Origin of the sequence: uncultured Olsenella sp., from assembly GCF_959602185.1 — a bacterium.
Classification (GTDB): Bacteria; Actinomycetota; Coriobacteriia; order Coriobacteriales; family Atopobiaceae; genus Olsenella_I; species Olsenella_I phocaeensis.
Genome location: NZ_CAUGRZ010000006.1, coordinates 57,672 through 115,342 on the forward strand (window position 1 = coordinate 57,672; position 57,671 = coordinate 115,342).

Genomic DNA, 57,671 nt, shown 5'->3' on the forward strand with positions numbered 1-57,671 from the left:
GCGCAGCTCCTGGGGGTCGCCGTCGTCGAGGCGGAGGCTGCAGGGGTAGCCCTTGTGCCCGGACGAGAAGACCTTCACGCCCGAGGTGGCGAAGAGCATCGACCCCTCCTGGCTCGTGTTGGCGGCGCGGCGGTCGGTCGTGTCCAGGGCGATGGCGGCGTCCAGGCCAAAGGAGAGGGTCTCGACGAAGTGGGTGTCCTGGCCGAGCTCGTTGGTTACGTGGCCCAAGTCGATGCTGACCCTGCGGCCGCCGAGAAGCTCGGCCAGGGAGAGCTCGGGGTCGTTGTAGGTGGCCGAGATGGTGCGGGCGAAGTCGTTGCCCGAGCCCATGGGGATGACGGCGAGGGCGGGGCGGGCGTCGGCGGGCAGGGCCATGAGGCCGTTCGCTGCCTCGTGGATGACGCCGTCCCCGCCCAGGACGATGAGGGTGTCCATCTGGGCGGCGCCGGCTGCGAGGCGCTTGGCGTCTTCGGGGCCCTCGGTCATGACCAGCTCGAACGACTCGGTGGCAGAGGTGTACGACTCGAAGAAGCGCCGGGCGCGCTCCGCCGCCTCGGCCCCCTTTCCGCTGTGCGAGGCGGGATTTGCCACGACGAGCGTCCGACCGAGCCTGAGTATTGCCATGTTGGGGGCCTTTCGGGGACGGGTGCGGTCCGTGCCCCATCATTCTACGCACTTGGGTGGGGGAGCGCCCAGTCGAAGCGGGGGAGAGGCGCGTCGGCGCCCGGTCGCACGGCGCGTGCGCGGGGCGTGAGGCGCGTGGCGCGGCGTGGTGGCGCGTGGTGCAACGGTGCAGCGACGTGCCTGGGGTGCGGGTTGCGGCATGGCGGCGCGGAATGCGGCACGGCGGCCTGCCTTGGTGCACATTCTACGCGTGAAATGCGCACCTCTCCCACAAAACCCCAGCTCAGCGACGAGGGGTGTACATTTGAAATCTGAAATGCACGCTCACGCCGCAGATGGCGGGGGACCGGCCAGCGGTCACGACGAGCTGGTCGACGGACTCGGGATGCTGGTGCGATTTTGCGGAATGCGTTGCCCCGCGCGAGGCACTCTCGTATAATCCTAGAGCGGCTCCGGGGTGTAGCGCAGCTTGGTAGCGCATCTGCTTTGGGAGCAGAGGGTCGCTGGTTCGAATCCAGTCACCCCGACCACGCGCGGCGGTAGTTCAATTGGTAGAGCAGTAGCCTTCCAAGCTACTTGTTGCGGGTTCGAGTCCCGTCCGCCGCTCCATGCGCTCGCTTGCCAGGGTCCTTTGGGGCCCTGGCTTTTTTATCGCGCGGGGTTATGCGCCAATTGCCAGCATCGTGTGGCCACCTTTCCATGTTCTGCAATAGCACGAAAAGTTAACTAATAAGAGTGGAATAAAGTAAGAATAACTTTAGTTTGGAGGGACAATGCCAAAGATCATCTCCAGCACAACGCTGAGGAACAACTACGCGGAGCTCTCCGACTGGTGCCATAAGACCGGCGAACCCCTCTTCGTCACGAAGAACGGTGCTGGTGACCTTGCAGTCCTTGATATGGATGCATACGAGGACCTAACCTCGCGGCTTGCGCTGTACGAGAGCCTTGCCGCAGGGCGCGTCGCCGCGGACGAGGGCCATGCCAGACCCGCGGGTACGGCTGCCCAGGCACTTCGCCAGCGCATCGGGCCGCAGAACGCCAAGGGCTGACGCGAGGCCGCTCGATTGCGCACTATGCCGTTCCATCGCACGCTCGGTCGTCCAGCCGCGCGTTCGACATCAGTTGCGGACTCTAAAAGGGGAGAAGTCCGCAACTGACTGTGCCCATGGTGTCTCTCGCCTGTAAACGACCTGTTAGTCTGGAGTCAGCTGCAGGCTCTAAAAGTCCCAAACTCCGCAACCGACTTAACGTGTTGCAGGATTCCGCCGCACGTGTCGCAGAACTTCTCCACCGGCGTCGCCCCGCGCGCCCAGAAGGCACGTCCCGCCCGCGAACTCGACGGCCCCGCCTGCGTGCAGATGCCCTGCAAGTACGGTTTCTTATGCATGTCGATTGAGTTACGCACCGTGAATGTCCTAGCCCGCCCCCAACCCGATGCCTATTCTTTAGCCGTCCGCATTGCGTCACAACCCTTGAGGGGAGAGACCATGTCCTATTCCGAGAAGGTCATCGCCGAGCTGAAGGAGCGCTACTCCGACCAGCCGGAGTTCATCCAGGCGGCCGAGGAGGTCCTCACGACCCTGCAGCCCGCCCTCGACGCGCATCCCGAGTTTGAGAAGGCTGCCCTGCTCGAGCGCCTCGTCGAGCCCGAGCGCATCGTCATCTTCCGCGTGCCCTGGGTGGACGATGCCGGCAAGGTCCAGGTCAACCGTGGCTACCGCGTGCAGTTCAACAGTGCCATCGGTCCCTACAAGGGCGGCCTGCGCCTGCATCCCTCCGTCAACCTGGGCATCCTCAAGTTCCTGGGCTTCGAGCAGATCTTCAAGAACTCCCTCACCACGCTTCCCATGGGCGGCGGCAAGGGCGGCTCCGACTTCGACCCCAAGGGCAAGTCCGATGCCGAGGTCATGCGCTTCTGCCAGTCCTTCATGACCGAGCTCGTGAAGCACATCGGCCCCGACACCGACGTCCCCGCGGGCGACATCGGCACCGGCGCGCGCGAGATCGGCTACCTCTTCGGCCAGTACAAGCGCCTCACCAACAGCTGGTCCTCCGTGCTCACCGGCAAGGGCCTCTCGTACGGCGGCTCGCTCGCCCGCACCGAGGCCACCGGCTACGGCGCGGTGTACTTCCTGCTCAACATGCTCAAGCAGCGCGGTGAGTCCATCGAGGGCAAGGTCGTCGCGGTCTCGGGCTCCGGCAACGTCGCGCAGTACGCCATCCAGAAGGCCGAGCAGCTGGGTGCCAAGGTCGTGACCGCCTCCGACTCCAACGGCTACGTCTATGACCCCGAGGGCATCGACTTCGACACCCTCGTCGACATCAAGCAGGGCCGCCGCGGTCGCATCAGCGAGTACGTCGCCGCCCGTCCCGGCGCGACCTACCACGAGGGCGAGCGTCCCTGGGGCGAGAACTGCGACATCGCCATGCCCTGCGCGACCCAGAACGAGCTCGAGCTCGCCGACGCCCAGAGGCTCGTTGCCAACGGCTGCGGCTACGTGGTGGAGGGCGCCAACATGCCCACCACCCTCGAGGCGACGCAGTACCTCAAGGAGAACGGCGTATTCTTTGCCCCCGGCAAGGCTGCCAACGCTGGTGGCGTCGCGACCTCCGGCCTGGAGATGAGCCAGAACCACGAGCACCTCTCCTGGACCTTCGACGAGGTCGACGAGAAGCTCCACGGCATCATGGACTCCATCTACGCCGCCGCCTACGACGCCGCCAAGGAGTACGGCCACGAGGGTGACCTCGTCTTCGGCGCCAACATCGCCGGCTTCCTCAAGGTAGCCGACGCCATGATGGCCCAGGGCGTCTGCTAGCACGTCCGACGTGGGGGCGCTGCCGCCGTCGTCTTGCAAGGCAAGGGGGGAGTCGGACTTGGTCCGGCTCCCCCCTGCTTGTGCGGGAGACATGCGATCGCGGTCGCGGTCGGGAGCGGCAAGGCGACGCCCGCGATAAGGCGACGCCCGCGGCGCCTAGTCTCTGCCCGTGCGGGAGACATGCGAAGCATCCGTCTGGCAGCCTGCCCCGGCCCCGCGGGCAGCGCTAGGGAGAGCCAAGACGGCGGCGGTGCCAGCGCACAGCCTGCCCCGGCCCCGCGGGTGTGTCCCTCTCGCCTGCGGGCGTCCCTAGCCCTTGTTGTCGTCCAGCTCGCGGAAGCGCTCGGCCAGCATGGGGCTGTTCTTGGTGAGGCGCTTGATGGTGAGCTTGTTCGCCTTCTCGTCCGCCAGGCGCAGGTTGTTCTGGGAGCCCAGCAGGTTCTCCTTCACCTTCTGCAGGTGGGTGATGGTCTTGTCAATCTCTTCCACCGCCGTGTTGAACTTCTTGTTGGCAAGTTCCACGTTGCGGCCGAACTTGTCCTGGAAGTCGCCTAGGGCGTCCTCGAAGTTCGTGATGTCGATCTGCTCGCTCCGCATCTGGGCAATCTGCAGGCGCAAGTCCTGGGACTTCTGGGCGGCGTTGCGCAGGAGGGCGATGATCAGCAGGAAGAACTGAGGCCTCACCACGTACATCTTGGGATAGCGATATGACATGTCCACGATGCCCTGGTTGTAGTAGTCGCTGTCGAGCTCGAGCATCGACACCAGCACCGCGTACTCGCAGCCCTTCTTCTGGCGGTCGCGGTCAAGCTTGGCCAGGTGGGACTCGTTTGTCTTCTTGTTGGTGGAGCCCAGCTCCTCGTTCTTCATCTCGAACATGATGGAGAGAAGCTCGTTGCCTTCGTCGTCCGTCTCGCGATACACGAAGTCGCCCTTGGTGCCCTCGACGGCCTCGTTGTCCTTCTCGAAGTAGATGTTCTTGAACGAGGAGGGGTCCTGGGAGCGCCAGCGGTTGAACTCCTGCTGGCAGTGCTGCTCGAGGCTCTCTCCCGTCATCTTCACCGTGAGCCGCAGGCGGTAGTCCTTGAGGCGCTCTATCTCGTCGTCCTTGATGCGCACGATCTCTTCCTGGGACTTCTGCGCCTCGTTGAGCTTCTCGCGGTAGCGTGCCTCGAGCTCGTTGCGCTGGCTGTCGCGCTGGGCGAGCTGCCCCTCGAGCGCCACGCACTGGGTGCGGAGCTCGGAGGTGGCGCGCTGCACGGCGAGCTCCTCCGCCTGGCGCGCCGACTGGGCCTGGGACTCCAGGCTGTCCTTGGCGCGGGAGAGCTCGAGCTCGAGGCGGGAGCGCTCGGCCTGGAGCTCGGACTTCGCCTGGGCGTCGGCCAGCTGACGCTCGCGCGCCGCTTGGGCCTGCTGCGCCTGGAGCTCGGCCTTGAGTCGCGCGACCTCGGCCTGGAGCTCGGCCTGCTGGGCCTGGAGCTCGGAGCGGGTCCTCTCCTGCGCGAGCTTCGTGGCGTCCTCGCTCTTGGAGAGCCGGGCCGCAAGCTCGTCGCGCTCACGCTCCACCTTGACGCGTTCCTGCTCGACCGAGAGCCGCGCCTCGCGCACCGCCGAGGCGCGCGCATCGTCAGAGGCGGCGAGGCGCTCCCTGAGCTGGGCGAGCTCCTGGTTGAGCTCCGACTGCAGGCGCTGCAGCTCGAGCTGGGACTTGGCGCGTTCCTCCGCCAGCTCGGAGGCCTTCTGCCCCTCCATGAGCCGGTGGCGCTCGTGCAGCTCGCGCTCGAACTCGCTGGTGCGCACCTGGCTCACGATGTCCTGGTAGTCCGAGCTCTCCAGCTCGAAGCTCTGGTGGCAGTGTGGGCAGACGATGGTTGCCATGGATGCTCCTTGGTACGAGGAAAGACGGGTCGTGTGATGGACACAGCTTAGCTCAGGGGTGGGACACGATTGGGAGCCGCTCCGGTGGCGGTCGGGTACGCCGTGGCCGCCTGCGTGCCGGGCGCTTCGTCGTGCATCCCATTCGCGCCGTCGTGCGCGCCTTTCTCACCCAGCACGCAATTGCGCACAGAATATGAGTGCGAGCACGCTCTTGCGCACTGCCGCTGGCATCGAGCACGCTTGAACGCACGGCTTTTTCAGCGCGCACGCTCTTGCGCACATTGGCCGCAACGTTTGCCCAGGTAACGTGGGGCGGTAATGTGCGTTTGAGCGTGCTCGATGGTTTGATTGTGCGTTGGCGCGTGGAAGATGAGAAAAGCGTGCGCAAATGCGCGGAAGATGAGAGGCGCGTGCATTCGCGCGTGCGCGGTGCCGCCACGGCTGCGCAACATGTGCGTTCGCGCGTGCGCGACGCCCCCGCTGACGTCCGTGATGCCCCTCTCGCCTGGAACTGTGACAAGCAGATAAACGCTCTCGCAATTTGCGCAGATTTGAATATCTGGCACCTAGAATGCGTTCAAGCCTTTAACGGTGGCGCGAGACGCCACCAAGGACGCAAGCGACACCTCGCCAGGAGGGGCATCCGCAGGCCGCGGGTGCCCCTTTTGCGAGCGGTCGCAGGGGAGAGGAGCTCCGATGAACCTTCTTGCGGGTGCGGACCAGCTGCCCAGGGCACTCCTGGCGCTCGAGGACGGCAGCTGCTACGCCGGCCGCTGCTGCGGCGCCGAGGGCGAGGCCTTCGGCGAGCTGGTGTTCAACACCTCGATGACCGGCTACCAAGAGATCGTGACCGACCCCAGCTATGCGGGCCAGATCGTGACGCTGACCTATCCGCAGGTGGGGAACTACGGCGTTACCGCCAGCGACGGCCAGGCAGCGGCGCCGGCGCTCAGGGCCCTGGTGGTGCGTGACATGTGCTTCGAGCCGAGCAACTGGCAGAGCGTCCAGAGCCTGCCCGACTACCTGCGGCAGGAGGGCGTCGTGGCCATCCAGGGCGTGGACACGCGCGCGCTCACGCTGAGGGTCCGCGAGGCGGGCGCCATGAGGGCGGCGGTCTCGACCACGGACCTCGACCCGAGGAGCCTGGTCGCGCGCGTGCGGGCGAGCGCGGGCATAGGCAGCCACAACCACGTCGCCGACGTCAGCGTGGGGGAGAGGACCGTGCTTTCCCCGCTGGGCACGGCTGCCGTCCGTCCCCGTCGCGTCGTCGCCTACGACTGCGGTATGAAGCGCGGCATCGCCGACGTCCTGCGCGCGCGTGGCCTCGAGCTCGTCGTCGTGCCCTGGGACACCCCTGCCGAAAAGGCGCTGGCGCAGGACCCCGACGCCGCCTTCTTCTCCAACGGGCCCGGAGACCCCCAGAGCGTCGGCGCGACCCTCGAGGCCATGCGCGCCCTCCTGGGGCGGCTTCCCGTCTTCGGCATCTGCCTGGGCACGCAGGTCATGGCCCTGGCGGCGGGCGGAAGCGTCAAGAAGCTCCCCTATGGCCACCACGGCGGCAACGAGCCGGTGATGAACCTCCTCACGGGCAGGGTCGAGGTCACGGCCCAGAACCACAACTACGTGCCGGACTTCCCGAGCCTAGGCCCGCTCGTCCCCGAGCTCAGCGGGGGAGAGGCGCGCCACCACGACGACCTCAGGCACTGGAGCCGCCGTCGCGTGGCGCCGGTGGTCGCCAACGGGCGCTACGGCCGTATCCGCCTCACGCACGTGAACCTCAACGACGGAAGCCTCGAAGGCCTCCAGTTCCTGGACGCGCGCGCCTTCTGCCTGCAGTACCACCCCGAGGCGGCACCCGGGCCCAGCGACTCCTCCTACGCCTTCGACGCGTTCAGGCGCCTCGTGGACGGCGAGGCGGACTACCTCGCGCCCGCGCCCGAACTAGCCGCAACGTCGCCCGTCCCCGCCGCTGCGTCGCACGCGCCCGAACCAGCAGCTGCGTCGCACGCGCCCGAACCAGCAGCTGCGTCGCACGCCCCCGCCGCCTCCACGCCCGCCGTCCCCGCCCCCGAAGGGAGGTCCCTCTGATGCCCCGTCGCGACGACATCCACAAGATCCTGGTCATCGGCTCCGGTCCCATCGTCATCGGCCAGGCCTGCGAGTTCGACTACTCCGGCACCCAGGCCTGCCGGGCCCTGCGCGAGGAGGGCTTCGAGGTCGTGCTGGTCAACTCCAACCCCGCCACGATCATGACCGACCCCCAGACCGCCGACCGCACCTACATCGAGCCCATCACCGTGGCCAGTGTCGAGAAGGTCATCGAGCGCGAGAGGCCCGACGCGCTTCTCCCCAACATGGGCGGCCAGACCGCCCTCAACTGCGCGGTCGCCCTGGAGGAGGCCGGCGTCCTCGCACGCTGGGGCGTGGAGGTGATCGGCTGCGACGTCGCCTCCATCCAGGTCGGCGAGGACCGCGAGCTCTTCGCCCGGGCCATGGAAGACATCGGTCTGCGCGTGGCGGACTCGGGCGTCGCCCACTCGCTCGGGGAGTGCGAGGCCGTGGCCGCGCGCCTGGGCTACCCCGTCGTGGTGCGCCCCGCCTTCACGCTGGGTGGCGCCGGTGGCGGCATGGCCCACGACGAGGCCGAGCTCGCCGCCATCGCGCGCGAGGGGCTCACGCTCTCGCCTGCCCACGAGGTGCTGATCGAGCAGGACCTCGAGGGCTGGAAGGAGATAGAGATGGAGGTCATGCGCGACTCCGCGGGCAACGGGATCGTGGTCTGCTCCATCGAGAACCTCGACCCCATGGGCGTCCACACCGGCGACTCCATCACCGTGGCGCCCGCCCAGACCCTCACCGACGCCGAGCTCCAGCGCCTGCGGGATTACTCCCTGGCCATCCTCGAGCGGGTGGGCGTCGCCTGCGGCGGCTCCAACGTGCAGTTCGCCGTCAGCCCTACGACGGGCGAGGTAGTCGTCATCGAGATGAACCCCCGCGTGAGCCGCTCGTCGGCACTGGCCTCCAAGGCTACGGGCTTCCCCATCGCAAAGATGGCGGCGCTGCTCTCCGTCGGCTACACCCTGGACGAGATCCAGAATGACATCACCCGCGCCACGCCAGCCTGCTTCGAGCCCTCCATCGACTACTGCGTGGTCAAGGTCCCGCGCTTCGCCTTCGAGAAGTTCGAGGGAGCGAGCGAGGAGCTCACCACCCGCATGAAGTCGGTGGGGGAGGCCATGGCCATGGGTGGCTGCTTCGAGGAGGCTCTGCAGAAGGCCCTGCGCTCGCTGGAGCGCGGCTGGCCGGGCCTGGTGAGTCCGGCGGAGGCCGACGAGGCGGATGACGCGCGCCTGCTCGAGCTGGTGGCGCGCCCCACGCCGGAGCGCGTCCTCTGGCTGGGCGAGGCGCTGCGCCGCGGCTGGGACGTGGCACGCCTGCACGAGGCGACGGGCGTGGACGCCTGGTTCCTCTGCCGCATGAGGGACGTCGTCCGGGCGGAGAGCGAGCTCGCGCGGCGGGGTCTGGCGGGGCTCGGCGCGGAGGGCCTCCTCGCTGCCAAGCAGCTCGGCTTCTCCGACCTGCAGATCGCGCGCCTCGTCGGCTCGGGCGAGGACGTGGTGCGCGGCGTCCGCGAGGCGCTGGGCGTCGTGCCCCGGCGCCGCAGCGTGGACAGCTGCGCCGGGGAGTTCGCCTCGCACACGGGCTACCACTACTTCGGCTACGCGGCGGGGGAGACGCCCGCGGATTCCACGCCTGCCATGGCTGCCCTGCCAGGCGAGAGTTGCGCTGGCGCCTCGCTCGAGGCTGGGCCCCGTGCCGCGGCCGTGCCTGCCCCCGCGTCCCCGGATGCGCCTGCGAGCCGCAGCGCGGTGATCCTCTCCGCCGGTCCAAACCGCATCGGCCAGGGCATCGAGTTCGACTACTGCTGCGTGCACGCCTCGGCGGCGCTGCGCGAGCGCGGCTACCAGACGGTCATGGTCAACTGCAACCCCGAGACGGTCTCCACCGACTACGACAGCTCCGACCGGCTCTACTTCGAGCCCCTGACCTTCGAGGACGTGATGAACGTCGTGGAGTGGGAGCGCCCCCTCGGCGTGATCGTGACCCTGGGAGGGCAGACGCCCATCAACCTGGCACGTCGCCTGCGCGACGCGGGCGTGCCCATCCTGGGGACCCAACCCGAGGCCATCGACCTGGCCGAGGACCGCGACCGCTTCGCCGCGCTGCTCGACCGCCTGGAGGTCGCCTACCCGCCCTCGTCCACGGCGAGCACGCCGGACGAGGCCCGCGAGGTGGCGCGCCGCGTGGGCTACCCGCTCCTCGTGCGGCCCAGCTACGTGCTGGGCGGGCGCGGCATGGCCATCGTCTACGGCGAGGACGAGCTGGGCGGCTACATGGAGCGCGCCACGCGCGTCTCGCCCGACCATCCCGTCTACCTGGACGCCTTCCTCGAGGACGCCATCGAGCTGGACGTGGACGCGCTCTGCGACGGCAGCGAGTGCCACGTGGGCGCGGTACTCGAGCACATCGAGGAGTGCGGCATCCACTCCGGCGACTCCGCCTGCTGCTGCCCGCCGTTCTCGCTCTCGGTCCAGATGGTCCGACGCGTGCGCGAGACGACGCGCCGGCTGGCCCTGGAGGTGGGCGTGGTGGGCCTGCTCAACGTGCAGTACGCGGTGAAGGACGAGCAGCTGCTGGTCATCGAGCTCAACCCGCGCGCGAGTCGCACCGTGCCCTTCTCGTCCAAGGCGACGGGGGCGCCCCTGGCCCGCCTCGCCGCGCGCGTCATGGCGGGCGAGACGATCGCGGGGCTCCGCGCTGCGGGGGAGCTCCCGGACGAGGGGTGCGAGCTGGGCTACTTCGCCGTGAAGGAGGCGGTCATGCCCTGGGCGCGCTTCCCGGGGGCGGACTCCGTGCTGGGTCCCGAGATGCGCTCGACCGGCGAGGTCATGGGCATCGCCGCGAGCTTCCCGGAGGCGTACGCCAAGACCCGGCAGGCCATCGACTATGAGATGCCCCGCGAGGGGGCGGCGTTCGTCTCCGTCTGCGACCGCGACAAACGTGCGATCGCGCCGGTGGCGCTGGCGCTGGCCAACATGGGCTACAAGATCGTGGCCACCGAGGGGACCGCTCGTACGCTGCGCGCGGCGGGAATCGCCTGCGAGGTGGTGAGGCGCGTCGCGGAGGGGCACCCCAACGCGCTCGACCTGGTGGAGTCGGGCAGCCTGGCGTTCATCGTCAACACGCCGCACGGGCACGCCTCACGCGGCGACGGGGCGCGGCTGCGTGCGGCGGCGGTGAACCATGGCATCTGCTGCGTGACGGCCATGTCGGCGACGATCGCGCTGGTGCAGGCGCTGGCGGCGGTGAGGGCGCGAGGTGGCGGCGCGCTGGACGTGGTCGCGCTGCAGGACCTGTAGCGCCGTGGCTCGGGCGAGAGGGGCGCGCCGTTGCGCTCGTCACTCTCGCCCACGCTCCTCGTCACATCGGATCGGACGCCAAGTCAGTATAATTTGAAATTCTGTTGACCACGCTCACGTTTGCCCAGCTCACGAGAAGCGCAGTCCACAGAATTTCAAATTATGCTGACTTGCCGAGGCGATACGGCCACCGCGGCCCCCACGACAACGTCCGTCGCGTCTCCGCAAGCCGCGAATACGTCGAACGCGTCTGGGAGCCTTGCGTTTGAGCAGTTGGGCGATGGCGAGAAAACGCGTCGGACGTTGTCGCGATGGATTCGCACGCGTTGGGCGTCGTCGCGGCTGCAGCGCGCGCGTTGGGCGTCGTCGTAGCCGCAGCGCGCGCGTTGGGCGTCGTCGCAGGCGAGACGCACGCGTTAGACGTCGTCGCAGTCGCGCCGCACGTGCTGGACGCAGTCGCGGTCGTCGCGGGCGAGAGATACGCGCGTTCGGCGCTTTCGCGGCCGCGCCGCACGCGTTGGACGCAGTCGCGGCCGCCGCGCGCGTCAGACTCCCCGCCCGCCGCCCGCCCGCACCCCCGCTACCTGGGCAGCCTCCCGAAGGCGATGTCCAGCGCGTCCCGGTAGCCTGGCTCCGCGTCCACGATCGCCGGAATCAGGTTCACGTTGGGCGCGGCGCTGGTCAGGAACGGGTCCTCGTGGTCGATGATGCCGTCGATGTCCACCCTCACGTGGGGCTCCCCGAAGATCTCGATCGCCTTTTCCACGCTGTAGTCGGCCAGAATCTGGTTCGACCCCTTGTGGTTGAAGTGGAAGCCTACCACCTCGCGGCCATGGTCGTAGGTCGCCATCACGAAGTGGTGCGTGCCGATGGTGCCCGGCATGATGTGCGCGTTGGGGGTCGTCACCTCGGCGTCGGCCATCACCTGCTCGACGTCGCAGCGGTACTCGTCGTAGTCCAGCCCCAGCCGCTCGGTGACCTCGATGACGGTCGGCCCGTAGTACGTGAAGAACAGGCTCTTGAGGAAGGCGAACTGCGGGGCGGGAATCTGGTCGACCGTCTTGCCGTAGCAGAGGAAGTTTACCCACGGCGTGGTGTTGGCGGAGTCGTCCTGCCCGCCGTAGACGACGAGCTGGTCGATCCTGCGGGACAGCGAGCCGAAGATCGTGGGCAGGTACGGGGTGAAGAGGCCCGGGAAGATGCCCTGCTGGGTGTAGGTGACGCCGTGCTCCCTGCCGGCCTCGTCGATCTGCCTGAAGTACTCCGGCGCGTTCTTCTCAGAGAAGTAGACAGGCAGGGTCGAGCTGCAGTTCTTGCCATGCGAGAGGATCTTGACGATGTCCTCGACGTTGCCCCCGACGGAGGTGGGGGAGGGCAGCTTGCCCTCGTCCCACTTGGTGGAGGGGTAGTAGAGGACGATGTCGGCGTCCAGGCCCAGCACCTCGTCCTCGTCGTCCGTCACGGTCACGCCGCACTTCTCGAAGCCGAAGACCTCGCCCGCGTTCCTGCCGACCTTTGCGGGGTCCAGGTCGTAGGCGCCCACCAGGGTCAAGGACTGGCGTGAGTCGATGAGCTGCAGGGCCGACCTGCCCACCTGGCCCAGGCCCCAGATGATGATGCGATACTGTTCCTTCATGTTGGGCGTCCTTCCCTGCTGGATTTGCTGGATTCCGCCGGAACCGGCGTGGCCTCGAATCTAGCGTGGGCTGGTGCGCCCGCAAAGCTTGGACGGCCCTAACCGTCCCAAAAGGGAACGAACTGCCCTAACCGTCCCGTCTTCGGATGTACTCCCGCAGGTTGGCGCGCATCGCCTCGTCGATGGCCACCTTGTACTCGGAGTTCATCATGCTTGCGATCTCGGCCGCCGCCTGCCTGCTGCCCATGCTGCGATAGCTCTGCCCGCGGCTGAACTCCTCCACGGCGTGGCTGCCTCCGGCGCAGAAGAAGGCGACGTGGAAGGCCTCGACCTCGCTCAGCTTCCGGCCCCAGGAGGTCTCGATGATCTTGGTGCCCATGGTGAGGGCGTAGCGATAGATGAACTGGCGGTACGAGTTGTAGCCGGTGGTCTCGAACATGCGGTACTGCTCGGGGTTCCTGCGGGCCTTCTCCAGGATGGCCGCGAAGAGGTCCTCGAGGTCGCGACAGCCCTCGTCCAGGAGGGCGGAGTCATAGATGCGCTGGAAGTAGGCGTCCATCACGTCCGCCTTGTTCCTGAAGTAGCGGTAGAAGGTCGTCTTGCTGACGTCGGTCTCGTTCAGGACCATCTCCACGGTGATGGAGGGGTAGCTGTGCCTGTGAAGGAGACTCACGAAGCCATCGATGATGTGCGCCTTTGTCCACTTCGGCATTATTTCCGCTCCTCCCCCTGGCGTCTGGCATGCGCCTGCGCCGCTGCCTGTAGCTTACGCGACCGACGCGGGCGAGAGGGACGCGCGTGCGCGGGTGTCGCGTGTGCGTCGCGGCTGTCGTGTGCACGCCCCTCTCGACCGGCACGCCGTTGCGCACGCCATTCTCAGCCAGCACGCGATAGCGCACAGTGGCTTCGGTGTTTGCCCAGATAGCGAGAGGGGCCGATGTGCGCTTTCGCGTGCACGTCGCCTGTAGTGTGCGCAATGACGTGCACGTTGCCTGCGACCGTGCGCTTGTGCGTGCTCGATGCCAGCAGCGTGCGCAGCACCGCATCGGCGCGCGCACAATCACGTCGATATGGCGGTCAGCTGTCACGTGAGGCTACAGTCACATACCTGTACTTCACAATGCGTGTTTAGCTCCTATCGAGCGCGTGCGCTGCATCCGTGCAATGGATACAATCCTTCCACTAACAGAGTTGGGAGGAGAATGTCGGAGCAAAACAAGCCGTGGCTCTCGGTCGAGCAGCAGATAGATCGCCTGGCCACCAGGGGCATCAAGTTCGAGCTGTATAGCCGTGAAGAGGCGGCTCGCTACCTGGCGGAAAACAACAACTACTTCAGGCTCAAGGCATATCGCAAGTGCTTTGACAGGGTGCAGGGCGGAGAAAACGACGGATGCTTCGTCAACCTTGACTTTGGCATGCTGGTCGACCTTTCCGTCATTGACATGTACCTGCGCAGTGAGCTCCTGCTTCTTGCAATCGACATCGAACACTTCTCAAAGATGCGACTGCTTAATGAGCTGGAGCGTGTTGGGGAGGACGGCTATTCCGTGGTCGCCGATTTCATTGATGACCCCCGCAACCTCAGTGTCGACGGAAGACACAACTACGTTCGCGCAGAGATTGACCGCGGAAAGTCGAGTCCTTACGTTCGCAATCTGCTGGGAACATACCCCTCCTTTGACTTTCCGGCCTGGGCATTTCTCGAGTTGATTCCCTTCGGACGTCTCGTTCACTTCTACAGGTTTGTCGCCGAGAGGTCTGGCAATAAGGCCATGCAGAACGACTCGTATCTGCTGCAGAGTGTGCGCGTGCTTCGCAATGCATGCGCCCATAACAATTGCATCATCGATGACATGAGGAGGGGAGTGCCTGCGCATGCGCCGCAACACTCCGTCTCCAATGCACTGTCTAGGATTGGCGTCTCAAAGGGGACGAGACGCATCAAGCTGAGCAACGAGAGGTTCCAGGGAATCTCTACCACCCTATTTGTCCATAGTTCTCTGGTGCCCAGCACCATGCTTGTCCGCCGCGGAGAGGAACTGCGGCACATCATTGCGCGGACGAAGAAGCACGAATCGTATTACCGAGAAAACGATGTCGTGCGGACTGGTTTCGCTTTTATCGAGGCGATGGTGAGGGGTTGGTATTAGTTCGGGCAGGGAAGTCCACTGGCCAAGCGGTAGCACGGTTCGAAATTTGCGGCAATCCGTGGGCGGACTTGACTAATTCGCTCCTGCCCACCAGACTAATTGCAGTATGAAAAACGGTTCGACCGTTTTGCGGGGGGGCTTCCAGCAATGGGGGTGCCCCTATTTTTTTGTCGTGCGGGCGTGGTCGCCACCCGCTCGGCTGAGCACGTGTGTTGCCGCCGCTTGCGCTGCGTTGCGTTGCGCGTCGCTTTCGTCCGGCACGCTGTTGCGCACATGTTGGGCCGCCGTGCACGCCGTTGCGCACGCCATTCTCAGCCAGCACGCGATAGCGCACAGCGACATCGGTGTTTGCCCAGATAGCGAGAGGGGCCGACGTGCGCAAGAGCGTGCACGATGCCAACCGTGTGCGCAATGACGTGTGTGATGCTCTTGCTTGTGCGCTTTCGCGTGCATGGTGCCGGCAGCTGTCCGCATGGGTGTGCGTGATGCCCGGCCACGTGCGCAGCCGCGTGCGCGTGGCCGCCAGCAGCGCCTCGCTTTGCTTCTGCACCCCGCGAGCGCTAGCATTTTCATGGCGAGAGAGGCGCCGCAACGTAGCCGCACGTCGTACGCACCCGCGTCTGCCGCGACACGCCCGCGCCCAGCACCGCCGCTGCCCGTACCCAGGGCGCCGCCGCACGCACCCACGCGTGCGACCCCGCCCCGTACCCAACCACCCACCCCCACACTCCGGAGGTTCACATGGAAAACGGCATGATGCTCCAGGGGTTCTCCTGGTACCTACCCGCGGACGGCGCGCACTGGAAGCGCCTGGCCGAGCTCGCGCCCACCCTCGCGCACATGGGCGTGAGCTCCGTCTGGATGCCGCCCGCCTACAAGAGCTCCGAGGGGGCCGAGGGCGTGGGCTACGCCGTCTACGACCCCTGGGACCTGGGCGAGTTCGACCAGTGCGGCAGCGTCCGCACCAAGTACGGCACGCGCAGGGAGTACCTCTCAGCCATCCGCGCCCTCCAGAAGGCGGGCATTCAGGTCCTCGCTGACGTCGTGCTCAACCAGCGCTTCGGCGGGGAGGAATGCGAGGACGTCCTGGCCACCCCCATCAACCCCGCCAACCGCAACGAGCAGGCGGGCGAGCCGCGCCAGATCAGCGCCTGGACCCGCTACCGCTTTCCCGGTTGCGGCGACGAGTACTCCGACTTCCACTGGGACTGGCACTGCTTCCACGGCACCGACTGGGACGAGTCGACCCACGAGCCCGGCGTCTACCTCTTTAACGGCAAGCACTGGGACGAGGATGTGGACAAGTCCGAGAACGGCAACTACGACTACCTCATGGGCTCCGACGTCGACGTGAGCGAGCCTGCAGTAGAGGAGGAGCTCGGCCGCTGGGGCGAGTGGTACCTCAAGACCACCGGCGTCGACGGCTTCCGCCTGGACGCGCTGAAGCACATCTCGCGCGCGTTCTTCCACCGCTGGCTCACGCGCCTGCGCGAGGCCACGGGCAAGGAGCTCTTCACGGTGGGGGAGTACTGGTCGCCCGAGGTGGAAGACCTCGAGTCCTACCTGGGTGAGGTTCCCATGAGCCTCTTCGACGTGCCGCTGCACTACCGGCTCTTTGACGCCTCCAACAGCATGGGCGAGAGGGATCTGGCTCACGTCTTCGACGACACGCTGGTGCAGCGCGAGCCCATCCGTGCTGTCACCTTCGTGGACAACCACGACACCCAGCCCAACCAGGCGCTGCAGAGCACGGTCCAGGACTGGTTCAAGCCCAGTGCCTACATGCTGATCCTCCTGCGCGAGGCGGGGTATCCCTGCGTCTTCTTCGGGGACCTCTTCGGCATACCCAACGACGGCAACATCCCCGTCGTGGCGGAGCTCCCACTGCTCATGGAGCTGCGCCAGCGCTTCGCCTTCGGCCCCCAGAACGACTACCTGGACGACGCCAACCTCATAGGCTGGACCCGAGAGGGAGACGACGCCCACCCCATGAGCGGCGTGGCCGTGGTGCTCACCGACGCCGAGGGCGGGTCCAAGCGCATGCGCGTGGGCGCGCGGCACGCCGGCTCGACCTTCTGCTGCGTGGTGGGCTCCGAAGAGAAGGACGTCGCCATCGACGACGAGGGCTACGGCGAGTTCAGCTGCGGCGGGGGCTGTGGCTGCGCATACGTGCGCAGCGAGGTCGTGAGGTCGCTCGAGCACGACCGCGTGCTGCGCTCGATCCAGAGGATCGTCCAGAAGGTGCAGGAGCCGCGCTACGAGTACTGCCCCGTGAGCGTCAACGCCGCGCCGCATCGCACGCGCGCGAGGAAGGGCAAGTAGGGGAGAGGGACTCGGGCGTTCGGCAGCGACCGGCGGCCATCCAGCACGCGACAACGCGCGCTCGTCGTCGCTCCGCACGCGCTTACGCATACGAGCCGCTATCCCGCACGCGCTTGCGCGCGCGAGCCGCTATCCCGCACGCGCTTACGCACGTCGCTTTCGCCCAGCACGCGAAAGCGCACATTGGCCTTGGCGTTTCCGCATTTGGCGGGAGGAGTCCGTGTGCGCGACCGCGTGCGCGTTCAAAATGGCGTGCGCAACGGCGTGCGCGATGCGGCTGCGCGTGCGCATTGTCTGGTCGCGTGCGGGATGGCGTGGACGATGTTGTCGGAGTGCGTTCCCGCGTGCCTGCGGCGACGGGCGGCTCCGGCATCCAGCCCCGGCCCGCATGACGCGCTCGGGTCGAGGCCGTCTTCTCGCGACAAACATTAAACTTCGAAGCAAACGTGCGTCAGTAACAAAATCGCCAAGATTCCTTCTGTTTTAGACACACAAACCCTCGAAATCGTTCTGTGTTAGAGACATAATTGAGCAAATACCTTCTGCGCTAGAGATGAGGTGGCAGTGCTCAAGAGGAAGATGCTCCATGAGCTTGAAGGCTGGAAGGCCGCTGGTGCTCGCAAGGCGCTCGTGCTGCTCGGGGCGCGTCAAGTCGGTAAGACCTACATCGTGCGGGAGTTCGCGCGGCAGAGCTACGACTCCTATATCGAGGTCAACTTCATTGATGACGAGGAGAGCGGCAAACTCCTTGCTACGGCATCGAGCTCGGCCGAGCTACTCTCGCGCCTCTCGCTCGTGGCGGGCCGCTCCATTCCCGAAGGCTCGTTGATCTTCTTTGACGAGGTGCGGCAGCTGGGGCACGACGTCGTCACGCTATCCAAGTTCATCGTGGAGGACGGCCGCTTCGACCTCATCCTCTCCGGATCGCTTCTTGGCACGACGCTCGGCGGCGTGACGTCGTTTCCCGTCGGATACGCGCAGGTCCGTCGGATGTTCCCCTTGGACTTCGAGGAGTTCTGCTGGGCCAGCGGGGTGCCATCCTCCATCATCGACGAACTTCGCACGGCATTTGACGCAAGGGTTCCTGTCGAGGACTCGCTGCACGACCGCATGGTGAGGCTCTTCAGGCAGTACATCGCAGTGGGCGGCATGCCCGAGGCAGTCTCGACGTTCCTCGAGGGTGGGCTGGACCTCGGCGGCGCCCGACAGGTCTGCCTTGATATCGTCGAACAGTATGGTTTCGACATCTCCAAGTACGCAGGCGAGAGGAGACTCTACGTCCGTTCCATCTACTCCAACGTGCCCTCGCAGCTCGCGAAGGAAAACAAGCGCTTCCAGATGGCGTCCGTGAGGGCAGGCGCCAAGCACGAGCGGATGAGGGACGACTTCACCTGGCTTGAGGACGCTGGCGTGGTGCTTCCCGCCCATGCGGTCACGGAGCCCAAGTATCCCCTGCAGCGGACCAAGGTAGTGGAGAAGTTCAAGCTCTATTCGTCTGACTGCGGGCTCCTGCTGGCGCGGTATCCTCGGGGCGCTGCCATGAGGGTCGTGTCGGGCGAGGGGGATGCCAACTTCGGGGCGGTGTACGAAAATGTCGTCGCCCAGGAGCTCACCTCGTCGGGCAGGGAGCTCTGGTACTTCCACAACAGCAGGAAGGGCGAGGTGGACTTCCTGCTCCAGACCGAGGATGCCAGGGTCATTCCGCTCGAGGTCAAGTCGGGGAAGGACTACAAGCTGCACCTTGCCCTCAACAACCTGCTGAGGACGGGCGACTGGGGGATCGACGAGGCCCTGGTGCTCTCGGAGCGCAACGTGTCCGTCGAGCAGAGGTTTGGCAAGCCCATCCGCTACCTGCCCCTCTACATGCTGCTCTTCCTAGACCGGCTGGTTGGGGTTGGGCAAATGGGAGACGTGCACCTGGACCCCATCGAGTTTTAGGGCGCAGGTGCCGAGCGCGTTCCACGGCAGTCCCGTCAGCTAGATCTGCTATACAGGGGTCACGACGACGCTCCGTTCCGCCACGCCGGCGGCCCGCGCATTCTTTATCCAGTTTCTTATGGTCTCAGGAGTCACATTTAAGTGAGTAGCGATATCCTCCATACAGACCCATGGTTCTTGCATGAATCGCTCCCACCATTCAACACGAAATAGGCAAATTTAGCACGAAACAACGCGATACTATCCCAGTCTGTCCTTGCTGACTACTATCAATGCCAAATGGTTTGACGAGTGGGAAAGAGCTTAGTGAGCTGTTCGAACAACCTGGCATATATGATGATGAAAATACTTTGCTTGGAGAGAAGAATGGTGCGCTCGTAGCTCGTCCGCAAAGGAGAGAAAAAACCTGTAAGTCATTACGAGCTGAAGCGTCAACGCACCAGCGAGTTCTCGAATTTATTTGTCTGCGGGCGCTGTGGCGCCCGCAGACAGACCCCGTCGCAAGTAATACTAGGCAAGTTTGTGAGACGGCTTCAAAGTACCAGCGGAGCCAGCCAGCAACCTGCTTTGACAGCGGTTCTCAAATGGGAATCCAGTGGACGATGGAGGTACCAATGAGCGAGGAAGGGCAGGCGCAAGGGCCCGAAGAGCAAGCGGATGGCAAGGATCGGAAAGCTGCGCAAGGCAAGAAGCGCATCCTTGTGATTGCGGCAATTGCGCTGCTTGCCGTTGCTGCCGTGGCATTTTGGTACGTGAACTTCAAAGTGCCGCATGATGCGGCAGTAAAGGCTTTTGACGAGGCGGCTGCCGGACTCTCGCTGCGCAACCAGGAGCTTGACAATGCGGTTGCGAGCTTGCAGGGAGTGGTCGACTCCGGCGATCAGCCGCTCGACGAGTCGACGCAGGATGCGGCAAGGTCGGCAATTCAATCTGCTTCTGCTGCAAAGGTCGAAGCGCCGCAGATGCCATCGGATACCGAGCAGATAAAGGCCGTCGCGGAAGAGGTCTCCTCTCTTGGGGATTACGCGTCGACGCTGGAGTCCTTGCGGACTGCCCAGAAGAGCCTCGAGAACAGCATCGCCCAGATGAAGCTCGTCACCAATCCGTCGGGCGATTCTGTGGTGCAGCGTTTGACGGGCCTGGCCAATGTAACTGGAGCTGAGGCTGTTTCTGAGGACAACGATCCGAACGGGATGCTTGGCAAGGCTGGGTCGTACACGGCAACCGTCTACTTCAGCTCTGACTTGGTCGACCAGTCCAAGGTCTATCCAAGCACAGGATATACGCCCATTGTCGCCGCTGGCACCGATGGTGGCGGCGCGGTGGAGGTGTACGCGACGGCGGAGGACGCCCAAAAGCGCAATGACTACCTCGCTGCCTTCGACGGAAGCATCCTGGCGTCTGGCTCGCACAAGGTGGTCGGGACGTGCGTCGTCAGGACTTCCAACCTTCTTACCGCTTCGAATCAGCAAGCGCTTGAGGCTGCGGTGATCGACGGGCTTACCAAGCTCGACTAGCTGCCATCGCATTTGATTACCTTGTCCTGTCGACAGCCATGTCGGCGGGGCATTCATATTTCAAATGGTTAGGGGGCGACGCTGCCAGGAGAGCGCTGGGGCTGTAGGGGAGGCTTGTCCAGCAAAACGGACACTTCTGCTGCGGAATCGTCCGTGCGACCGGTCGCGCTGCTGTCCCGCCCCCCCTCACACCACCTCGCCCTTGTCGACGAGGATGAGGTCGTCCCTCTCGCCTGCAAGATCCTTGAGCTCGTCGGAGAAGCCTGTGTGCGAGAAGAGGCCCAGCAGGACGCCATCGTCGTAGCTTGCCGCGAACGTTTCTGCCTTCGCGGCAAGACGGCGATACTCGTCCATCCCGACGGGCTTGCTTGCGTAGTACTTGCACTCTCCCAGGAACGCCTTGGTGCCCGTGCCGTCCTGTGCGCAGACGTCGAGCTCCAGCGAGCCCGTGCGGTTCCAGTAGCCGCCTATCCTGCTCGGCGTGATGCCCACCTTCCCCTCGAGACACAGGCGCGCGAGGTCCTCCGCGCAGATTCTCTCGAACTCGAAGGGGACGAACTTGTTCTGGAAGCTCCGACCCATCGCCTTGAGGCTGGGCCGCATGTTGCCCATCTCGAGCGCTCCCCGGAAGGGCTGCACGTAAGTGAGCCAGAAGCGCAGGAAGCTGTCCGACACCTCATAGAGCCCGTTCTTGCTGCGCTCGGGGTAGCGCTCGTTGAAGGGGACCCTTCGCTCGAGGAAGCCGAGCGACATGAGGGGCTTCAGGTAGGGGGTGATCTCTTGTGTCTTTCTCCCCAGAAGCCTGCCCAACTCGGACGTCTTCCTGCTGCCTGCCGCCACCCCGGAAAGGATGGAGAGGTAGCTGGCAGTGCCTCTCGTCTCCTCTCCCAGGAGGAACTCGGGCTCCTCGTAAAGAAAGCCATAGGTGGAGAGGACGTTGCGACGTATGGACTCCTCGAAGTCCTGGTCGGGACTAAAGAGCTCGAGGTACTTGGGCACCCCATTCGTGATGGCATATGACCGCACCACCGATTCGTAGCTTGCCCTTGGGAAGGCCCCTCGCAGCTCCTGAAACGCAAGCGGCCTTAGCCTCATCTGCGACGTGCGTCTGCCATAGAGGGGGCTCGTCCGCGAGAGGACCTGGCCCCTCATCATGCTTACGGACGAACCGCAGAGTATGAGGGTGCATCCCGTGTTCGAGAGCAGCTCGTCCCATACGTACTGCATGATGGAGGGCATGGCCCTGTTCGCCCCGATGAGGTAGGGGAACTCGTCGATGGCCAACACGTACGGCCTTCCGGACATGGCTTCGGCGATCGCGCCAAACAGGGGGCGCCAATCGTCGAAGCTCGCGTCTGCCAGCAGGCGGTTTTCCGTGAACCTGGCTGCCGTTTGCGCGAAATGCCTGCGGTTGAGTACCTCGTCTTCCTTGGATGCCAGAAAGTAGAGGGAGGGCTTGTCCTGGATGAACTGCTTGATCAGCGCCGTCTTTCCCACGCGCCTGTGTCCGTAGATGACCACGAACGAGCTGCCGCTCTGGTATTCGACATCGAGTGCGGTGAGCTCCTTCTTGCGGCCGAAGAACGGGATGCTACGGGGCATGGTCGGTCCTCCTTCAGATAAGAGAAACACGATTATGATAATCACGTTTCTCTTTTCTACAACAGAGAGATGAAGCCCAGCGCGCGTGCCACGCAGCCCTCGCAGCTCCGCCTCTCTCCCCGTTTGCGTGAAGACGGGCAACGTCAGCTCACACGCCCAGCAGCCTTTGCTAGAATCCATAAATTGCATGTGACTAATGCGGGCGTGGCGGAACTGGTAGACGCGCTGGATTTAGGTTCCAGTGGGAGAAATCTCGTGAAGGTTCGAGTCCTTTCGCCCGCACCACGTCGCAGACGCAGAGGAACCATGCGCGGCGGGTCCTCCCGCCAAGCAGGAGAAACAACACTGGAGGAACGTTGAACATCACCGTCACCGCCGAGAGGCCCCAGAACGACCAGGTAGTCGCCACGCTCACCGTGCCCGCCGCCGACGTCGACAAGGCAATCGCCCAGACCTACAGGGACATCGCCCAGAAGTACGCCTTCCAGGGCTTCCGTCGCGGTCGCGCGCCCCGTCCCGTCATCGACAGCATGGTGGGCCGCAGCTCCGTCCTGGCCCAGGCCACCGAGGACGTCATGAACGAGGCGCAGCCCCTGATGTTCGAGGAGCTCGACATCGTCCCCGTTGACCGTCCCAACTACGGCGACGACCCCGTCACCGTGGTCGAGCACGAGGACCTCACCGTGACCTGCACCGTCAGCGTTCCCCCCACCTGCGAGCTTGACTCCTACGATGCCCCCGCCATCAACATGCCTCCCCAGGAGGCCACGGAGGCCGAGATCGACATGCAGGTCGAGCAGCTCCTTAGCTACCACGTGAGCTACGAGGACGAGACCGAGGACCGCGCCGTCGTCGCCGGCGACGTGATCGTGGCCGACGTCCAGAACAAGGAGGGCGCGCCCGAGCTCGCCGGCACCGACCGCCAGCTGGGCCTCTCCAACGCCTACCTGCCCACCGAGTTCGTCGACGGCATCGTTGGCATGACCAAGGGCCAGACCAAGGACATCGAGTGGAGCCGCGCCCACGACGACCACGAGCACCACGTCGCCGTGACCGTGACCCTCAAGGGCATCAAGAAGTCCGTCACCCCCGAGCTCGACGACGAGTTCGCCAAGAAGAGCTTCGGCTTCGACACCGTGGCCGAGCTGCGCGACGCCGTGAAGGAAGAGATCGAGGGCGACAAGAAGAACAGCCTCCCCGGCCTCAAGGAGGACCGCGTCGTCGAGGAGATCGGCAAGCACCTCACCCTGGAGGAGGTCCCCGAGGCCTACCAGAACCAGGTCTTCTCCGAGCTGGCCAACGAGGTCCTGGGCCAGCTGCAGCGCCAGGGCATGTCGCTTGACATGTACCTCGCCGCGCGCCAGATCAAGAGCGAGGACTTCCTCGCCGACCTGCACGAGCAGGCCGCCGAGCGCGCCCGCCAGTCGCTGGCCCTCGACGCCCTGGCCGCCAAGCTCGAGCTCAAGGCCACCGAGGAGGACGTGCGCGCCGAGTTCGAGCGTGCCGGCGTGGACGACGTCGACGCCTCCATCGACGAGTTCACCAAGAGCGGCCAGATGCCCGCCATCCGCGAGTCCATCCGCCGCACCAAGGCCGTGAAGTGGCTGAGCGAGAACGCCACCGTCACCGAGGTCGACGAGATCGCCGAGGCCCGCGCCAAGAAGGACGAGGAGTCCGGCGAGTAGCAGCCGCCGCGGCGGGGGAGGGCAGGCTCGGAGTTGCCCCACGCCCCCTCCGCATTCGCGCGACCCACGACTAGTAGATGCGCTCCGGGGGTACCAACTCTCGGAGCGCATTCCTCTAGGTTAGGAGAGACATGATCAACCCTACCAACATCCCCCTCATCCCGTACGTGGTCGAGCAGACCCCGCGCGGCGAGCGCAGCTACGATATCTACTCGCGCCTGCTCAACGACCGCATCGTCTTCCTGGGCGAGGAGGTCACGCGCGACAGCGCCAACCTCGTGATCGCCCAGCTCCTCCACCTCGAGAGCCAGGACCCCGACAAGGACATCTCGCTCTACATCGACTCGCCCGGCGGCGACGTGTACGCGGGCCTGGGCATCCTCGACACCATGAACTTCATCAAGCCCGACGTGGCCACCATCTGCGTGGGCATGGCCGCCTCCATGGGCGCCGTGCTCCTCTCGGCTGGCGCCAAGGGCAAGCGCATGGCGCTGCCCAACTCCATGGTGCTCATCCACCAGCCCAGCTCGGGCGCCCAGGGTCAGCAGACGGACATCCAGATCGCGGCGGACGAGACCCGCTGGATCCGCAACCGCCTGAACGAGATCCTGTCCCAGAACACGGGCCAGCCCATCGAGAAGATCAACGCCGACACCGAGCGCGACAACTACATGCGCGCCGAGGAGGCACGCGAGTACGGCCTGGTGGACAAGGTCATCGCCTCGCGCACGGAGCAGGCGGAGTAGCGAGCGGGCGTGACGCGCCCTTCGAGGAGAGGCCAGATGGCGATAGACAACAACCCACCCGAGATGCGCTGCTCGTTCTGCGGCAAGACCCGCAGCCAGGTGCGCAAGCTCGTCCAGGGGCCCAACGGGGTCTTCATCTGCGACGAGTGCGTCAGCGAGTGCGCCGACATCATGGCAGAGAACGACGAGGACTTCGTGCCCGAGGGCGACTTCGACCAGTTCGACCTCGCCCAGGGCCCCATACAGAACCTCCCGACCCCGCACGACATCTACGACGAGCTGTCGCAGTACGTGATGGGCCAGGAGGAGGCCAAGCGCGCGATGAGCGTGGCCGTCTACAACCACTACCGCCGCATCGTGTCCGGCGACGACGTGACGAGCGAGGACGAGGAGCGGGTGGAGCTCGCCAAGAGCAACATCCTGCTGTTGGGCCCCACCGGCACGGGCAAGACCCTGCTGGCGCAGACCCTGGCGCGCTTCCTCGAGGTGCCCTTCGCCATCGCCGACGCCACGACCCTCACTGAGGCCGGCTACGTGGGCGAGGACGTGGAGAACATCCTGCTCAAGCTCATCGCCGCCGCCGACGGCGACGTGGAGAGGGCCCAGCTGGGCATCGTCTACATCGACGAGATCGACAAGATCGCCCGCAAGGCCGAGAACCTCTCCATCACCCGAGACGTCTCCGGCGAGGGCGTGCAGCAGGCGCTGCTCAAGATCCTGGAGGGCACCATCGCCAGCGTGCCCCCGCAGGGAGGGCGCAAGCACCCCCAGCAAGAGCTCATCCACATCGACACCAGGAACATCCTCTTCATCTGCGGCGGCGCCTTCGTGGGCCTGGACAAGATCGTGGCCGACCGCATAGGCAAGAAGGGCATCGGGTTCAACGCCGAGCTCTCCCGGAAGACGGAGGAGAACCAGGACGAGCTCATGGCCGCGGTCATGCCCCAGGACCTGCACAAGTTTGGCATGATCCCGGAGTTCGTCGGCCGTATCCCCGTGATCACCTCGACCCACGAGCTCACCGAGGACGACCTGGTGCGCATCCTCACCGAGCCGCGCAACGCCATCGTGAAGCAGTACCGTCGCATGTTCCAGATCGAGGGCGTCGAGCTCGAGTTCGAGGACGCGGCCCTGCGCGAGATGGCGCGGCAGGCCATAGAGCGCGGTACCGGTGCGCGCGGCCTGCGCGCGATCTGCGAGTCCACGCTGCAGCAGACGATGTTCGACCTGCCGAGCGACCTGGACATCACCAAGGTCGTCGTGACGCCCGAGTCGGTGGGCGGGGATGAGCTTCCGCGCGTGGTGCGCGAGGACGTCGGCAAGCACCGCGCGGTGTAGGACACGTGGTCCGCTCGCGCGCAAACCAGCCGTGGTCTGCGCGCGAGCTTGCGTTTTAGCAGGTATTTCTTGAGAGGCGCGCAAATCGGCTGTGGTCTGTGCGCCTCTCTCCCTTTTTGCGCCGCCGCGCGCCTAGCACGGGCTCGGCTGCCGTGCGTTCGCGCCGCCGCGCGTCTAGCTCAACCCCAGCAGCTCCGTCGCGTTGGCGGCGCAGGCCTCGCGCACGTCTCGCCCGCGTATTCCCTCGAGTTGGTACAGCGTCCGTTCGAGCGAGGCGGCTATCTTGGCGGCCGAGAAGGGCTCGCCCTCCGTGGGTGGGAGGTCCGTCTCGGTGAGGAGCCTGCCCTCGGGCAGCTGCCGGGCGTACTCGCGGCCGCGCCTGGTGGCGAGCATCATCTCGTTGACCGAGAACCAGCAGCCCGCCTTCACGGCGCGGTGCAGCTCGTCGCTGGTGCCGCTGAACCAGTGGAAGACGCAGGCGCAGCGCTTGAGGGCGCGCGTGCGCTCCAGGACGTCGAGCACCGTGCCGGCGCACCTCACGGAGTGGATCGAGAGTACGCGCGGCCTGCCGTCCGGACCGGGCCCCGATGCGGCTGCGGCGCAGACGCGCTCGAGGGACGCGAGCTGGCGTGCCTCGCTTTCCAGGTCGACGTGGGCAGGCGAGAGGTCCATGCCTATCTCGCCCACGAAGCCCTCCTGGCTGGCGAGCCGTGCCGCCAGTGCGACGTCGACGTCCGTCATGCGGCCGTCCGCCACCCACCAGGGATGCGCCCCCACGGCGAGACGGACGTTGGGGGAGTCTTTGAGCTCCTCGCGCGCCCGCAGGTAGCCCTCCGGCGTCACGCTGCAGGCGAGCATGGCCAGGCCGAGCCCCTCGGCCTCCACGGCCACCTCGCGCGAGTTGGACATGAGGTCGAGGTGGCAATGCATGTCCGCCAGCCGCCAGCCCACGCTAGCGCCAGCCCTGGTGGTCGAGCTCGTTGGAGAGCCCCGCGAGGTCGCAGATCACCCGTCCGGCGATCATCTGGCCCATGATGGGGGGCAGGTAGCTCATGGTCCCCAGTATGGAGTGGCTGCGGTCTCGCCTGCCGTCGGGGCCGGTGCCACCCTCGACGGGGATGGGCGGCTCGTCGGAATAGAGGACCCTGAGGCCGCGTATGCCGCGCTTGCGACACTCCTTGCGCATCACGCGCGCTATGGGGTCCACGTCCGTCCTCTCTATGGTCGAGAAGCGCAGGCGGCAGGGGTTGAGCTTGTTTGCCCCTCCCATGCTGGAGAGGAGGGGGATGCCCTCGTCCTGGCACCAGCGGGCGATGGCCAGCTTCTGCGACACGGTGTCGATGGCGTCGACTACGTAGTCGGGACGGGGGAGGGCGGCGAGCGCGTCGGTCAGGCCGTCCTTGCCCAGGAAGGCGTGGAGGGCCGTGACCTGGCAGTCGGGGTTGATGTCACGCACGAGGCGCTCCATGACCTCGCTCTTGGGCTGGCCCAGCGTGTGCCGCCATGCCACGGCCTGCCGGTTGAGGTTGCTGAGGGCCACCACGTCGCGGTCCACCAGCACGAGGGAGCCCACGCCGCCGCGGGCGAGCGCCTCCGCGCAGTTGGAGCCCACGCCACCCAGCCCCAGCACCATGACGCGGCTCGCCTGCACGCGCGCCAGGGCCTCGTCGCCCATGACCAGCCTCAGGCGGTCGCTTGCGGTCTCGACCTCGGGCGCGACGCCGCTCTCGCTTTGCTGGGGCATGGGTGGGGCTCCCTTCTGCATGGTACGGGCTCCCTTCGCCTTGGGCCTCGTGTTTGCGTACCAGCCGATTGTAGGTGCCAGGCGGACCGCGTGGGCGCCAAAGGGACAGGCCAGGGCCCAAAGGTGGGCATTTTGGGCGAGAAAAAACTGGCAATGTTCCGCAAAGTCAAGAAGATATAGGCGGACGGCATCTTGACCCAAAAATTAAATCTGATTCGTTTGCACTGTCTACGTCTGTATATGCATTGTTGTTCAAACAAGTTAGCGTTCGACGAACGGTAGCTCGTCAAAGGAAAACCACAAAACAATATAATTTTGTTTTGTGCGATGTACGTGCGGGTGGCTTCGGCAAGTTGACCTGAGACGAGTCGCGTCGCACGGGACCTGTAGGCAAGGAAGTACAAGAAAGGCGAAGGAGGTAAGCGATGGTAGGCATCATTTTGGCAAGCCACGGCGGGCTCTGCACGGGCATCAAGGAGTCGGGACAGATGATCTTTGGTCCCCAGGAGAGCGTCGAGGCGGTCGCCCTGACCCCCGACATGGGGCCGGACGACTATCACGCCAAGCTGCTCGAAGCGGTCGCTAAGCTCGAAGACCAGGACCACGTCCTGTTCCTGGTCGACCTCTGGGGAGGCACTCCCTTCAACCAGACCTCGCGTCTGCTTGAGGAGGAGGGCAAGGAGGATTGGGTCGCGGTGACCGGCCTCAGCCTGCCCATGCTCGTCTCGGCGTATGGCTCCCGCATGGCGGCCGAGACCGCAGCCGACGTGGCCAAGGAGATCTATCCCGAGGCCAAGGGCGGCGTCAAGGTCAAGCCCGAGTCCCTGCAGCCCGCGGAGGCCGTCGCGGCCGCGCCGGCTCCCGCAGCCGCCCCCATGGGCGCCATTCCCGAGGGGACGGTCCTGGGCGACGGCCACATCAAGTTCGTGCTCGTGCGCGTCGACACCCGCCTGCTCCACGGCCAGGTCGCCACGACCTGGACCAAGATGACCGGTCCCGACCGCATCATCGTGGTATCCGACGACGTCTCGAAGGACCAGCTCCGCAAGACGATGATCGTCCAGGCGGCGCCTCCGGGAGTCAAGGTGCACGTCGTTCCCGTCCAGAAGATCATTGACGTCGCTAAGGACCCGCGCTTCGGTGCCACCAAGGCGATGCTCCTCTTCGAGACCCCGCAGGACCTGCTCCGCGCGGTCGAGGGCGGCGTCGACATCAAGAAGGTCAACCTCGGCTCCATGGCCCACTCGGTGGGCAAGGTCGTCGTGACCAACGCCATCGCCATGGGCGAGGACGACGTCGAGACGCTCGAGAAGCTCGCTGGCCACGGCATCGAGTTCGACGTGCGCAAGGTGCCCGCCGACTCCGCCGAGCCCTTTGACGCCATCATGAAGAAGGCAAAGTCCGAGCTTGCCGCCCAGACCAAGTAAGAAGGAGGGAATATGTCGCCAATCACGATCCTGCTCGTCGTCATCGTCGCGTTCTTCGCGGGCATGGAAGGCATCCTCGACCAGTGGCAGTTCCACCAGCCGCTCGTCGCCTGCACCCTTATCGGAATCGTCACGGGCTATCCCACCGAGGGCATCCTCCTGGGCGGCTCGCTCCAGATGATCGCCCTTGGCTGGGCCAACATCGGCGCCGCCGTCGCGCCTGACGCGGCCCTGGCCTCCGTCGCCTCCGCCATCATCATGGTGCTCGCCCTCTCGGGCGGCAGCGCCGACTCCACCACGGCCGTCAACGCCTCCATCGCGCTGGCCATCCCCCTGTCGGTCGCCGGCCTCTTCCTCACGATGATCGCCCGTACGCTGGCCACCGGCATGGTCCACGCCATGGACCAGGCCGCCGAGCGCGCCGACTTCGGCGCCATCGAGCGCTGGCAGTTCGCCGGCATCGTCATGCAGGGCCTGCGCATCGCCATCCCGGCCGCCGCGCTCTGCGTCATCCCCGCCGAGGCCGTGACCAACGCCCTCAACGCCATGCCCGCATGGCTGTCCGGCGGCATGGCCGTCGGCGGCGGTATGGTCGCTGCCGTGGGCTACGCTATGGTCATCAACATGATGGCCACCAAGGAGGTCTGGCCCTTCTTCGCCCTGGGCTTCGTCCTCGCCGCCATAAGCCAGCTCACGCTCATCGCCCTCGGCGCCATCGGCGTCTCCCTCGCCCTGATCTACCTCGGCCTCAAGGAGCTTGCCACCCAGGGTGGCGGCGCCGGCGGCTCGGGCGACCCTCTCGGCGACATCCTGAACAACTACTAGGCCCCAAGGGAGTGTGAAGACAAATGGCAGAAGAGAAGATCACGCTCAGCGCCAAAGACCGCAAGGCGGTCGCGTGGCGCCACCAGTTCCTCCAGGGCTCCTGGAACTACGAGCGCATGCAGAACGGCGGATGGTGCTACTCCATCATCCCGGCCATCAAGGCCCTGTATCCCAACAAGGATGACCAGGTCGCAGCCCTCAAGCGCCACCTGGAGTTCTATAACACCCACCCGTACGTCTCCTCCCCGGTCATGGGCGTCACCCTGGCGCTCGAGGAGGGCCGCGCCAACGGCGAGCCCATCGACGACGCCACCGTCCAGGGCGTCAAGGTCGGCATGATGGGACCGCTGGCCGGCGTCGGCGACCCCGTGTTCTGGTTCACCGTGCGCCCCATCCTGGGTGCCCTCGGTGCCTCCCTGGCGCTCTCGGGCAACATCCTGGGACCCATCCTGTTCTTCGTCCTCTGGAACGTCATCCGCCTTGCGTTCGAGTACTACACGCAGGAGTTCGGCTACAAGGCCGGCGCCTCCATCGCGCAGGACCTCTCGGGCGGCATGCTGGGCAGGATTACCGAGGGCGCTTCCATCCTCGGCATGTTCATCATCGGCTCGCTGGTCGAGCGCTGGGTGTCCATCTCGTTCACCCCGATCGTCTCGAAGATCCCGCAGCAGGCCGGCGCCTACATCGACTGGGCCAACCTGCCCGCCGGCGCCGAGGGCGTCAAGACCGCCCTCCTGCAGTACAGCGCCCTGGGCGTCAACGGCCTTGACGCGACCAAGGTGACCACCCTCCAGCAGAACCTCGACCAGCTCATCCCCGGCCTCGCCGCCGTGCTGCTGACCCTGCTCTGCTGCAAGCTGCTGAAGAAGAACGTCTCGCCCATCGCGATCATCCTCGCGCTGTTCGCCTTCGGCATCGTCGGCCGCGTCTGCGGCTTCATGTAGGAAGCACGCCCGCGACGGCGGGCGTGACGCTCGACGCGAGGGGCCGCGCCTAGTAGGCTGTGGGAGGCAGGGAGCCTTCCCGGCCGAGGGGCGTGGCCCCTCTCGCTTGGCACCGGAACGCATCGGGACGCCCGTCGCGGCGGGCGTCTTGTTGGCACTGGAACGCATGGTTTGGCGGACGCCCCGGGTGCCGCCACGAATAGACCCCGACCGATCGGAGCCCGAAGATGGCGCAATCGCAGAACAGCAGCGTGGACCTCGCCGTGCGCGCGACCTCCTACCATGGGCTCGCCACCTACGGGGACCTCATGGTGGGCAACAAGGCGATCGAGTTCTACAACGAGAAGAACGCCGAGGACTACGTCCAGATTCCCTGGGGCGAGGTGGACCACGTCGCCGCGTCCGTGATGCTGGGTGGCAGGTTGATCTCGCGCTTCGCGGTGTTCACGAAGACGAACGGCAGCTTCTCGTTCTCCACGAGGGACAACAAGGCCACGCTGCGCGCGATGCGGCCGTACGTGGGGGAGGACCGTCTTGTGAGGTCGCCGAGCTTCCTGGACGTGGTCGGGCTAGGCGTGCGGCGCCTGTTCAGGGACGTCACCGGGAAGTAGCGCCGTCGCGCGTCGCGTGGGCGTACGGGCGGGCGGCTGTGCCTCTCGCCTTCGTCGTCCACGCGCCTGCGCACGCCCGCCTCACCGTGCACGCGCCAACGCACGCTCAGTCTCATCGAGCACGCGTCAACGCACGCGCAGTCTCACCGTGCACGCGCCAACGCACGCTCATTTCATCCTTCACGCTCCAACGCACACGCGCCTCGGCGTTTGCCCAGTTGCCGCCTTGGGAGCTTGTGCGCTCGCGCGTGGAGGATTCACGCGTTGTGCGTTTGCGCGTGGAGAACGCTCGCGGCGTGCGTGACGACGTGCGCGGTGGTGCGGGACGTGCGTGACGACGTGCGCGGTGGTGCGGGACGTGCTCGGCTACGTGCATGATGGCGCCGCAGCGTGCGCGGCTACGTGCATGGTGGTGCTGCGGTGTGCGTGACGGCATGCCGGGCGAGTGGCGCGTGCGCCAGGCCGCACGCGACGGCGCCCCAACTGTCGCGATGCCAGCTGTTGGCTGTGTGAAGCCCCAGGCAGGAGCATCTGCCGACAGCCCGCCCTGCGCTATACTGCCTGCGCATATGACTAGGAGCCCGCGCCTCGCGCTTGCGGGCGCAGGCGAGAAGGAGAGACACGTGGCAACCATCAGCACCGCAGACTTCAAGAACGGCATGGGCCTCAAGATCAACGGCAAGTACTACACCCTTGTCGAGTTCCAGCACGTCAAGCCCGGCAAGGGCGGTGCCTTCGTCCGCTACACCATCAAGGACCTCAAGAGCGGCAAGACCATCAACAACCAGACGGTCAACGCCGGCACCAAGTTCGAGAGCGTCCAGCTCATCACCCGCGAGATGCAGTACCTCTACAACGACGGCGTCGCCTACGTCTTCATGGACAACGAGTCGTACGAGCAGATCCCCGTCGACCCCTCCTACATCGGCGACAACGCCCAGTGGCTCAAGGAGAACGACACCTGCCAGCTCCTCTACGCCGACACCGAGCTCCTGGGCGTGAACCCGCCCATGTTCATCGAGGTCGAGATCACCGAGACCGACCCCGGCTTCAAGGGCGACACCGTCCAGGGCGGCACCAAGCCCGCCACCATCGAGACCGGCGCAACCATCCAGGTCCCCATGTACCTGAACCAGGGCGAGGTCATCAAGGTCGACACCCGCGACGGCAAGTTCGTCTCGCGCGTCTAGCGCCCCCCAGGCATGCCCCCTTCGGGACCCGCGTGCGAGCGGCACGTGGGTCCCGCGCTTTAGGGCCGAGGCCGCGCGTTGGGCTTCCATGTCCGGCATGCCCGTGTCCGACCGGGCACCCGTCCTGCCCGCGTGAGCGGCGTGCCAGCGTCGTGTCCCTGCGGCGGCTTCGTGGGCGACGGCACCCGGCCATGCCCAACGTCTATACTGGTCCCGTGAGCGTCGCAAACGGATTCGACGGAGCGTCCCTCCCGAAAGGACTTCCCATGGCAGACAGCGAACTCTTCATCTCTGGAATCGGCATCTCGCGGAACGTCGTCTCGACCATCGTCACCCTGGCGGCCGAAAAGGTCGAGGGCGTCGTGCGCGTGGGCGGCAACGACATCGCCTCCAGCCTGGTCTCCGTCTTCACCCGCAGCAGCGTTCCCGCGGCGCAGGCCGTCGAGTCCAGCGTCGAGGACGACGAGCTCAGGGTCTCCGTCCACCTGGCCGTCTTCTACGGGTACCCCTTCACCCAGCTCGCCGCCGCCGTTCGCGAGGCCGTCGCCGCCGCCATCACCGAGCAGGTCGGCGTCCAGGTCGCGGCGGTCGACGTCTGCATCGACAGCCTCGTATTTCCCAAGGAGTAGCGTTGTCCAACATGCACTTCGGTCCGCGCACCACTGCGCGCAGCCAGGCCCTGCAGCTTCTGTTCCAGGCCGAGGCCACTGGCCGCACGGTCTATGAGGTCCTCGAGGGCGACTACTCGCTCTCGGACGGCCCCCTCGACCCCTTCGGCGAGCGCCTCGCGCGCGGGGCGGACGACATGCGCTCCGACCTCGACGCCGTCATCGACGCGACCTCCTCCAACTGGAGGCTCTCGCGCATGCCCGCCGTCGACCGCAACCTCCTGCGCATCGCCCTGTACGAGATGCTCGAGGTCGACGAGGTTGCGACCGCCGTGGCAATCGACGAGTCCGTCGAACTGGCGAAGGCCTACGGTACCGACGAGTCCTCGCGCTTCGTGAACGGCCTTCTCGGCCGCGTCGCCTCTCGCATGGAGGCGGGTCGCGACGTGGTCGCGGACGCCCATGAGGAACTCTCCCGCCGCGCGGAGGAGGAACGCCGGCATGCCGAGGCGGCAGACGCCGAGCTCGTGGAGGTTGGAGAGGCGGAGGACGAGGGTGGCCCCGACCGGGCCGACTCCGGCGAGGCCGATGCCCGGCCAGGCGAGAACGGCGTCGACTCCGAGGCTGCGGCTGAGCCCCAGCCGGAGGCTCCTGCGGAGTCCGAGGTCCCCGAACCCCAGACCGTCGAGGCAGAGTAGGCCATGGCGAAGCCGGACACCTCCGCGTATGAGTCCTTCGAGGACATCAGCGGACGCCTCGACCAGATTATAGACCTGGTCCGTGACAAGGAAACCTCCCTCGAGCGCTCGCTCGACCTCTTCGACGAGGCCATAGCCCTGGGCTCCAAGGCGGTGGACCTGGTCGATGCGACGGACTTCTCCGCGCGCGAGCAGGCCCAGCTTGCCGATTCCAACGCGCCCCAGGCGGCGGGTGACGGGCAGGCAGGGCCGACCACCAGCGGGGACTAGCATGGGCCGGGGCCGTCGCCGCCTTGACCAGCTCCTGGTGGAGAGGGGCCTCTTCTCCAACGCGCAGGACGCCCTGCGCTCCATCCTCGCGGGCGACGTCAGCACCAGCGACCGGAGGCTCGACCATGCCGGCGAGCTCCTCGCGCCCGACGCGCCCCTCCACGTGAGGGGTCACATCGCCTACGTGGGCCGCGGCGGCCTCAAGCTCGAGCACGGCCTCGACGCCTTCGGGGTCGACCCAACCGGGCTCGCCTGCCTGGACGTGGGCTGCTCGACCGGTGGCTTCACCGACTGCCTGCTCAAGCGCGGCGCCGCGAGCGTGCTCTCCGTGGACGTGGGCTATGCGCAGTTCGACTGGTCACTGCGCCAGGACCCCCGCGTCACCCTCCTCGAGCGCACCAACATCGTGGACGTCCCCTCGCCCGAGCGCGCGGGGCGTGTCGACCTCGCGGTCTGTGACGTCTCGTTCACCTCAGTCACGACCGTGCTGCCCGCCGTGTGCGAGCTCCTCTCGCCCGAGGGCTCCTTCCTCACGCTGGTCAAGCCACAGTTCGAGGCCGCGCGCTCCCAGGTGGGGGAGGGCGGCGTCGTGGGCGACCCCGGGGTATGGCTTTGGGCGCTTGCCAAGGTCGCCTCCGCCTTCGAGGAGAGGGGCCTCGCCCCTCGTGGCTGCTGCGCGAGTCCCATCGCCGGACACAAGGGCAACAGGGAGTTCCTGCTGCTGGGCACGCGCGGCACGTCGCCTGCGGAGCTGGACCTCGCCGGCGTCGTTGCCGAGACGGCGCGCGCCGCCGGCGTCGCGTGGGACGCGCCGGGCACGCGGCACGCCGACCGCGCGCCCGGTCTCGGTGCGACTGGATAGGCGCTCCGGCTCCGTGCTACACTCTTGCAAAGACCGAACACGCGTTCCAAATGAGGGGTGTCAAGGATGAAGGTGCTGCTCGTTCCCAACTACTCCCGTCCCGAGGCCATGGAGGGCGCCAGCCGCCTTGCGGCGTGGCTCGAGGGGGAGGGCGTCGAGCTGCAGTGGGCCCACGACAAGAAGCTCTTCCCCGGTCGCGTGGTGAGCACCGAGGGCGTGGACCTGGTCGTCTCGCTCGGAGGCGACGGAACGCTGCTGAGGGCGTCACGCATCGTGGGCTACCAGGAGATACCCCTCCTCGGTCTCTCGTACGGGCACCTGGGCTTCCTCACGGCGGGCGGCCCATCCAACATGATCGAGACGGTGGCGGACGCCCTCGCGGGCGAGCTCCACGCGTCCCATCGCGCGACCCTGGACATCGAGGTCGAGTTCGAGCTGCCGGACGGCAGCATAGAGTCGAAGCGCTCCTTCGCGCTCAACGACCTCTCGCTCACGCATGGCGTGAGGGGGGACATGATCGAGTTCGACGTGGCGGTCTCGGGGCACCACATCGAGCGCCTGAGGGGGGACGGCTTCGTGGTGGCGACGGCCACCGGGTCCACGGGCTACGCCCTCGCGGCGGGCGGGCCCATCGTCACGCCAGAGTTCTCGGGCATGGTCTGCGTGCCCGTGGCGCCGCACTCCATCAGGGCCCGCGCCTTCCTCACGGCGCCCTCCGACGTCGTGGAGATCGCGATCAGCCCCGAGCGCCATGCCGAGCGCCTCTTCTTCTCCGACGGACAGCCCATGGACTGCGGCCCGCGCGGCGTGCGCGCCACCGTGAGGCGCGGCCCGGGCGACATCATCCTCCTGGACCGCAGCTCGAAGAGCTTCTACCAGTCGGTCTCGCGCGTGTTCTACGGGGAGAACCGCTGATGATTGACCAGCTCCACGTGCAGGACGTGGCGCTCATCCACGACGCCACCATCGAGCCCGCGGCGGGCCTCACCGTCCTCACGGGCGAGACGGGCACGGGCAAGTCCGCTCTGCTCTCGTCCATCAAGCTGCTCATGGGCGAGCGGGCGGACGCCGGCGCCGTGCGAGAGGGGAGCGACTGCCTGGTCGTCGAAGGCAGGCTCTTCCTCGCGGGCGGTGATGGGGACGGCGTCGTGGTAAGGCGCCAGGTCGAGGCGAGCGGCCGCGGCAGGGTGCAGTTGGACGGCCGCATGGCCTCGGTGCGCGAGCTCGCCGAGGGGGTGGGCTCGAGCATCGACCTCTGCGGACAGCACGAGCACCAGAGGCTCCTCCAGGTGGCAAGTCACGTCGACCTCCTGGACGGCTGGGCGGGGGAGGGCGTGACGAGCGCGCGGGAGTCCTACGCGCAGGCTCTCAGGGATGCCCGCGCCGCGAAGGCGGAGCTCGAGCGCGTGGTCGAGATGAGCCGCTCCGCGGACGAGCGCGTGGACGAGGCCTCCTTCGTCCTCAGGCGCATAGTCGAGGTGGGGCCTGCGGAGGGGGAGCTCGAGGAGCTCGAGCAGCAGCTCCCCATGGCGGAGCACTCGGAGTCCCTGCTCAGGGCGGCCGGAGGGGCGCACGAGTCCATCCTGGGGGACGAGGGCGTCTCTGACGCGCTCGCCTCCGCGGTGTCCGAGCTCAGGGACGCGGCGGCCTACGACGAGCGGCTCGAGGGCTTTGCCTCCCGGCTCGAGTCCAGCCTCATCGACGTGGAGGACGTGGCCTCGGAGCTCAGGCGCTACCGCGACTCCCTCGACTTCGACCAGGACTCGCTCGAGCGCATGCAGGCGCGGATGTCCCAGCTCCAGGGGCTCCTGCGCAGCTACGGCCCGCGCATGGAGGACGTCCTCGAGCGGCGCCGCAAGGCCGCGGAGCTCGTGGATGCGGCCCGCGACGGCAGCGGGCTCGTCGCCCGCGCGCAGGAGGCGCTCGACGCCGCCGAGGCGGAGCTCGCGCGGCGCGCCGATGCCCTCGACGGGCTGCGCGCCGCCGCGGCGCCCGAGCTCTCCCGCGCCGTCTGCGAGCAGATGGCCTACCTCGAGATGGGGACGGCGCGGCTCGAGGTGGCCCTGAGGAGGCTGCCGCGCGCCCAGTGGACCTCTGCGGGGGCCAGCTCGGTCGAGCTCATGTACCGCCCCGCCGAGGGGCTGGCGGCGCGTCCACTCAAAAGGATCGCCTCCGGCGGCGAGGTCAGCCGCGTCATGCTCGCCTGCAAGGTGGTCCTGGGCGAGGCGGACGGCACGGAGACGCTCGTCTTCGACGAGGTGGACGCGGGCGTGGGCGGAAGCACCGCCGTCGCCCTGGCGCAGGTCCTCGCCCGTCTCGCCCGCAGCCACCAGGTCATCGTCGTGACCCACCTGGCGCAGGTGGCGGTCATGGCGGAGCGCCACTACCTGGTGTCGAAGAGCGAGGGCGCACTCCCGCAGACCACGATCCGCCCCATCGAGGGGGAGGAGCGCGTCGTCGAGGTCGCCCGCATGCTCTCGGGCGACGCGAGCGAGGCGTCCCTCGCCCACGCCCGGCAGATGCTCGAGGCCGCGGCCGCGGGACGGGCCCGTTAGCCGCAGCCCCTCTCGCCTGCGTTCGCGCTTTGTGAAAAATCCTCCATGGGCCCGACGGGCGTACCACCCGTCGTACAATCGAGTCCCGTGGATAAGTCACATCGACTCGTTGCGGGAGGCCCAATCTTATGACCAAGCACATATTCGTCACCGGTGGCGTCGTCTCTTCCCTGGGGAAGGGCATCTGCGCCGCCTCTCTGGGAAGGCTCCTCAAGGCCAGGGGCTACAAGGTCATGATGCAGAAGGCCGACCCCTACCTCAACGTCGACCCGGGCACCATGAGCCCCTTCCAGCACGGCGAGGTCTTCGTCACCGAGGACGGCAAGGAGACCGACCTCGACCTGGGCCACTACGAGCGCTTCATTGACGAGAACCTCACCCGCGAGTCCAACTTCACCACCGGCGCCATCTACCAGTCGCTCATCTCGCGCGAGAGGGCCGGGGACTTCCTGGGCGGCACCGTGCAGGTCGTCCCCCACGTCACCAACGCCATCAAGGAGCGCTTCCTGCGCGTCGAGGAGCAGACCTCTGCCGACGTGGTGATCACCGAGCTCGGCGGCACCATCGGCGACATCGAGGGCCAGCCCTTCGTCGAGGCCATCAGGGAGTTCCGCAAGGAGAAGGGCGCGGGCAACTGCGTCGTGATCCACGTGAGCCTGGTGCCCTACATCGCCGCGGCCCACGAGGTCAAGACCAAGCCCACGCAGCACTCCGTGAAGGAGCTGCGCTCCATGGGCATCCAGCCCGACTTCATCGTCTGCCGCTCCGACCACGAGGTCGACGCCTCCATCCGCGCCAAGATCGCGAGCTTCTGCGACGTCGCCGAGGACTGCGTCTTCGAGAACTCCGACTGTCCCTCGATCTACGACGTGCCGGCGCACCTCGCCGAGCAGGACTTCGACCTCAAGGTGCTCGAGCGCCTGGGCCTCGAGCCCCGCGAGCGCGACCTGGCCGACTGGGGCCGCTTCACCGACGTCATGCACGAGGCCAACCGCCGCGAGGACGTCGTCACCGTCAAGGTCGTGGGCAAGTACACCCAGCTGCCCGACGCCTACCTCTCCATCATCGAGGCCCTTCACCACTCGGGCGTCTTCTATGGGCGTCACGTGCGGATCGACCTGGTGGACGGCGAGGAGCTCGACGAGTCCAACGCGGACGAGGTCCTGGGCGGCGCCGACGGCATCCTGGTCCCCGGCGGCTTCGGCCTGCGCGGCATAGAGGGCAAGATCCTCTCGGCCCACCGCGCCCGCACGCAGCTCGTCCCCTACCTGGGCGTGTGCCTGGGCCTGCAGGTGGCGGTCTGCGAGTTCGCGCGCAGCGTCTGCGGCATGCCTGGGGCGACCTCGACCGAGTTCGTCCCCGACGCCGAGTATCCCGTGATCGACCTCATGCCCGACCAGGAGGACGTGACCGAGAAGGGCGGCACCATGCGTCTGGGTGCCTATCCCTGCAAGCTGGGCGAGGGGAGCCTCGCCCGCGAGGCCTACGGGGAGGAGCTCGTCTACGAGCGCCATCGCCACCGCTTCGAGGTCAACAACGCCTATCGCGCCAGGCTCGAGGCGGCCGGCCTTCGCCTGAGCGGGCTCTCGCCCGACGAGCGCCTGGTCGAGATGGTCGAGCTCCCCGAGGACGTGCACCCCTGGTTCGTGGCGACCCAGGCTCACCCCGAGTTCAAGAGCCGCCCGACCAGCCCGGCACCGCTCTTCCGCGAGTTCGTGCGTGCCGCGATCGCCCACCACGAGGGCTGCGGCCGTCTTGCCGTCGAACCCCTGCACGCAGGGGCCAAGGAGGCGTAGCTTGGCCGCGAGCCTCGACAGGGCCTGCCGGGACTACCTTGCCTACCTTGCCATCGAGCGAGGCAGCTCACGCAACACGATCCAGTCCTACGGGCGCGACCTCGACCGCTACCTGGCCTTCCTGGCCAAGCGCGGCGTGGTCGCGCCCGACGACGTGACGAGGGAGGACGCGGAGGCGCACGTGAGGGAGCTCCACGAGATGGGACTCGCCTCCTCCTCGGTGCAGAGGGCGGCCTCGGCCATGAAGGGCTTCCATCGCTTCATGGTGGCCGAGCAGATCTGCGAGAACCACCCCACCGCGGACCTCGCGCTGCCCAGGAAGCCCGAGCGCCTGCCGGACGTCATATCGCGCGAGGACGCGGCACGCCTCCTCGACGAGCCCTTCCGCGTGGACCCCAGGCCCAAGGCGCGCCAGACGGGCGAGCCCGACCGCAGCAACGTGGCCGCCTTCCGGCGCGACAAGGCCATCCTGGAGCTGCTCTATGGCTGCGGCCTGCGCGTCTCCGAGCTCTGCGGCCTGGACCTGAGGGACGTGCTCCTGGACGAGGAGCTGCTCAGGGTCATGGGCAAGGGCTCCAAGGAGCGGGTCGTGCCGGTACTGGGAACGGCGGCGCGGGCCCTCGCCAGCTACCTCGAGGAATGGCGGCCCCTGCTCGCCGTGCACGGCCGGCCGGGACCGGCCGTGTTCCTGAGCCAGAGGGGGAGCCGCATCACGCGCCAGGCGGTACACGCGCTCGTCGAGCGCTACGGCCGCATGGTGGGGATCGAGGGACTCCACCCCCACACGCTGAGGCACAGCTACGCGACGCACCTGCTCGAGGGGGGCATGGACCTGAGGATGGTCCAGGAGCTCCTGGGGCACGCGTCGGTCTCGACCACCCAGCTCTACACGCACGTCGACCGCACCCACGTGCGCATGGCCTACCTCCAGGCCCATCCGAGGGCCGACCTGCGGGAGGGGTAGTCGCGCTGGAGCGCCTGGCAGGGGGGTGGCGTCGGGGCATGCGCTGCGCGGTGAGGCAGGTTTGTCGGTGGTTCCCCTCCCCAGAAGTGCCGACAAGCGGGCTGTTCTGGCCATAAGCGTGTCATTGCCGGCCGTTTGTCGGTGGCTTCCTTCTCCAAAAGTGCCGACAAGTGGGCTGTCCTGGACGTGAGCGTGCCATGTCGGCCCGTTTGTCGGTGGTTCCCCTCTCCAAAACTGCCGACAAGCGAGAGAGTCTGCCTTCTTGCCTGCCTTCCTGCTTGTGCCGCGGCTCCGGCACCGCCCAGCCCCTACGCCGCCCGGCCCCCGTCCGCACTCCACCCCACACCTCGTCCCACCGAGGCCGCAGGCTCCTCTCGTCTGAGAAAAAACACCCTATCTGACCTGCGAAGATGCATTCTACCAGCAGATTCACAGGTCCTACACAACTTGCCATGCGAACTTGTGCCCAGAACGGGCGTTCCCACGACATGTGGGGCATGGCCCAGACTCCGGGTCCGCTCAGCCCAAAATGTGGTGCCTTCGGTGTACCAAAGTGGAGGGAAGTGTTGCGAAAGGGGGCGGATGACCTATTATTAGTCTCACGTTTTCGAGGGGGGACTCCCTGCGAGCAGAGAGGGGAGGGGGACATGTACCTGACTGGCAGCTACCAGCACAACCTGGATGCCAAGTCTCGTGTCACGCTTCCCGCCCCGTTCCGCAAGCAGTTCGAGGAGCAGGTGTGCCTCGTCCCCGTCGGAGACGCGATCTATGGCTTCACCCCCCAGAGCCACCAGGCGTGGATCGAGAGCTTCTTCCCCGACGGGTTCGACCCGCGCAGCAGGAGGGACGACAAGCTCCGCAGGGCGCTCTCGTCGAAGACCGTCACGGTCGACGTCGACTCCGCAGGACGCGTGGCGCTCGGCAAGATCGGCGCCGGGTGCCTCGAGAAGTGCGGCATCGAGCGCGAGGTCGTGATCGTTGGCAACATCGACCACCTCGAGATCTGGGACGCGTCCCGCTTCGGCCAGGAGATGGACGAGCTCGACGAGGACCTCGACGCGCTCATGTTCCGCGACTAGGCGCAGGCGGGGAGGGCGAGCCACTTGACAGGCGAATATCGGCACGTGCCCGTGATGCTCGAGGAGGTCATCCGCGAGCTGGACCCCAAGCCAGGCGAGGTCGTCTGCGACTGCACCCTGGGGGGCGCCGGCCACTCCGTGGAGTTGGCCCGGCTCGTCCAGCCCGACGGCCTCTCGATCGGCATCGACCAGGACGACATGGCCCTCGCCGCGGCCACCGAGCGCTTCGAGCGCGAGGTCCCCGGCGCGGACCGGCGCTTCTTCAAGGGGAACTTCGGCCAGCTCGACGAGCTTTTGGTCGAGGCGGAGGTTCCCGGGGTCGACTGCTTCCTCTTCGACATCGGGGTATCGTCACCCCAGCTCGACATCCCAGAGAGGGGCTTCTCGTACCATGAGGACGCCTCGCTAGACATGCGCATGGACCCGGGCAACAACACCCAAACCGCAGCAGAGGTCATAAACAACTACACCGAAGCAGACCTCGCCCGGGTTCTCCGCGTATATGGGGACGAGAGGTTCGCCGCGCGCATCGCGCGGCAGGTCGTCCGCACGAGGGAGAAGGCGCCCATCCTCACCACCCTCCAGCTCGTAGAGGTGGTCAAGGCCGCGATTCCCGCGGCGGGGAGGCGCCACGGGGGGCATCCGGCGCGCAAGACCTTCCAGGCCCTGCGCATCGAGGTGAACCACGAGCTGGACGTCCTGGACCAGGGCCTTAGGGCCGCCGTCCGCTGGACGAACCCGGGTGGCAGGATCTGCGTGATCTCGTACCACTCCCTCGAGGACCGCGTCGTGAAGCACGCCTTCGCGGAGCTCTCGCAGGGGTGCACATGTCCGCCGGAGCTTCCGGTGTGCGTGTGCGATCACGTGCCGATACTCGAGGTCAGGACCAGAAAGCCCCTCGTGGCGAGCGACGGGGAGATCGAGCGCAACCCGCGGTCGCGGAGCGCGCTCATGCGCGTGGCGGTCAAGCTCGACGCCTAGCGCCCGAAGGCAACACCGGCCCTAGGGCCGCTTGCATGGCACCACCGTGGCACGACGCAGCAGCACGTAGCACCAACGCAGCAGAATCGCAGCTCAGACGCAGCACAAACGCACGAGCGGGCGGAGGCGGGCCGCAAGGCCCGCCGACTCCGCGTCAGAAAAAGGGGTAGGGCATGAGGTACGCAGGGTCCGAGGCATACAGCCTCGACGCCAACGAGGGGAGGCGCCGCCTCGACGAGCACGGCCACGCGCCCTTCGAGGTCGTCGAAGGCGGCGGCCTGGACGCCCGCGCGCGTCGCGGCGTCTCGAGCCAGTTCGTCGCGGCCTTCCGCGTCACCCTCTGCCTCATCGCGGCCGTCTTCGTCCTGGGGGGCAGCAGGGTCCTCATCTCCACCGCGACCGTCCGCGTCCTCGAGGCCAACTCGGGCATCTCCCAGAGCATCGAGGAGACCAAGGTCGCCAACGAGAACCTCCAGATCGTGCGCTCGTCGCTCTGCCGCTCCTCTCGCATAGACCGCATCGCCACCCAGAACTACGGCATGGTCTTCGCCACCAGCACCGACACCATCCAGGTGGACGACCAGAACCAGAACCAGGGCCAGGACGCCTCGCAGCAGGAGGGCGAGCCTTCTGCAGATGATGCGCAGCACTCGGACGAGGCGGGGTTGGCTGCCTCGGAGTCCTAGACTCTTCACCGTGGACAGACGCAACGAACAGAGCCGCCTGGTGCGGATGGGAGCGAGAGGCGCCTCGTACGACGTGGCGTCCCGGCGCGGTAGGAACGACGGCTTCGGGCCCGACGACGGCTTCGAGGGCGTCGCCCGCCCCTTGTTCGTGGTGCTCGCCGCCCTCGTCGCGGTGGTCGCCCTGCGCCTCGTCTGGCTGCAGGTCATACAGGGTCCCAGCCTCGCGGCCTCCGCCGCAGCCCAGCGCACCAACGTGGTGGCGGTGCACGCGCGCCGCGGCACCATCTACGACCGTGACGGCAACGTCCTGGCCATGAGCCAGGCCTGCAAGACCATCTACTGCAACCCCCAGAAGGTCAACGATCCCAATGGGGCGGCCCGCATCCTGGCCGAGAAGCTGGGGGGCGAGGCAAGCAGCTACCTCGCGACGCTCAGGGGCGACTCCAGCTTCTCCTACGTGCGCCGCCAGGTCGACACGGACAAGGCCAAGGAGGTCGAGGACAGCCTCAGGGACGCCAAGGCGAACGGCATCTACTTCCTCGACGACGTCAAGCGCGTCTACCCCTACGGCGCCGTGGGCAGCCAGGTCCTGGGCATCGTGGGCACGGACGGGGACGGCCTCTCGGGCCTGGAGCTCTATTACGACGACGTGCTCAAGGGCACGGACGGCGAGCTCGTCTTCGAGACCGGCTCCAAGGGCACGCCCATAGCCGGCACGTCCGCCCAGGCCTCCACCGCCCAGGACGGCACCGACATCGTCATCTCTCTGGACATCGACGTGCAGGAGGCGGCGGAGAGGACCATCGCCAAGGGCACGGAGGACTTCGACGCGGAATCCGGCTCCGTCATGGTGACGGACCCCAAGACGGGCCAGATCATCGCGGCATGCTCGACGCCCCTCTACGACGTGACGGACACCTCCAAGATCGAGGAGGGCGCCACGAGCCTCAAGCCCGTCTCGTCCTCCTTCGAGCCCGGCTCCATATTCAAGCTCCTCACGACCGCGATCGGCATCGACGACGGGCTCATGGGCACCGAGACCACCTACGACGTCCCCGCCTACCTCAAGGTAGGGGACGACTACGTGAGCGACGACGACGGACGCGACTACGGCATGGACATGAGCGTCCGCGAGATCCTGCGCCGCTCCTCCAACGCCGGGGCCGCCCTCCTCGCCCAGAACGTGATCGGGGCGGAGCGCTTCTCGGAGGGCATAGCCCGCTTCGGCATCGGCAGCTACACCGGCATCGACTTCCCGGGGGAGGTCCCCGGCCTGGTCAAGACCCTCGACCAGTACGACGGGGCGAGCCTGGGCAGCATGTCCTTCGGCCAGTCGCTGGCCGTGCCTCTGGTCCAGATGGTCAAGGCGGTGGGGGCCCTCGCCGACGGGGGCACCCTCCACGCCCCCCACTTCCTCGTGAGCAAGGGCGGCCAGGAGGCGGAGTGGGGGCCCGCGGGGCAGGCCGTCTCGGCCGAGACGGCCTCCGCGGTGACCGACATGATGCGCACCGTGGTCCAGGAGGGGACCGCCGTCCACGCCCAGGTCGAGGGTTACGACGTGGCCGGCAAGACCGGCACCGGCGAGCAGGCGGGCGAGACGGGCGGCTACATCGACTACAGCTACGTGAGCTCGCTCATCGGCTTCGCGCCCGCCTCCGACGCGAAGGTCCTGGTGTACGTGGGTCTCAACGGAACTCCATATCTGGCCTCCGCCTCGGCGGCCCCGCTGTTCTCTACTATCATGGGAGAGGCGCTTTCGGACCTGGGCGTCGCACCCACCAACTAGGTGGCACATCTGCCCTATGGAGGAGTGACGCATGCTCGAACTTCTGGTTGACGACGTCGTTCGCGCGACGGGTGCCAAGGCGCTCGTCGCGGTCCCGTCCAAGCTTGTGACCAACGTCCAGACCGACTCGCGCCGGCTCGGCAGCGGCTCCCTCTTCGTCTGCTTTGCCGGCGAGCGCGTGGACGGCAACGACTTCGCCGCCCCTGCCGTCGAGGCCGGCTCGGCCTGCGTCGTCATGACCCGCGAGCCCGACGCCGCGACCGTCGCGGCAGCGCGCGAGCGCGGCTGCGCCCTCCTGCGCGCCGAGGGGGACGACGGAGAGGAGTTCCTCCTGCGCCTCGCTGGCCTCTGGAGGGAGCGCAACCCCCAGTGGGTCGTGGTGGGAGTGACGGGCTCGGTGGGGAAGACCACCACCAAGGACATGCTCACGGCCGCGCTCGCCACGGGGCGCAGGGTCCACGCCACCGCGGGCAACTTCAACAACCTCATCGGCCTCCCGCTCACCCTCCTCTCTGCCTCGGCGACGGACGAGGTCGTCGTGGCCGAGATGGGCATGAACCACAGGGGCGAGCTCGCGCGCCTCGCGCGCTGCGCCAGGCCCGACCTCGCGCTCGTCACCAACGTGGGCACGAGCCACATAGGCATGCTGGGCTCGCGCGAGAACATAGCCCGCGCCAAGGCGGAGGTCCTCGAGGGCATGCGCCCCACCGCGGACGCGGGCCACGAGGTTGCCTCCTGCCTCCTCCTCTGCAGCGACAACGACTTCGCCTCCCTCATCGAGGCCGAGTACGCCCGACCTGCCGGCGTCGAGCTGGCCTTCGTGGGCCCGCGCGAGGGCAGCGTCGCCCGCGCCGAGCGGGTCGAGCTCGACGGGGAGGGCCGTGCGTCCCTCTCGCTCACCTTCCCGGACGGATGGGAGAGGCGCGTCACCCTGGGGACCCCGGGCCGCCACGTGGTCTGGGACTTCCTCCTCGCCATGGCCGTGGCCGACCGCCTGGGAGTGGACCGCGCCGAGGCTGCGGACGCCATTGCCACCATGCCCCAGACCCACATGCGCCTCGAGGTCGTCACCGCCCCGGGCCGCCCCTGCGTGATCGACGACTCGTACAACGCCAGCCCGAGCTCCATCGCTGCCGCCCTGGACGTGCTCCTCTCCATGAGGCACGAGGGCAGGCGCGTGGCGGTGCTGGGCGAGGTGGGCGAGCTGGGCGACGAGTCCGCCCGTCTGCACGGCTACATAGGCGCCTACGCCGCCGCAAAGGGTCCCGACCTTCTCGTCCTCGTGGGCGGCGAGGCCGCGGCGCAGATGGCCGAGGCGGCACGCACAATGGGCTTCTCCGAGGACCGCCTCGAGCTGGTCCCCACGGCCGAGGAGGCCGTGCGCATCATCGGTCCCGTCCTGGGGGAGGGCGACCTGGTCCTCGCAAAGGGATCTCGCTCCGTCGGGCTGGACCGCTTCGTCAAGGGGGTGCTTGCCTGATGCTTGGCAACCCGAGCTATCCCACCTATCAGGTGTTCCTCGCCGTGGGCATCGCCGCCCTGGTGACGGGCCTGCTCCTGCCGCCCTTCATCCGCCTCATGCGCTACGAGGGCGTGGGCCAGCAGGTGAGGGCCGACGGGCCGCAGCGCCACCTGCAGAAGCAGGGCACGCCCACGATGGGCGGGGCCGTCATCCTGGTGGGGACGGTGCTCACCTGCGCCCTGCAGGCCTCCTGGACCATCGACCTGGTCATGGCCGTCCTGGCGACCCTCGCCGCCGCGGCCATCGGGCTCCTCGACGACATCGAGAGCGTGGCGCACGGCCGCTCCCTGGGGCTCACCCCGCGCCAGAAGATGCTGGGGCTGGGCGTCATCTCGGTCGCCTTCTGCCTCGTGGGCGTCAACCTGGGCGGCGTGGCCCCCTGGGTGGAGTTCCCGGGTGGGGGCTCGGTCAACCTGGGCGTCCTCACCACGGTGATCACCCTCAAGTCGGGCTTCCTCCTCCAGATTCCCTGGCTCTACGTCCTCTTCGTCTTCCTGCTCTTCGCGGGGCTCTCCAACGCCGTCAACCTCACCGACGGCCTGGACGGCCTGGCGGGCGGCTGCATCGCCGTGGTCATGCTGGCCATGGCCATGGTCGCCTTCCGCTACGACGAGATAAACCTCTCGGTCTTCGCCGGCTCCATCGCCGGGGCCTGCATAGGCTTCCTCTGGCACAACTGCCACCCCGCCTCGATCTTCATGGGCGACACGGGCTCGCTCGCGCTGGGGGCCGCCCTCGCCGCCCTCGCCGTGCTCACCAAGACCGAGGTCACCTCGCTGGTCATGGGCGGCCTCTTCGTGATCGAGGCGCTCTCGGTCATCGGCCAGGTGCTGAGCTTCCGCCTCCTGCACCGGCGCATCTTCCTCATGGCGCCCATCCACCACCACTTCGAGAAGAAGGGCTGGGCGGAGGACACCGTGGTCATCCGCTTCTGGATCGTCTCGGCCGCCTTCGCGGCGCTCGGGTTCGCTCTCTACTTCCAGCTGGGCTAGGAGGCTCGAATGCAGACGGGCAAGGGGGGGCGCCTGGGCGACGTCCTGGTGCTGGGCATGGGCAAGACGGGCGTCGACGTGGCGCTCTACCTCGCGTCGCTGGGCGAGGCCCGCGTCTCCTCCGTCACGCTCTACGGCGGCCTCAGCTCCGCGCCGGGCGAGGCCGCGTCCAGGCTCGAGGCGGCCGGCGTGCGCGTGGTGCTGGGCAGCGAGGACGTGCGGGGCAGCTACGACCTCGCCGTGGTCTCTCCCGGCATCAGCGAGCTGAGCGGCTTCTTCCGGGCCGCCCGGGAGCACTCCCGCGAGCTCATAGGGGAACCCGAGCTCGCCTGGCGCGAGAGTCCCGGGCGCTGGGTCGCCATCACGGGCACCAACGGAAAGACCACCACCACCAGCCTCTCCTGCGCCATCTTGCGGGAGGCGGGCCTTGCCGCCCGCACGGTGGGCAACATAGGCACCCTGGCCACCTCGCAGGTGGCGGGACGGGCCGACGGCGAGTGGTTCGTGGCCGAGCTCTCGAGCTTCCAGCTCGCCACCTCCGTCGGGCTGCACCCCCGCGTGGCGGTGCTCCTCAACGTGACGCCCGACCACCTCGAGTGGCACGGCTCCCTCGAGGCCTATGCCGCCGCGAAGGAGAGGGTCTTCGCCAACCTCGTCCCCGGCGACCTCGCCGTCGTGGGCGTGGGCGACGGCTGGTGCCGCGCCATCGCGGACAGGCTCGACGCCCGCGGCCTCAGGGTCCTGCGGCTCGACGCGAGGCGCGACGCGGGCACCCCATGCGCCGCCTTCGTGCGCGACGGCCGCATGGTCGTGCGCCTCGACGGCGTCGAGCACGACGTCTGCGCCACGGCGGACTTCGCCCTGAGGGGCGAGCACAACCTGCAGAACGGGCTCGCCGCCTCCGCTCTCGCGCTCGAGCTGGGCGTCGCGGACGATGTCGTGGCCCGCACGCTCGCCTCCTTCCAGGCCCTCGAGCACCGCATCGAGCCCTGCGGCGAGGTGGGCGGGGTGAGCTTCGTCAACGACAGCAAGGCCACCAACACCGACTCGGTGGAGAAGGCCCTCACCGCCTTCGAGCCCGGGCGCGTCGTACTCATGCTGGGCGGCCACGACAAGGGGACCGACCTGCGGTCGCTCGCCGAGGCCGTGGCCCGCGACTGCAGGGCCGCCGTCTGCTTCGGCGAGGCGGGGGAGAGGATCGCCCGCTCGGTCGAGGCGGCGCGGGACCGGCAGGCGTCGCCCGTCCGCGTCGTCCGGGCGCCCCACCTGCGCGAGGCCTTCGACGCCGCGGTGGCGGAGGCCCGCGAAGGGGACGCGGTGCTCCTCTCGCCCGCCTGCTCCTCCTTCGACGAGTTCTCGAACATGGCCGAGCGCGGCAGGCTCTTCAAGTCACTGGTCGCCGCCCTCGCGGACGAGGGGCGGCGCTAGATGGCCCTGCGTCCCGGAGCCGCATACGCCGGTCGAGGCCAGGGAGGCCGGGACCAAGGCGCGCGCCCTCGCAGGGAGGCCGCGGACGAGGGCCTCATCATGGGCGTCCCCGCGCGCTTCATGGGGCCGCGCCTGGTGTACGTGGCCTGCGTCCTTGGACTCGTCGCCTTCGGCCTGGTCATGGTCTTCTCGTCCTCGTCCATCCTCAACCTCATATCCGACGACGCGGGCAACAACCCCGCCTACTACCTGACCAGGCAGGCGGGCTTCGCTCTCGTGGGAGTCGTGGGCGCGTACGCCCTCTACCGCATCGACTACCACGCGCTGACGCACCGGATCGGCCCCGCCATCTGGGCGGGCACCGTGCTGGCGCTCCTCCTGATCTTCCTGCCCGTCGCGGGCCAGGACGCCTATGGCGCCACGCGCTGGATCGCCGTGGGGCCCCTGCACTTCCAGCCCTCGGAGTTCGCCAAGATCACGGTGGTGCTCGCCGCCGCGGAGCTCCTGGACGAGTTCCGTCGCACGGGCGGCAGCTTCGAGCCGGGCTTCCTGGCCAGGGCGGCGGTGGTCCTGGGCGTGCCCCTGCTGCTCATCGTGCTCCAGCCCGACAAGGGCAGCACCATGGTCTGCGCCGTGACCGTCCTGGTCATGGCCTACCTCGCGGGCGTCGACTGGAGGTTCTGCGCCGGTGTCGCCGCCCTGGGCTTCCTGGGCTTCCTGCTCCTCTCGCTCAAGGACGGCTACTCCCGCGCGCGCATCCTCACCATGCTCGACCCCTGGCGCGACCCCTATGGGGACGGCTACCAGCTCATCCAGGGCTTCTATGCCTTCGGCTCGGGCGGCCTCTTCGGCGTGGGCATAGGCATGGGGCGCGCCAAGTACTCCTACCTGCCCTTCCCCTACAACGACTTCATCTTCGCCATGGTGGGCGAGGAGTGCGGGCTCCTGGGCGCCCTGGGGCTCGTGGCGGCCTTCGGCCTCCTGCTCTGGTGCGGCTACCGCATCGCGCGCTACGCCCCCGACCTCACCGGCCGGCTCGTCGCCGCCGGCTGCTCGACCCTCATCTTCGCGCAGATGCTGCTCAACGTGAGCGGCGTCGTGGGGGCCTTCCCGCTCTCGGGCAAGCCCATCCCCTTCGTCTCGTACGGTGGCTCGTCGATCATGGCGAGCCTCATGCTGGCGGGGCTCGTGCTCTCGGTCTCGCGGCAGTCCAGGCTGCCCCTGACCGAGCACGACGAGCGCCGTCGCGACTGGAGCGTCACCGAGGCCCCGCGCGACCCTGGCCCCACCGGCTCCTTCGCCGGGGAGGCGACGCCGCGCTCGGCGAGGGAGGGCGCGCGCCAGCGCCTCACCGTCCTGGGCGGCGGCGCGGCGGGGGAGGTGCCCCCCACGAGGCGGACGTCCCGCATGGGCAGGGGGACGGCCACGCCGCCCGGGCGGGCCGCCTCCCAGGCACGTGGCGGCCGGGGGAGGATAGACTTGGGCCCCAGCGCGGGAGACCGCCTCAGGACCAACAACGACGGAAGGCCGGACGTCCGCGGAGCGGGCGGGCGCCGAGGCGACCGAAGGAGTGACAGACGTGGCAGATAGGCTCAGGGTCGCCATCGCGGCGGGCGGGACGGCAGGACACATCAACCCGGCGCTCGCGCTCGCCGAGGAGCTGCGCGACCGCGGCCACGAGGTGGGCTTCTACGGGCAGCCCGCCCGTCTCGAGGGCACGCTTGTGCCCCAGGCCGGCTTCAGGCTCAACCCCATCAACGTCACGGGCATCGACCGGCATCGCCCCTGGACCGCCGCGAGCGCGCTCTGGCACATGGCGCGCGCGCAGTCCGCCCTGGGCAGGCTCTTCTCGGCCGAGGGCGCCCCGGACGTCGCCGTGGGCTTCGGGGCCTACGTCGAGGCACCCCTCATCAACTGGTGCCACTCCCACGGCGTGCCCTGCGTCATCCACGAGCAGAACTCCGTGCCGGGCCTCGCCAACAAGAACGCCGCGGGGAAGGTGCGCAGCGTCTGCGTGTCGCTGCCCGCGGCCATCGACGCCTTCAGGTCGCACGTGGCGCCCGACACCCAGATCGTCGTGACGGGCAACCCCGTGCGCCGCAGCGTCATCGAGGCGAGCCGCGAGGAGGGCAGGAGGCGCCTGGGGATCCCCGAGGGGGCCACGATGCTCCTGGTCTTCGGCGGGAGCCTCGGCGCGCGCCACGTCAACGAGGCCGTCACGCGCCTCAAGGGCGAGCTCCTCTCCCGCGAGGGCCTCTACGTGGTCCACTCCACCGGCAGGGGCCAGTACGACGAGGTCGTCGAGGCGCTCGCGCTGGGCGAGGCCGAGTCCGGGCGCTGGCAGGTCCTTCCCTACATCGACTCCATGGGAGAGGCCCTCGCGGCGGCCGACCTCGTGCTCAGCCGTGCCGGCGCCTCCTCCATCGCCGAGATAGCGGCGCTCTGCGTCCCAAGCGTGCTCGTGCCCTATCCCCTCGCCACCGGCGACCACCAGACCGCCAACGCCCGCTACCTCGTGGACGCGGGCGCGGCCCGGCTCGTCGCCGACGACGAGCTGGACGGCCCCGAGTTCGACTCGACGCTCCTCTCGCTCGTGGACGACCCCGCCCGCCGCGAGGCCATGCGCGCCTCCGCCCACGGGCTGGGGCAGGCCATGGCCGCCTCCGCGCTCGCAGACCAAGTGGAGGGGGCCGCCGCCCAGAGGGCGGGCGCGCCAATCGGCTAGAGTAGATGCAGCCCGCCGCGTGCTGGCGGCATTGCCTGACTTCGAAGAGAGGTAGCCTCATGTCCTCATCACCCTCCGCCTCCAGCATCGGGAGCGCGCACTTCATCGGCATCGGCGGCGCCGGAATGAGCGGGATCGCCCTCGTCCTCCACCAGCGCGGCTGCAAGGTCACCGGCTCCGACCTCAAGGCGTCGCGCTACGTGCGCGACCTGGAGGACGCCGGCATCGGGGTCCACGTGGGCCATGCGGCGTCCACCATCGACGAGGTCGCCCCCGAGGTCGTCGTGACCTCCTCGGCCATCCCCGAGACCAACCCCGAGGTCATCCGCGCGCGCGAGCTGGGCATTCCCGTCTGGCCCCGCGCCAAGATGCTCTCGGCGCTCTCCGCCGACGCCACCACCGTGGCCGTCGCCGGCACCCACGGCAAGACGACCACCTCGAGCATGGTGGCCACGATGCTCGACCACCTGGGCATGGACCCCTCCTTCCTCATCGGCGGCATCGTCGAGGAGTACGGCACCAACGGCCGCGACGGCAGGGGGGGCTACTTCGTCTGCGAGGCGGACGAGTCCGACGGCTCCTTCCTCTTCCTCGACCCGGACGTGGTCGTGGTCACCAACATCGAGGCGGACCACCTCGACCACTACGGCACCCTCGAGAACATCGAGCGCACCTTCTGCACCTTCATGGGCCTCGTGGGCGACGCCGGCACCGTGGTCATCAACGGTGACGTGCCGCACTACGTGGAGCTCGCGCGCTCCACGGGCCGCAGGGTCCTGAGCTACGGCTTCGACGAGGGCTGCGACTACGTCTGCGTGCCTGTGCCGCAGGAGCCGGGCCTCGCGAGCCGCTTTGCGGTCCGGCTGCCCTCCGGGGGCTCCGTCGAGGTCACCATCAAGGCCAACCCCGGCCGCCACAACATGGCAAACGCCACCGCCGCCATCGCCGTGGCGGACGTCCTGGGCTGCGACGTGGAGAGGGCCGCCGTCGCCCTCTCCGGCTTCGCGGGCGCGCACCGCCGCTTCACCCACGTGGGCGACGTCGACGGCGTCACGGTGGTGGACGACTACGGCCACCACCCGACCGAGATCCGCGCCACGCTCGCGGCAGCCAGGGGGCTGGGCTTCAAGCGCATCGTCTGCGCCTTCCAGCCCCACCGCTACAGCCGCACGCAGGCGCTCGCGGCGGACTTCGCCCATGCCTTCGACGACGCCGACAAGCTCGTGGTGACCGAGGTCTTCCCGGCGGGCGAGACGCCCATCCCCGGCGTCTCGGGCAAGACCGTCTCGAACGGCGTCGCGGCCGCCGGCACGGTGGCCGACGTGAGCTTCATAGCCAACCGCAAGGACCTGGTCCAGCACCTGGTCGAGTCCTGCCGTCCTGGCGACCTGCTCATCACGCAGGGCGCCGGCGACATCACGGCCATAGGGCCGGCCTTCATCGAGGCGCGCCGCGAGGCGGACGCCGAGGCAGAGGGCCAGAGGTCCTAGTTGAGCGTCTTCAACGCATACATGGCCCTCTCGGGGGCGGTCGACGCCGAGGTCCTGCGCGGGGAGAGGCTCTCGCGTCGCACGACCCTGCGCGTGGGGGGTCCCGCCTCGCTCTTCGTGACCGCCCACGACTACGCCGCGCTCAGGCGCACGATCGAGGTGCTCGACCGCGAGCGCGTCGAGTGGGTCGTGCTGGGCCGCGGCTCCAACGTGCTCGCCTCCGACGAGGGCTTCGACGGGTGCGTCGTCAAGCTGGGACGCGAGTTCTCGCGCGTGAGCGTGGGGGAGGGCGGCCTCGTCTCCGCCGGAGCCGGCGCGCCCCTCTCGAGCCTCGTGAGCCAGACCCTCAAGGAGGGGCTCTCAGGGCTCGAGTGCTGCGTGGGGATCCCCGGCAGCGTGGGCGGGGCCGTGTCCATGGACGCGGGCTCGCGCCACGAGTGGATCGGCAGCCGCGTGAGCGACGTGGTGACCCTGCGGCCGGGCGTCGGCCTGCGGCGCTACGAGGGGTCTGAGGTCGAGTGGGGCTACCGCTGGTGCTCGCTCCCGGCCGGCGAGGTCATCCTGGAGGCGAGCCTCAGGCTGGACCCCAGCACGCGCGAGGAGGTCTCCGCAGAGATGGAGCGCCGCCTTGCCAGCAGGCGCTCCACGCAGCCCATGGGCCAGCCCAGCTGCGGTTCGGTGTTCAAGAACCCGGGCACGCGCTCCGCCGGCGCGCTCATCGACTCCTGCGGCCTCAAGGGCTACGCGGTGGGCGGGGCGCGCGTCTCCGACCTGCACGCCAACTTCATCGTGAATGCCGGCGGCGCCACCGCCACGGACGTGGCGCGCGTCATGGCCCACCTGCGCGAGTGCGTGGTCCAGAGGCATGGCATAGAGCTCGAGCCCGAGGTCAAGTGCCTCGGCTTCGGCCGCTAGGGGCCTACGTGGCTGCTAGGAGGCCAACGAAGAGGGGGACCCCCCGCCAGGCCGCGGGGCAGCGTCCGGCTGCCAAGGCGCCGGCGGCCCCGAGGGCGCAGCGGCAACAGCCGCCTGCCAGGCCCGGCCGCACGAGTCGGCCCGGCGTGCCCTCGCCTTCCCGCATCACCGCCGCTCCCAGGCCCTCGCGCAGGTTCGGCACCGCCCCCGCCACCCGCCCGTCGTCCCCCCTGCGGCGCGACGGTGCCGCGCGAGACGCCGCGTCCCCCAGGCGCCAGGCGGCCGAGGGCGGCGCGTCGCCCGTCTCCCGGGAGGCCTCCGTGGGGTCGCATGACGTGGCGCGCCGCCTCATCGTGGGCGGCATCGCCGTGGCGGCCCTGCTCCTCGTCGCGCTCGTGGGCTTCCTCGTGCTCTCGTACACGCCCGCATTTACCATCGGCTCCGTCGAGGCGGACCCCACGGAGCACATGGACTCCGCCACCATCGTGCGGCTCGCCAACGTGCGGCAGGGGAGCACCCTCCTCAACTTCGACGAGTCGGGGATCAGGTCGGCGCTCAAGAGGAACCCCTGGGTGCAGGACGTGAGCTTCGTGAGGGAGTTCCCCGGCACGCTCAGGCTCGTGGTCACCGAGCGCAAGGTCGACTGCATCGTGGTCATGAGCGCGGGCAACGTCGCCTGGTGCATGGGAGGGGACGGGAGCTGGATCGAGCCCCTGCCGCTCTCCGTCGCCGAGGGGCAGTCCGCCAACGAGGTCGCCCTCGCCAAGGCCCAGGAGATGGGCGCCCTGCTCATCACCGACGTCCCTGCTAGCGTGAGCCCCGTGGCGGGCTCGGCCTCCACGGACGACACCATCCTGGCGGTCATGAGCTACCGCAAGACCTTCTCGGACGCCCTCTCCTCCCAGGTCGTGAGCTACAAGGCCGATGCCGTCGAGAGCATCTCGTGCGTCCTCAAGAGCGGGGTCGAGATCTCGCTCGGGTCGCCGCGCGACATAGAGAGCAAGGAGTCGGTCATCAACTCCATCCTGCAGAAGTACGAGGGCAGGCTGACCTACATCAACGTGCGCGTCTATGGCAGCCCCAGCTACCGCATGGTCGACTCGGACAAGGTCCAGGCGGGAAGCGGCACGGTGGGCGGCGACTACGCCTCGACCACGTCGTCGAGCGGCGGGAGCCAGGCCACAACGTCGCAGCAGGGCTCCGGGTCGGGTCAGTCCGTAGCCACGGGCCAGGCCGTGACGGACGGCACCTCGGACGGCACGGGGCAGGACGGCTCCTCCGCGGACGGTTCCGGCGACGGCCAGGACTCCGGCAGCCAGAGCGCCGACGCCACCTCGGAGTCCGGCTCCCAGGTCGGGGAGTAGGCCGAGGCTTCCGCTTCTCCCAGGACAGTGCAATCCCTAACCCTCGAGTAGCGCCTCAGGGATGAGAAGCAGCTCTTTATGGGCATTGAGCTGCAGGTTTCACATTTTGAACAAAAGTGTTGACGGCAGTCGCGGGAATGTGCAAATATACCGCGCTTCGGACGAGGCATAGGGTTCTACCTGAGGTTTAGGGTTTCTCTCACCTCGTCGGGGCCAGACCGTCGCAAGCCCAGGCACCACCGAGCGAGAGTCGAAGCATGAAGACGAAGCGCCATTCGCAGCAGTTTGTGAAGCACGGTACCGCATTGCAGTCCACCACCGGTGGAGCGGCACCCGAACGGGAAACGGCAGACGCTCCCCGGACCGTCGCCAAGCGAGGAGGAACCATGATCGACACTGACATTCCCAGCAACTACCTTGCCGTCATCAAGGTGGTCGGCGTGGGCGGCGGTGGCACCAACGCCGTGAACCGCATGATCGAGGAGGGGATCCGCGGCGTCGAGTTCGTGGCCATCAACACCGACGCGCAGGCGCTCGCCATCTCCGACGCCGACATCAAGGTGCACATCGGCCAGGACATCACCCGCGGCTTGGGCGCCGGCGCCAACCCCGAGGTGGGCGCAGAGGCGGCCGAGGACTCCCATGACGAGATCAAGCAGGCGCTCGCCGGGGCCGACATGGTCTTCATCACGGCCGGCGAGGGCGGCGGCACCGGCACCGGGGCCGCGCCCGTGGTCGCCGACATCGCCAAGAACGACGTGGGCGCCCTGACCGTAGGCGTCGTCACCAAGCCCTTCACCTTCGAGGGTCGTCCCCGCACCAACCGTGCGGCCGACGGCATCAAGACCCTCTCCGAGAGCGTCGACGCCCTCATCGTGATCCCCAACGACCGCCTGCTCGACCTCAGCGAGAAGAAGACCAGCTTCATCGAGGCCTTCCGCATGGCGGACGACGTCCTGTGCCAGGGCACCCAGGGCATCACCGACCTCATCACCGTCCCCGGCCTGATCAACCTCGACTTCGCCGACGTCTGTACCATCATGCGCGGCGCCGGCACCGCCATGATGGGCGTGGGCCTCGCCTCCGGCGACAACCGCGCCACCGACGCGGCCGAGGAGGCCATCTCGAGCCGCCTGCTCGAGAGCTCCATCGACGGCGCCACTCGCGTCCTGCTCTCCATCGCCGGCAACAAGGACCTCGGCATCCAGGAGATCAACGACGCCGCCGACGTGGTCGCCAAGAACGTCGACCCCGAGGCCAACATCATCTTCGGCACCGTCGTGGACGAGTCCCTGGGCGACCAGGTGCGCGTGACCGTCATCGCCACCGGCTTCAACGACAACAACGTCCAGCAGTCCATCCCCACGCTGACCGTGGACCGCGGCCGCGGCAGCAGCCGCTCCGGCCGCAAGGCGACCCCCGCGCCAGCTCCCGCGCAGCGCCAGTCCGGCTCCGCCGCCAGCTCCAACGACAAGGAGTTCGACATTCCCGAGTTCCTGAAGCACAGCCGCCTCTAGCGATGCGGCTGCCCCGGCTTGACAGGTACGTCTCGCAGGGCGTGACCCTTCTCGGCGACCTCAGTCGTCCGGGCGGGGTCACCTTCGCTTTCAGCGAGCGGGCGGGCGGCTGCTCCACGGGGGAGTTCCAGGGTCTCAACCTGGGCGACCGCTGCGGGGACGACCCCGCGGCCGTCGCCCGCAACCGCTCGCTCGCCCTCGCGGCCCTGGGCGCCGGAGGTCTCGAGGCGCGCCTCGTCAACCCCTGGCAGGTGCACGGCGACCGCGTGGTGGAGGTCCTCTCGCCCGACGAGGCCTCCGTGGCCCGCGCCCAGGCGCAGGCCCAAGAGGGGGCGGACGCCGTCGTGTGCGTCGCCCCGGGGGTCCCCGTCCTCCTCTGCTTCGCGGACTGCGTCCCCGTGGTGCTCGCCTGCGAGGGCGGCTTCGCGGTGGTCCACTCGGGCTGGCGCGGGACCGTCGCCCGCGTGGCGGGGCGGGCCCTGGACTCGCTGCTCGCCGCCAGCGGGCGCGACGCCTCCGAGGTGCGGGCCTACGTGGGGCCCCACATCGCGGGCGAGGACTACGAGGTCTCACCCGAGCTGCTGGCACGCTTTTCGGGCGAGTTCGGCCCTGCGGTCGCGCTCCCCGGCAATCGCCTCGACCTGGCGCGCGCCGTGGTGCAGACCCTGGTCGAGCGTGGGATGGGGGAGGACATGGTCCTCGACTGCGGCGTGTCCACGCCCCGCTCGACCGACCGCTTCTACTCGTACCGGGCGGAAGGTGGCCGTTGCGGGAGGCACGGCGCCTTGGCGGTCTTGGGCGTCTAGCAAGGGCGCGGGGACGCTTCGCGTCGTCCCCTCGGGTCGGCGCGCGAGGAGACAGTCGAGGCCCGCGGCAGGCGGGCGGAAGGGGGAAACGTGGACGAGGAGGGGCGCAGGAGCTATCTCGGCTTCCTCGAATCCAGGAGGGAGAGGATCATCCGCCTGATCGCGGAGGCGGCCGCCCGCGCGGGCAGGGACGCCGGCGAGGTCACCC

Annotated in this window: 46 protein-coding genes and 3 tRNA genes (2 of these 49 cut by a window edge); 42 read left to right on the forward strand and 7 right to left on the reverse strand. The window is 67.8% G+C overall.

Features of this window, described 5'->3' with window-relative positions; genetic code table 11:
- Window positions 1-624, reverse strand: partial view of a diacylglycerol kinase family protein gene (locus Q5923_RS05600; protein WP_009279475.1) — the 5' portion only. Its footprint begins 336 nt before the window's first position; 624 of the gene's 960 nt are visible here — the first part of the coding sequence; the start codon lies at window positions 622-624; its stop codon lies beyond the left edge, outside the window.
- 453 nt (window positions 625-1,077) lie between these two features.
- Here Q5923_RS05600 and Q5923_RS05605 point away from each other — a divergent pair.
- The 4 genes from Q5923_RS05605 to gdhA all read left to right on the forward strand — a co-directional run bounded on the left by Q5923_RS05605 (window position 1,078) and on the right by gdhA (window position 3,446).
- Window positions 1,078-1,154, forward strand: a tRNA-Pro gene (locus Q5923_RS05605).
- Window positions 1,155-1,157: 3 nt separating this feature from the next.
- A tRNA-Gly gene (locus Q5923_RS05610) sits at window positions 1,158-1,233 on the forward strand.
- 164 nt (window positions 1,234-1,397) lie between these two features.
- Window positions 1,398-1,676 carry a type II toxin-antitoxin system Phd/YefM family antitoxin gene (locus tag Q5923_RS05615; RefSeq protein WP_303132688.1) on the forward strand — a complete coding sequence of 93 codons (279 nt, stop codon included), beginning with the start codon at window positions 1,398-1,400 and terminating at the stop codon, window positions 1,674-1,676.
- Window positions 1,677-2,114: 438 nt separating this feature from the next.
- Window positions 2,115-3,446, forward strand: coding sequence for an NADP-specific glutamate dehydrogenase (gdhA, locus tag Q5923_RS05620; RefSeq protein ID WP_072499680.1), 1,332 nt, complete (start codon window positions 2,115-2,117; stop codon window positions 3,444-3,446).
- A 309-nt stretch (window positions 3,447-3,755) separates the two neighbouring features.
- On the opposite strand, the gene Q5923_RS05625 is transcribed toward gdhA, so the two are convergent.
- A complete protein-coding gene (locus Q5923_RS05625; protein ID WP_303132691.1) occupies window positions 3,756-5,324 on the reverse strand; it encodes a DUF2130 domain-containing protein in 1,569 nt (522 codons plus the stop codon).
- 696 nt (window positions 5,325-6,020) lie between these two features.
- On the opposite strand from Q5923_RS05625, the gene carA reads away from it, so the two are divergent.
- On the forward strand, window positions 6,021-7,412 hold the full coding sequence (carA, locus tag Q5923_RS05630) for a glutamine-hydrolyzing carbamoyl-phosphate synthase small subunit (RefSeq protein WP_303132693.1): 1,392 nt from the start codon (window positions 6,021-6,023) through the stop codon (window positions 7,410-7,412).
- Window positions 7,412-10,744 (forward strand): carbamoyl-phosphate synthase large subunit, encoded by a 3,333-nt coding sequence (carB, locus tag Q5923_RS05635; RefSeq protein ID WP_303132694.1) that lies wholly within the window; start codon window positions 7,412-7,414, stop codon window positions 10,742-10,744. The genes carA and carB overlap by 1 nt, the downstream gene beginning before the upstream one ends.
- A gap of 580 nt (window positions 10,745-11,324) precedes the next feature.
- On the opposite strand, the gene Q5923_RS05640 is transcribed toward carB, so the two are convergent.
- Window positions 11,325-12,380 carry a hypothetical protein gene (locus tag Q5923_RS05640; protein WP_303132696.1) on the reverse strand — a complete coding sequence of 352 codons (1,056 nt, stop codon included), beginning with the start codon at window positions 12,378-12,380 and terminating at the stop codon, window positions 11,325-11,327.
- 127 nt (window positions 12,381-12,507) lie between these two features.
- Complete coding sequence (locus Q5923_RS05645) at window positions 12,508-13,092, reverse strand: TetR/AcrR family transcriptional regulator (protein ID WP_303132698.1); 585 nt, start codon at window positions 13,090-13,092, stop codon at window positions 12,508-12,510.
- A gap of 490 nt (window positions 13,093-13,582) precedes the next feature.
- Here Q5923_RS05645 and Q5923_RS05650 point away from each other — a divergent pair, with 490 nt between their 5' ends.
- The 4 genes from Q5923_RS05650 to Q5923_RS05665 all read left to right on the forward strand — a co-directional run bounded on the left by Q5923_RS05650 (window position 13,583) and on the right by Q5923_RS05665 (window position 20,307).
- On the forward strand, window positions 13,583-14,530 hold the full coding sequence (locus Q5923_RS05650; protein WP_303132700.1) for an Abi family protein: 948 nt from the start codon (window positions 13,583-13,585) through the stop codon (window positions 14,528-14,530).
- A gap of 741 nt (window positions 14,531-15,271) precedes the next feature.
- Window positions 15,272-16,852: an alpha-amylase gene (locus tag Q5923_RS05655; RefSeq protein WP_303132702.1), complete on the forward strand. Its 1,581-nt coding sequence runs from the start codon at window positions 15,272-15,274 to the stop codon at window positions 16,850-16,852.
- A gap of 558 nt (window positions 16,853-17,410) precedes the next feature.
- Window positions 17,411-18,790 carry an ATP-binding protein gene (locus Q5923_RS05660; protein WP_303132703.1) on the forward strand — a complete coding sequence of 460 codons (1,380 nt, stop codon included), beginning with the start codon at window positions 17,411-17,413 and terminating at the stop codon, window positions 18,788-18,790.
- Between the two features lie 614 nt (window positions 18,791-19,404).
- A complete protein-coding gene (locus Q5923_RS05665) occupies window positions 19,405-20,307 on the forward strand; it encodes a hypothetical protein (RefSeq protein ID WP_303132705.1) in 903 nt (300 codons plus the stop codon).
- Between the two features lie 186 nt (window positions 20,308-20,493).
- On the opposite strand, the gene Q5923_RS05670 is transcribed toward Q5923_RS05665, so the two are convergent.
- Complete coding sequence (locus Q5923_RS05670) at window positions 20,494-21,909, reverse strand: ATP-binding protein (protein ID WP_303132707.1); 1,416 nt, start codon at window positions 21,907-21,909, stop codon at window positions 20,494-20,496.
- 198 nt (window positions 21,910-22,107) lie between these two features.
- On the opposite strand from Q5923_RS05670, the gene Q5923_RS05675 reads away from it, so the two are divergent.
- From Q5923_RS05675 to clpX, 4 genes are all read left to right on the forward strand, one after another.
- Window positions 22,108-22,194 (forward strand) — tRNA-Leu (locus tag Q5923_RS05675).
- Window positions 22,195-22,265: 71 nt separating this feature from the next.
- Window positions 22,266-23,594 (forward strand): trigger factor, encoded by a 1,329-nt coding sequence (gene tig, locus Q5923_RS05680; protein WP_303132709.1) that lies wholly within the window; start codon window positions 22,266-22,268, stop codon window positions 23,592-23,594.
- A gap of 131 nt (window positions 23,595-23,725) precedes the next feature.
- On the forward strand, window positions 23,726-24,340 hold the full coding sequence (locus Q5923_RS05685; RefSeq protein ID WP_303132711.1) for an ATP-dependent Clp protease proteolytic subunit: 615 nt from the start codon (window positions 23,726-23,728) through the stop codon (window positions 24,338-24,340).
- A 36-nt stretch (window positions 24,341-24,376) separates the two neighbouring features.
- Window positions 24,377-25,678 (forward strand): ATP-dependent Clp protease ATP-binding subunit ClpX, encoded by a 1,302-nt coding sequence (clpX, locus tag Q5923_RS05690; protein WP_303132713.1) that lies wholly within the window; start codon window positions 24,377-24,379, stop codon window positions 25,676-25,678.
- A gap of 174 nt (window positions 25,679-25,852) precedes the next feature.
- Here clpX and Q5923_RS05695 read toward each other — a convergent pair whose 3' ends face one another.
- Together Q5923_RS05695 and Q5923_RS05700 are read right to left on the reverse strand one after the other, a co-directional pair.
- Window positions 25,853-26,608, reverse strand: coding sequence for a TatD family hydrolase (locus Q5923_RS05695; RefSeq protein ID WP_303132715.1), 756 nt, complete (start codon window positions 26,606-26,608; stop codon window positions 25,853-25,855).
- 22 nt (window positions 26,609-26,630) lie between these two features.
- Window positions 26,631-27,422, reverse strand: coding sequence for a tRNA threonylcarbamoyladenosine dehydratase (locus Q5923_RS05700; RefSeq protein ID WP_303132717.1), 792 nt, complete (start codon window positions 27,420-27,422; stop codon window positions 26,631-26,633).
- A gap of 425 nt (window positions 27,423-27,847) precedes the next feature.
- Here Q5923_RS05700 and Q5923_RS05705 point away from each other — a divergent pair, with 425 nt between their 5' ends.
- The 28 genes from Q5923_RS05705 to Q5923_RS05840 form a co-directional block, all read left to right on the forward strand.
- Window positions 27,848-28,849: a PTS sugar transporter subunit IIB gene (locus tag Q5923_RS05705; RefSeq protein ID WP_303132719.1), complete on the forward strand. Its 1,002-nt coding sequence runs from the start codon at window positions 27,848-27,850 to the stop codon at window positions 28,847-28,849.
- Window positions 28,850-28,861: 12 nt separating this feature from the next.
- Window positions 28,862-29,674, forward strand: a complete 813-nt coding sequence (locus Q5923_RS05710; protein ID WP_303132720.1) for a PTS mannose/fructose/sorbose transporter subunit IIC — start codon at window positions 28,862-28,864, stop codon at window positions 29,672-29,674.
- 23 nt (window positions 29,675-29,697) lie between these two features.
- On the forward strand, window positions 29,698-30,618 hold the full coding sequence (locus Q5923_RS05715; protein ID WP_009279446.1) for a PTS system mannose/fructose/sorbose family transporter subunit IID: 921 nt from the start codon (window positions 29,698-29,700) through the stop codon (window positions 30,616-30,618).
- Between the two features lie 227 nt (window positions 30,619-30,845).
- The gene (locus tag Q5923_RS05720) at window positions 30,846-31,229 is read left to right on the forward strand and encodes a DUF956 family protein (protein WP_303132723.1); all 384 of its coding nucleotides are present in this window, start codon (window positions 30,846-30,848) and stop codon (window positions 31,227-31,229) included.
- 623 nt (window positions 31,230-31,852) lie between these two features.
- Window positions 31,853-32,419 (forward strand): elongation factor P, encoded by a 567-nt coding sequence (efp, locus tag Q5923_RS05725; RefSeq protein WP_009279444.1) that lies wholly within the window; start codon window positions 31,853-31,855, stop codon window positions 32,417-32,419.
- A gap of 266 nt (window positions 32,420-32,685) precedes the next feature.
- Window positions 32,686-33,048 carry an Asp23/Gls24 family envelope stress response protein gene (locus Q5923_RS05730; protein WP_009279443.1) on the forward strand — a complete coding sequence of 121 codons (363 nt, stop codon included), beginning with the start codon at window positions 32,686-32,688 and terminating at the stop codon, window positions 33,046-33,048.
- Window positions 33,049-33,059: 11 nt separating this feature from the next.
- Window positions 33,060-33,725 carry a transcription antitermination factor NusB gene (gene nusB, locus Q5923_RS05735; RefSeq protein WP_303132808.1) on the forward strand — a complete coding sequence of 222 codons (666 nt, stop codon included), beginning with the start codon at window positions 33,060-33,062 and terminating at the stop codon, window positions 33,723-33,725.
- 3 nt (window positions 33,726-33,728) lie between these two features.
- Window positions 33,729-33,995, forward strand: coding sequence for an exodeoxyribonuclease VII small subunit (locus tag Q5923_RS05740; RefSeq protein WP_303132726.1), 267 nt, complete (start codon window positions 33,729-33,731; stop codon window positions 33,993-33,995).
- Window position 33,996: 1 nt separating this feature from the next.
- Window positions 33,997-34,857 carry a TlyA family RNA methyltransferase gene (locus Q5923_RS05745; RefSeq protein ID WP_303132728.1) on the forward strand — a complete coding sequence of 287 codons (861 nt, stop codon included), beginning with the start codon at window positions 33,997-33,999 and terminating at the stop codon, window positions 34,855-34,857.
- A 66-nt stretch (window positions 34,858-34,923) separates the two neighbouring features.
- Window positions 34,924-35,772: an NAD(+)/NADH kinase gene (locus Q5923_RS05750; protein ID WP_303132730.1), complete on the forward strand. Its 849-nt coding sequence runs from the start codon at window positions 34,924-34,926 to the stop codon at window positions 35,770-35,772.
- Window positions 35,772-37,412: a DNA repair protein RecN gene (locus tag Q5923_RS05755; protein ID WP_303132732.1), complete on the forward strand. Its 1,641-nt coding sequence runs from the start codon at window positions 35,772-35,774 to the stop codon at window positions 37,410-37,412. The genes Q5923_RS05750 and Q5923_RS05755 overlap by 1 nt, the downstream gene beginning before the upstream one ends.
- A gap of 128 nt (window positions 37,413-37,540) precedes the next feature.
- Window positions 37,541-39,208: a CTP synthase gene (locus Q5923_RS05760; RefSeq protein WP_303132734.1), complete on the forward strand. Its 1,668-nt coding sequence runs from the start codon at window positions 37,541-37,543 to the stop codon at window positions 39,206-39,208.
- 1 nt (window position 39,209) lies between these two features.
- Window positions 39,210-40,172 (forward strand): site-specific tyrosine recombinase, encoded by a 963-nt coding sequence (locus tag Q5923_RS05765; RefSeq protein ID WP_303132736.1) that lies wholly within the window; start codon window positions 39,210-39,212, stop codon window positions 40,170-40,172.
- A gap of 647 nt (window positions 40,173-40,819) precedes the next feature.
- Entirely contained in the window at window positions 40,820-41,251 is a 432-nt protein-coding gene (locus Q5923_RS05770; RefSeq protein WP_009279434.1) for a division/cell wall cluster transcriptional repressor MraZ, read from the forward strand.
- A gap of 24 nt (window positions 41,252-41,275) precedes the next feature.
- The gene (gene rsmH / locus Q5923_RS05775; RefSeq protein ID WP_303132738.1) at window positions 41,276-42,232 is read left to right on the forward strand and encodes a 16S rRNA (cytosine(1402)-N(4))-methyltransferase RsmH; all 957 of its coding nucleotides are present in this window, start codon (window positions 41,276-41,278) and stop codon (window positions 42,230-42,232) included.
- A 173-nt stretch (window positions 42,233-42,405) separates the two neighbouring features.
- Window positions 42,406-42,918 (forward strand): cell division protein FtsL, encoded by a 513-nt coding sequence (locus Q5923_RS05780; protein ID WP_303132740.1) that lies wholly within the window; start codon window positions 42,406-42,408, stop codon window positions 42,916-42,918.
- Window positions 42,919-42,964: 46 nt separating this feature from the next.
- Window positions 42,965-44,704 carry a penicillin-binding protein 2 gene (locus Q5923_RS05785; RefSeq protein ID WP_156797684.1) on the forward strand — a complete coding sequence of 580 codons (1,740 nt, stop codon included), beginning with the start codon at window positions 42,965-42,967 and terminating at the stop codon, window positions 44,702-44,704.
- A gap of 31 nt (window positions 44,705-44,735) precedes the next feature.
- Window positions 44,736-46,184, forward strand: coding sequence for a UDP-N-acetylmuramoyl-tripeptide--D-alanyl-D-alanine ligase (gene murF / locus Q5923_RS05790; protein WP_303132743.1), 1,449 nt, complete (start codon window positions 44,736-44,738; stop codon window positions 46,182-46,184).
- Window positions 46,184-47,218, forward strand: coding sequence for a phospho-N-acetylmuramoyl-pentapeptide-transferase (gene mraY / locus Q5923_RS05795; protein ID WP_303132745.1), 1,035 nt, complete (start codon window positions 46,184-46,186; stop codon window positions 47,216-47,218). Before murF ends, mraY begins: the two co-directional genes overlap by 1 nt.
- A 9-nt stretch (window positions 47,219-47,227) precedes the next feature.
- Window positions 47,228-48,646, forward strand: coding sequence for a UDP-N-acetylmuramoyl-L-alanine--D-glutamate ligase (murD, locus tag Q5923_RS05800; RefSeq protein WP_303132747.1), 1,419 nt, complete (start codon window positions 47,228-47,230; stop codon window positions 48,644-48,646).
- Complete coding sequence (locus Q5923_RS05805) at window positions 48,647-50,236, forward strand: FtsW/RodA/SpoVE family cell cycle protein (RefSeq protein ID WP_303132749.1); 1,590 nt, start codon at window positions 48,647-48,649, stop codon at window positions 50,234-50,236.
- The gene (locus Q5923_RS05810; RefSeq protein ID WP_009279426.1) at window positions 50,226-51,371 is read left to right on the forward strand and encodes a glycosyltransferase; all 1,146 of its coding nucleotides are present in this window, start codon (window positions 50,226-50,228) and stop codon (window positions 51,369-51,371) included. The genes Q5923_RS05805 and Q5923_RS05810 overlap by 11 nt, the downstream gene beginning before the upstream one ends.
- 59 nt (window positions 51,372-51,430) lie before the next feature.
- Window positions 51,431-52,861 carry a UDP-N-acetylmuramate--L-alanine ligase gene (murC, locus tag Q5923_RS05815; protein WP_072499696.1) on the forward strand — a complete coding sequence of 477 codons (1,431 nt, stop codon included), beginning with the start codon at window positions 51,431-51,433 and terminating at the stop codon, window positions 52,859-52,861.
- Entirely contained in the window at window positions 52,862-53,776 is a 915-nt protein-coding gene (murB, locus tag Q5923_RS05820; RefSeq protein WP_303132754.1) for a UDP-N-acetylmuramate dehydrogenase, read from the forward strand.
- A 320-nt stretch (window positions 53,777-54,096) separates the two neighbouring features.
- Window positions 54,097-55,140: a cell division protein FtsQ/DivIB gene (locus Q5923_RS05825; protein ID WP_303132755.1), complete on the forward strand. Its 1,044-nt coding sequence runs from the start codon at window positions 54,097-54,099 to the stop codon at window positions 55,138-55,140.
- A gap of 386 nt (window positions 55,141-55,526) precedes the next feature.
- Window positions 55,527-56,657, forward strand: a complete 1,131-nt coding sequence (ftsZ, locus tag Q5923_RS05830) for a cell division protein FtsZ (protein ID WP_062530162.1) — start codon at window positions 55,527-55,529, stop codon at window positions 56,655-56,657.
- 2 nt (window positions 56,658-56,659) lie between these two features.
- Complete coding sequence (locus tag Q5923_RS05835; protein ID WP_303132757.1) at window positions 56,660-57,463, forward strand: polyphenol oxidase family protein; 804 nt, start codon at window positions 56,660-56,662, stop codon at window positions 57,461-57,463.
- A gap of 90 nt (window positions 57,464-57,553) precedes the next feature.
- A protein-coding gene (locus Q5923_RS05840; protein WP_009279420.1) for a YggS family pyridoxal phosphate-dependent enzyme crosses the window boundary here: on the forward strand, window positions 57,554-57,671 show its beginning. Its footprint extends 626 nt past the window's final position; the window shows 118 of its 744 coding nt (coding positions 1-118); it begins with the start codon at window positions 57,554-57,556; its stop codon lies off the right edge, out of view.

Coding starts and splice junctions, on each gene's coding strand:
- Q5923_RS05650 (WP_303132700.1), top strand. CDS start 13,583: ATGTCGGAGCAAAACAAGCCGTGGCTCTCGGTCGAGCAGCAGATAGAT.
- gdhA (WP_072499680.1), top strand. CDS start 2,115: ATGTCCTATTCCGAGAAGGTCATCGCCGAGCTGAAGGAGCGCTACTCC.
- Q5923_RS05760 (WP_303132734.1), top strand. CDS start 37,541: ATGACCAAGCACATATTCGTCACCGGTGGCGTCGTCTCTTCCCTGGGG.
- Q5923_RS05835 (WP_303132757.1), top strand. CDS start 56,660: ATGCGGCTGCCCCGGCTTGACAGGTACGTCTCGCAGGGCGTGACCCTT.
- Q5923_RS05615 (WP_303132688.1), top strand. CDS start 1,398: ATGCCAAAGATCATCTCCAGCACAACGCTGAGGAACAACTACGCGGAG.
- murF (WP_303132743.1), top strand. CDS start 44,736: ATGCTCGAACTTCTGGTTGACGACGTCGTTCGCGCGACGGGTGCCAAG.
- nusB (WP_303132808.1), top strand. CDS start 33,060: ATGCACTTCGGTCCGCGCACCACTGCGCGCAGCCAGGCCCTGCAGCTT.
- murD (WP_303132747.1), top strand. CDS start 47,228: ATGCAGACGGGCAAGGGGGGGCGCCTGGGCGACGTCCTGGTGCTGGGC.
- Q5923_RS05665 (WP_303132705.1), top strand. CDS start 19,405: ATGAGCGAGGAAGGGCAGGCGCAAGGGCCCGAAGAGCAAGCGGATGGC.
- Q5923_RS05785 (WP_156797684.1), top strand. CDS start 42,965: ATGGGAGCGAGAGGCGCCTCGTACGACGTGGCGTCCCGGCGCGGTAGG.
- murC (WP_072499696.1), top strand. CDS start 51,431: ATGTCCTCATCACCCTCCGCCTCCAGCATCGGGAGCGCGCACTTCATC.
- Q5923_RS05645 (WP_303132698.1), bottom strand. CDS start 13,092: ATGCCGAAGTGGACAAAGGCGCACATCATCGATGGCTTCGTGAGTCTC.
- Q5923_RS05730 (WP_009279443.1), top strand. CDS start 32,686: ATGGCAGACAGCGAACTCTTCATCTCTGGAATCGGCATCTCGCGGAAC.
- Q5923_RS05705 (WP_303132719.1), top strand. CDS start 27,848: ATGGTAGGCATCATTTTGGCAAGCCACGGCGGGCTCTGCACGGGCATC.
- Q5923_RS05780 (WP_303132740.1), top strand. CDS start 42,406: ATGAGGTACGCAGGGTCCGAGGCATACAGCCTCGACGCCAACGAGGGG.
- Q5923_RS05655 (WP_303132702.1), top strand. CDS start 15,272: ATGGAAAACGGCATGATGCTCCAGGGGTTCTCCTGGTACCTACCCGCG.
- Q5923_RS05750 (WP_303132730.1), top strand. CDS start 34,924: ATGAAGGTGCTGCTCGTTCCCAACTACTCCCGTCCCGAGGCCATGGAG.
- Q5923_RS05715 (WP_009279446.1), top strand. CDS start 29,698: ATGGCAGAAGAGAAGATCACGCTCAGCGCCAAAGACCGCAAGGCGGTC.
- Q5923_RS05720 (WP_303132723.1), top strand. CDS start 30,846: ATGGCGCAATCGCAGAACAGCAGCGTGGACCTCGCCGTGCGCGCGACC.
- Q5923_RS05685 (WP_303132711.1), top strand. CDS start 23,726: ATGATCAACCCTACCAACATCCCCCTCATCCCGTACGTGGTCGAGCAG.
- carB (WP_303132694.1), top strand. CDS start 7,412: ATGCCCCGTCGCGACGACATCCACAAGATCCTGGTCATCGGCTCCGGT.
- Q5923_RS05640 (WP_303132696.1), bottom strand. CDS start 12,380: ATGAAGGAACAGTATCGCATCATCATCTGGGGCCTGGGCCAGGTGGGC.
- Q5923_RS05670 (WP_303132707.1), bottom strand. CDS start 21,909: ATGCCCCGTAGCATCCCGTTCTTCGGCCGCAAGAAGGAGCTCACCGCA.
- clpX (WP_303132713.1), top strand. CDS start 24,377: ATGGCGATAGACAACAACCCACCCGAGATGCGCTGCTCGTTCTGCGGC.
- mraY (WP_303132745.1), top strand. CDS start 46,184: ATGCTTGGCAACCCGAGCTATCCCACCTATCAGGTGTTCCTCGCCGTG.
- Q5923_RS05700 (WP_303132717.1), bottom strand. CDS start 27,422: ATGCCCCAGCAAAGCGAGAGCGGCGTCGCGCCCGAGGTCGAGACCGCA.
- Q5923_RS05745 (WP_303132728.1), top strand. CDS start 33,997: ATGGGCCGGGGCCGTCGCCGCCTTGACCAGCTCCTGGTGGAGAGGGGC.
- ftsZ (WP_062530162.1), top strand. CDS start 55,527: ATGATCGACACTGACATTCCCAGCAACTACCTTGCCGTCATCAAGGTG.
- Q5923_RS05710 (WP_303132720.1), top strand. CDS start 28,862: ATGTCGCCAATCACGATCCTGCTCGTCGTCATCGTCGCGTTCTTCGCG.
- Q5923_RS05695 (WP_303132715.1), bottom strand. CDS start 26,608: ATGCATTGCCACCTCGACCTCATGTCCAACTCGCGCGAGGTGGCCGTG.
- Q5923_RS05625 (WP_303132691.1), bottom strand. CDS start 5,324: ATGGCAACCATCGTCTGCCCACACTGCCACCAGAGCTTCGAGCTGGAG.
- Q5923_RS05740 (WP_303132726.1), top strand. CDS start 33,729: ATGGCGAAGCCGGACACCTCCGCGTATGAGTCCTTCGAGGACATCAGC.
- Q5923_RS05770 (WP_009279434.1), top strand. CDS start 40,820: ATGTACCTGACTGGCAGCTACCAGCACAACCTGGATGCCAAGTCTCGT.
- carA (WP_303132693.1), top strand. CDS start 6,021: ATGAACCTTCTTGCGGGTGCGGACCAGCTGCCCAGGGCACTCCTGGCG.
- Q5923_RS05755 (WP_303132732.1), top strand. CDS start 35,772: ATGATTGACCAGCTCCACGTGCAGGACGTGGCGCTCATCCACGACGCC.
- Q5923_RS05805 (WP_303132749.1), top strand. CDS start 48,647: ATGGCCCTGCGTCCCGGAGCCGCATACGCCGGTCGAGGCCAGGGAGGC.